This is a genomic window from Mucilaginibacter jinjuensis, from assembly GCF_028596025.1.
GTDB classification, from domain to species: Bacteria; Bacteroidota; Bacteroidia; order Sphingobacteriales; family Sphingobacteriaceae; genus Mucilaginibacter; species Mucilaginibacter jinjuensis.
The window spans coordinates 115,343-173,013 of record NZ_CP117167.1 but is presented as its reverse complement, the minus strand read 5'-3'; the positions used below and the strand labels follow the sequence as shown (position 1 = coordinate 173,013).

The 57,671-nt window shown below is 41.1% G+C and carries 31 protein-coding genes and 1 tRNA gene (2 of these 32 running past the window's edge); 13 read left to right on the top strand and 19 right to left on the bottom strand.

Features of this window, described 5'->3' with window-relative positions; all coding sequences use genetic code 11:
• The 4 genes from PQO05_RS00690 to metG all read right to left on the bottom strand — a co-directional run.
• A protein-coding gene (locus tag PQO05_RS00690; RefSeq protein ID WP_273630709.1) for a fibronectin type III domain-containing protein crosses the window boundary here: on the bottom strand, window positions 1-86 show its 5' end (the start). 613 nt of this gene lie to the left of the window's left edge; 86 of the gene's 699 nt are visible here — the first part of the coding sequence; its start codon is at window positions 84-86; its stop codon lies off the left edge, out of view.
• Complete coding sequence (locus PQO05_RS00685; protein ID WP_273630708.1) at window positions 83-12,646, bottom strand: NHL domain-containing protein; 12,564 nt, start codon at window positions 12,644-12,646, stop codon at window positions 83-85. Before PQO05_RS00685 ends, PQO05_RS00690 begins: the two co-directional genes overlap by 4 nt.
• A gap of 221 nt (window positions 12,647-12,867) precedes the next feature.
• Window positions 12,868-12,939 (bottom strand) — tRNA-Arg (locus PQO05_RS00680).
• Window positions 12,940-13,043: 104 nt separating this feature from the next.
• A complete protein-coding gene (metG, locus tag PQO05_RS00675) occupies window positions 13,044-15,119 on the bottom strand; it encodes a methionine--tRNA ligase (RefSeq protein WP_273630707.1) in 2,076 nt (691 codons plus the stop codon).
• A 46-nt stretch (window positions 15,120-15,165) separates the two neighbouring features.
• On the opposite strand from metG, the gene PQO05_RS00670 reads away from it, so the two are divergent.
• The 3 genes from PQO05_RS00670 to PQO05_RS00660 all read left to right on the top strand — a co-directional run bounded on the left by PQO05_RS00670 (window position 15,166) and on the right by PQO05_RS00660 (window position 17,393).
• A complete protein-coding gene (locus PQO05_RS00670) occupies window positions 15,166-16,065 on the top strand; it encodes a S66 peptidase family protein (RefSeq protein WP_273630706.1) in 900 nt (299 codons plus the stop codon).
• 18 nt (window positions 16,066-16,083) lie between these two features.
• Window positions 16,084-16,488 (top strand): DoxX family protein, encoded by a 405-nt coding sequence (locus PQO05_RS00665; protein WP_273630705.1) that lies wholly within the window; start codon window positions 16,084-16,086, stop codon window positions 16,486-16,488.
• Between the two features lie 134 nt (window positions 16,489-16,622).
• Window positions 16,623-17,393 (top strand): coiled-coil domain-containing protein, encoded by a 771-nt coding sequence (locus PQO05_RS00660; RefSeq protein ID WP_273630704.1) that lies wholly within the window; start codon window positions 16,623-16,625, stop codon window positions 17,391-17,393.
• A gap of 307 nt (window positions 17,394-17,700) precedes the next feature.
• On the opposite strand, the gene PQO05_RS00655 is transcribed toward PQO05_RS00660, so the two are convergent.
• From PQO05_RS00655 to PQO05_RS00610, 10 genes are all read right to left on the bottom strand, one after another.
• Entirely contained in the window at window positions 17,701-19,161 is a 1,461-nt protein-coding gene (locus PQO05_RS00655) for a SusD/RagB family nutrient-binding outer membrane lipoprotein (protein ID WP_273630703.1), read from the bottom strand.
• A 10-nt stretch (window positions 19,162-19,171) separates the two neighbouring features.
• Entirely contained in the window at window positions 19,172-22,363 is a 3,192-nt protein-coding gene (locus PQO05_RS00650) for a SusC/RagA family TonB-linked outer membrane protein (protein ID WP_273630702.1), read from the bottom strand.
• A 371-nt stretch (window positions 22,364-22,734) separates the two neighbouring features.
• Entirely contained in the window at window positions 22,735-24,213 is a 1,479-nt protein-coding gene (locus tag PQO05_RS00645; protein WP_273630701.1) for a RagB/SusD family nutrient uptake outer membrane protein, read from the bottom strand.
• A 19-nt stretch (window positions 24,214-24,232) separates the two neighbouring features.
• Window positions 24,233-27,382 (bottom strand): SusC/RagA family TonB-linked outer membrane protein, encoded by a 3,150-nt coding sequence (locus PQO05_RS00640; protein ID WP_273630700.1) that lies wholly within the window; start codon window positions 27,380-27,382, stop codon window positions 24,233-24,235.
• Between the two features lie 619 nt (window positions 27,383-28,001).
• A complete protein-coding gene (locus PQO05_RS00635; protein ID WP_273630699.1) occupies window positions 28,002-28,679 on the bottom strand; it encodes a hypothetical protein in 678 nt (225 codons plus the stop codon).
• 195 nt (window positions 28,680-28,874) lie between these two features.
• A complete protein-coding gene (locus PQO05_RS00630) occupies window positions 28,875-29,549 on the bottom strand; it encodes a hypothetical protein (RefSeq protein WP_273630698.1) in 675 nt (224 codons plus the stop codon).
• A 171-nt stretch (window positions 29,550-29,720) separates the two neighbouring features.
• The gene (locus tag PQO05_RS00625) at window positions 29,721-31,178 is read right to left on the bottom strand and encodes a RagB/SusD family nutrient uptake outer membrane protein (RefSeq protein ID WP_273630697.1); all 1,458 of its coding nucleotides are present in this window, start codon (window positions 31,176-31,178) and stop codon (window positions 29,721-29,723) included.
• Window positions 31,179-31,197: 19 nt separating this feature from the next.
• Window positions 31,198-34,290 carry a SusC/RagA family TonB-linked outer membrane protein gene (locus PQO05_RS00620; protein ID WP_273630696.1) on the bottom strand — a complete coding sequence of 1,031 codons (3,093 nt, stop codon included), beginning with the start codon at window positions 34,288-34,290 and terminating at the stop codon, window positions 31,198-31,200.
• A 459-nt stretch (window positions 34,291-34,749) separates the two neighbouring features.
• Complete coding sequence (locus PQO05_RS00615; protein ID WP_273630695.1) at window positions 34,750-36,120, bottom strand: SusD/RagB family nutrient-binding outer membrane lipoprotein; 1,371 nt, start codon at window positions 36,118-36,120, stop codon at window positions 34,750-34,752.
• Between the two features lie 14 nt (window positions 36,121-36,134).
• Window positions 36,135-39,428, bottom strand: a complete 3,294-nt coding sequence (locus PQO05_RS00610) for a SusC/RagA family TonB-linked outer membrane protein (protein WP_273630694.1) — start codon at window positions 39,426-39,428, stop codon at window positions 36,135-36,137.
• Between the two features lie 176 nt (window positions 39,429-39,604).
• On the opposite strand from PQO05_RS00610, the gene PQO05_RS00605 reads away from it, so the two are divergent.
• The 4 genes from PQO05_RS00605 to PQO05_RS00590 all read left to right on the top strand — a co-directional run bounded on the left by PQO05_RS00605 (window position 39,605) and on the right by PQO05_RS00590 (window position 44,568).
• Window positions 39,605-39,943 carry a PadR family transcriptional regulator gene (locus tag PQO05_RS00605; protein ID WP_273630693.1) on the top strand — a complete coding sequence of 113 codons (339 nt, stop codon included), beginning with the start codon at window positions 39,605-39,607 and terminating at the stop codon, window positions 39,941-39,943.
• A gap of 23 nt (window positions 39,944-39,966) precedes the next feature.
• Window positions 39,967-41,607 carry a PspC domain-containing protein gene (locus PQO05_RS00600; protein WP_273630692.1) on the top strand — a complete coding sequence of 547 codons (1,641 nt, stop codon included), beginning with the start codon at window positions 39,967-39,969 and terminating at the stop codon, window positions 41,605-41,607.
• Window positions 41,591-41,776, top strand: a complete 186-nt coding sequence (locus tag PQO05_RS00595; protein WP_273630691.1) for a hypothetical protein — start codon at window positions 41,591-41,593, stop codon at window positions 41,774-41,776. The genes PQO05_RS00600 and PQO05_RS00595 overlap by 17 nt, the downstream gene beginning before the upstream one ends.
• 317 nt (window positions 41,777-42,093) lie before the next feature.
• A complete protein-coding gene (locus PQO05_RS00590; RefSeq protein WP_273630690.1) occupies window positions 42,094-44,568 on the top strand; it encodes a TonB-dependent receptor domain-containing protein in 2,475 nt (824 codons plus the stop codon).
• A gap of 138 nt (window positions 44,569-44,706) precedes the next feature.
• Here the strand turns inward: PQO05_RS00590 and PQO05_RS00585 are convergent, their stop codons facing one another.
• Window positions 44,707-47,208, bottom strand: coding sequence for a M14 metallopeptidase family protein (locus PQO05_RS00585; protein ID WP_273630688.1), 2,502 nt, complete (start codon window positions 47,206-47,208; stop codon window positions 44,707-44,709).
• A 238-nt stretch (window positions 47,209-47,446) separates the two neighbouring features.
• On the opposite strand from PQO05_RS00585, the gene PQO05_RS00580 reads away from it, so the two are divergent.
• From PQO05_RS00580 to fabV, 4 genes are all read left to right on the top strand, one after another.
• A complete protein-coding gene (locus PQO05_RS00580; RefSeq protein WP_273630687.1) occupies window positions 47,447-47,977 on the top strand; it encodes a transposase in 531 nt (176 codons plus the stop codon).
• Between the two features lie 142 nt (window positions 47,978-48,119).
• Window positions 48,120-50,264 carry a DNA helicase RecQ gene (gene recQ / locus PQO05_RS00575; protein WP_273630686.1) on the top strand — a complete coding sequence of 715 codons (2,145 nt, stop codon included), beginning with the start codon at window positions 48,120-48,122 and terminating at the stop codon, window positions 50,262-50,264.
• 2 nt (window positions 50,265-50,266) lie between these two features.
• Window positions 50,267-50,827 carry a hypothetical protein gene (locus tag PQO05_RS00570; protein ID WP_273630685.1) on the top strand — a complete coding sequence of 187 codons (561 nt, stop codon included), beginning with the start codon at window positions 50,267-50,269 and terminating at the stop codon, window positions 50,825-50,827.
• A gap of 61 nt (window positions 50,828-50,888) precedes the next feature.
• Complete coding sequence (gene fabV, locus PQO05_RS00565; protein ID WP_273630684.1) at window positions 50,889-52,085, top strand: enoyl-ACP reductase FabV; 1,197 nt, start codon at window positions 50,889-50,891, stop codon at window positions 52,083-52,085.
• A gap of 244 nt (window positions 52,086-52,329) precedes the next feature.
• Here fabV and PQO05_RS00560 read toward each other — a convergent pair whose 3' ends face one another.
• Entirely contained in the window at window positions 52,330-52,812 is a 483-nt protein-coding gene (locus tag PQO05_RS00560; RefSeq protein WP_273630683.1) for an HXXEE domain-containing protein, read from the bottom strand.
• A gap of 139 nt (window positions 52,813-52,951) precedes the next feature.
• Window positions 52,952-53,563: a DUF1349 domain-containing protein gene (locus tag PQO05_RS00555; RefSeq protein ID WP_273630682.1), complete on the bottom strand. Its 612-nt coding sequence runs from the start codon at window positions 53,561-53,563 to the stop codon at window positions 52,952-52,954.
• 75 nt (window positions 53,564-53,638) lie between these two features.
• Between PQO05_RS00555 and PQO05_RS00550 the strand changes: the two genes are divergently transcribed.
• Complete coding sequence (locus tag PQO05_RS00550) at window positions 53,639-54,943, top strand: UDP-N-acetylmuramoyl-tripeptide--D-alanyl-D-alanine ligase (protein ID WP_273630681.1); 1,305 nt, start codon at window positions 53,639-53,641, stop codon at window positions 54,941-54,943.
• A 123-nt stretch (window positions 54,944-55,066) separates the two neighbouring features.
• Here PQO05_RS00550 and PQO05_RS00545 read toward each other — a convergent pair whose 3' ends face one another.
• Window positions 55,067-56,215 carry an NAD(P)/FAD-dependent oxidoreductase gene (locus PQO05_RS00545; protein ID WP_273630680.1) on the bottom strand — a complete coding sequence of 383 codons (1,149 nt, stop codon included), beginning with the start codon at window positions 56,213-56,215 and terminating at the stop codon, window positions 55,067-55,069.
• Window positions 56,216-56,263: 48 nt separating this feature from the next.
• Here PQO05_RS00545 and PQO05_RS00540 point away from each other — a divergent pair, with 48 nt between their 5' ends.
• Window positions 56,264-56,989: a zinc metallopeptidase gene (locus PQO05_RS00540; RefSeq protein ID WP_273630679.1), complete on the top strand. Its 726-nt coding sequence runs from the start codon at window positions 56,264-56,266 to the stop codon at window positions 56,987-56,989.
• A 78-nt stretch (window positions 56,990-57,067) separates the two neighbouring features.
• On the opposite strand, the gene PQO05_RS00535 is transcribed toward PQO05_RS00540, so the two are convergent.
• Window positions 57,068-57,671: the 3' portion of a class I SAM-dependent methyltransferase gene (locus PQO05_RS00535; protein ID WP_273630678.1), read on the bottom strand. The gene runs 257 nt beyond the window's last position; the window shows 604 of its 861 coding nt (coding positions 258-861); its start codon lies off the right edge, out of view; its stop codon occupies window positions 57,068-57,070.

The following is a 57,671-nucleotide window of genomic DNA, read 5'->3' as shown; positions in this document are numbered from 1 at the left end:
GGAGTTTCCTTCGTGTCTGAGCTTCCCCCACCACCGCAACTATAAAGAACAGTTATTAGAAATATAAATGCTAAAATTTTTCTCATCGTTTAATAATCTTATAAGTATAGTTTTTATCGTCGGTTATTACATGCAACGTGTAAATACCAAGCGGCAGGTTGCTAACATCTAACTTAAGTACACCAGTTGCATTCGGATAATCGGCAGTCATTTTAAGCATACCATCTGTCACGCCGTATAATTGAAGAGTAGCTTTTTTGGCCGTAGTTTGCCCCAGGTTAACATTTAAAATGTCTGTTACCGGGTTAGGGTAAGGTACCGGGTTGGTATCAATATCAATTAACTTTTCAATGTTCCCCTGGCAAACCAAATCAGAACTCAAAACAATCCGGTTATGGCCTTGGGTCAATTGAAGGCTGATCGAATTATCGTTTGTTTTATAATTTACCCCATTTACTTCAATATTGTAAGTGTTGCCTCCTGATAATGCGAGCGTAACAGTATTTACCGATTTATTAAGCGTTGCATATAAGGTCAGATCTTTAGGTTCGGTTACCGTAAGATCAAAACATTGCTGGTAACCCGGTAAATCCGCATCAGTGATACAAACGTTATAAGCACCGGGTACCAGATTATCAAATGTTAACCCGGTAGAAAAACTCTGGCTTCTGTTTAATCCATTGCCAGTAACTACAGCTGTATAATTATGGCTCTCGGTGGCTTTTATAGCTATTGACCCGTTGTTTTGCCCTTTACAGGTAACGTTTGTGGCCGAAACCAGGAAGTTAGTTACAGACGGGGTAATTGTAAGCTTCCCATTTGAGTATACAAAATCATAATTGTTTGAACTGGCACCGCCTGGAATAAGATCATACGTGCCTGCGGTACTGCTACTATTAGCCGCACTGGTAACAACAGGGCGGGTACCGAGCGTACTTGCATCGTCGCCATTTACAAAGCCGTTATAGCTCACCGTAAATTCCGGATCGGTTTTGCCAACAGCTCTTGTTTTATCATCTGCAGTAATGGTTAAAGATCCTTTTTTTATAGTTAAAGTACCATTTACATAAACGAAGGTGTAATTGCCGTCATCGCCGCCCGATGGCGTAATTACATAAGTGCCGGCGGGCGAATGTATTGTAGCCTCTGTATTTGCAACCGGCTTGATTTTTAGCGAATCACCTCCATCGGCAAAAACAAATCCATCATATTGAACCGGCAGATTGGCAATTACCGGGCCGCCATAAGTCCATCCTGTATCTAAAGCTTTAACATTTAGTTGCTTTTTGCTGATAACAAATGGTACACTTACAAATTTAATTGCATAATTGGCGCTTAAAGCCAGGGTTCCCTGGTTGATATTATAAGAGCCGGCTTTCTGGCCACCCAACCTGGCTATGTTACCCGAAAATTGATCACTGCCGATAAGGTGCCCGCTGGTTACCTGATAGGTTAACGCAGGGTCGATATCACCATATATTTTGCTTATAGCATCTGCCGTTACAGTAACTGGCATTGGGCTAACTGTTAAAGCTTGTACAACGTCAACCGCCTGCACATATAACGCATTGCCAGCCTGTGAAGCCGTTATATTAACAACACCAGCACCGGCAATATGTATTTTACCATTTATAATAGTTGCAACTGCGGGGTTATCTGTACTATATGTTATTGCAATTGCAGGATTGTTGCTCGATGCTGCCGGGGTAAAGTCGTTATCACCATAAGTAACATTGGCCTTTGATGCAAAGGTTATTATTTGCTGTGTTTTTTTAATCACACTAATATTAACCTTAAATAAGCCTGCGCCTGTTACATTATAAGCCGATACTGTATAATCCGTCGCGGGCGAAAGCGTTGTCGGCGTGCCACTTATAGTACCGGTAGTTTGGTCGAATGCCAGGCCAACGGGCAATGCCGGCGAAATAGCATACTCCGTAAGCGATACAGTTCTAACCAGCGAATTTTTTGTATCAGCAACAAAAAGCGCTCCCGTATTATCAAACAATAAACCTTGTGGCTGTGCAAATGACGCCGTTGTTCCAATCCCGTTTACGGCACCTTCGGCATCTGTACCTGCAATTGTTGTTACAACTCCATCGGGTGTTATTTTCCTGATGAGGTTTTGGGTGGCTACGTATAAGTTATTGTTAACATCAATAGTAAGGGCTGCTGGGGCTAAAATACCCGCCCCGGTACCTATACCATCTTTATTTGCAGCTAAACCACTACCTGCAAAAACGCTTATCGTGCCGGTTGAGGTTATTTTTCTGATCAGATTATTGGCATAATCTGTTACAAATAAGTTCCCTTGGTTATCTACAACTATCCTCGATGGACTAAAACTTCCGCCTTGATTCGGAATATTAGCAACTGTGGTAACCTGGCTTGTTGATACCGTAATTTTTCTGATCTTATAACCACCGGCTTCACTTATAAACAGGTTACCACTTGCATCTATAGCAATCCCATCGGGCGAATTAAAACTTGCAGATCCAATATACCCATCGTACGATGTTGCACCACCCGTACCTGCATAAGCAGTTACAACCCCTGCCGGAGTTATTTTTTTTATGGTGTTATTGCCTCGGTCTGTTATATAAAAATTTCCTGTGGCATCTGTAACTATGTTGGCTGGGCTGTTTAACCGAACGGCCAACGCATTGGGGTCTAAATTCAAACTGATATTACCGGCCACAGATACAACCTTTCCATCGCGGCTTATCCTGCGTATCAAACCATACCTCGTGTCAACAGCATAAATATTTCCATCAATGCCATTAGTAAGGCCGGTTAAATTAGCAAATGACGCAGCTGGTCCTGCACCATCGGCAAAACCAAATACGCCCGGTGTACCTGCCAAGGTTATTACATTACCATATACAGCAGCAGGTACAGGCCCTCCTTTATTTTTCGGAGATAAATTCCCAGCCGGTTCGTTAACACCTAATACGATAGGTGTATCATACTTTATATCCGGTGCCGGTAATGGAAGTACTTCGAGGGTAAGTGCAGTATTATTTATTCCAGTATTATTAGCCGTAATTACCGGATAATTATTAACCGCAGTTACCTTGGTAGTAGTACCAGATACAATACCGGTTTTACTATCAAAAGCCAAACCTGCGGGTAATGCCTGGCTAAGTGCATAACCATTAATATCTATACTTCTTATGGTATTATTCCCAAAATCAGCCACCAATAATCTTCCGTCTGTTGTAAGTGTGATACCGGTTGGTTGGTTAAAAGCGGCCGCCATACCAACACCATCGCCCGATCCGCTGCGGTACAAGGTACCAGCCAATGTGGTTACAACTGCAGCCGGCGTTATTTTTCTAATCAGACTGGTAGCCTGGTCTGTTACATATAGATTATCGCTATTGTCAATAGCAATAGATGTGGGCCGATAAAACCTTGCATCGGCGCCTGTACCGTCTTTACTTTCATAGAGATTTGATACTGCGCCTGCAAAGGTTGTAACCACGCCGGCAGGTGTTATTTTCCTAATTGTATTGTTATTATAATCGGCTATAAAGAAATTGCCTTTACTGTCAATTACAATTCCGGTAGGATTATAAAAACCGGCGCTGGTACCGGTACCGTCCTGATTAGTCCCATATTGGCCTCCGCCTGCAAAGGTTGTAACAGTACCGTCAAGTGTTACCTTCCTGATCAGGCTACCACCCATCTCTGCTATGTATAAATTATTATTTGCATCAGCCACAATACCGTACGGATAATAAAACCCTGCCGCAGTACCGTTTCCATTATGCGAATTTGCATTAAGGTTACCAGCCAGGGTAGATACCATACCATCAGGTGTTATTTTCCTGATCATATTGTTGGTTTTATCAGTCACATATAAATTCTCGTCACTGTCAAACGCCAACCCACATGGATGGTTAAACATTGCAATTGCACCGGGGCCATCGTAATATCCTGCTGTTCCACTACCTGCAAATGTACTTACTGTACCATCCGGTGTAATTTTTCGGATCTTATGACCAGCCTGGTCGGCTATGTAAATGTTGCCTACATTATCGGTAATAACCCCTGTTGGGCCGTTAAAGCTGGCTGTAGTTGATGTACCATCTGTGCTTCCAGCCTGTGTATTACCTGCTATAGTTATTGTATTACCATAAATTACCGCAGGTACCGTACCGCCTTTATTAACCGGCTGGATAGTAACCGGGGTATAAGTATAAACTTTTGATGATGGGTAACTGATATCCGGTGCGGGCTCTGCCGTTACTGTTATGGTTACTTTTGTGCTGCTTGTCCCCGAAGCGTTAGTAGCAGTAATTACATAATCTGTGGCCGGCATTGCTTTTTTAGGTGTACCGGTAATTATCCCTGTGTTTACATTAAAATTTAATCCTTGCGGAAGCGGCTTATCAATACTATAACCCGTTAATTTTACTTTACTAACTACGTTACCACCATATTCGGCCACAATTAAAGCATCCTGGCTATTTGTAAGCCCCAGTGTTACAGGGCCATTAAATCCTGCTGCCTTTCCAATTCCTGAAACTGAACCGGCCGCACCATTGCCGGCTATTGTTGTAACAACTCCGTCAATCGTTATTTTTCTAATTGTATTACCATGGTAATCAGCTACGTAAATGTTACCTATATTATCAGCTATAATACCTGTTGGATAATTAAAGCTTGCGGCAATTCCAGTTCCGTCAACAGAACTTGCAGTACCGCTGCCGGCAAAAGTAGTAACAACCCCGGCTGGGGTAATTTTCCTTATCAAATTATTTTTAGTATCCGCAACATATAAATTACCGTCAATATTGGCAGTTACAGCATCAGGATTATTGAACGTAGCTGCGCTGCCAGTTCCGTTTGCAGCGCCAATTTTACCATTACCGGCAACTGTAGTAACTACCCCGGCTGGTGTTATTTTACGAATAGCGTTATTTTGCTGGTCTGCCACATACAAATTATCATTCTTGTCGCAACTTAACTGATAGCTACTGTTAAACAATGCATCAGAGCCTGTTCCGTCTTTAAAGCCGTAATTATCACTACCTGCAAATGTAGTTTCCTGCCCGTTAGCAATTTTTATGATACGGTTATTTTGATCAGGCTGCGGCCAGTCATCACCAACACTAATAAATAATTCATCTTTTGAGTTGATCGCCAGGCCGGTCGGATTATCCAACGCTAATGGGAAATTAGAGTGGCCGGTACCTGCATAAGTGCTTACAATACCTAATGGGCTGATCTTCCTTACTACATTATCAACAAGATGTGTTACATATATATTTCCATCCTTGTCAACTGCAATACCCGAAGGATATTTAAATGTTGCGCTGTTAGCAGGGCCATCTGTGTATCCATTCTCACCTGTACCGGCAACCCTGCTTACCCGCCCAAAGCCACCCGTTGGTATGCCGCCGCCGCTAATTGTTGGTTGCAATGGGGTTATAGTAACGTTGGCTGTAAAAGTTTGGCTTGCGGTATAATTAATTTGTGGCTTATCCGGATATCCTACAGAAAGGCTAATGGTAGTTGCACTGCTGCCATTGCCATTATATCCTGTAACTGTATAGGTTTTAGCTGCCATTACCGAATTGGGCGTGCCGCTAATTTTACCCGTTGCACTATCAAATTTTAAACCCGAAGGTAATGGCTGATCTATTACATACCCTGTTAAAACGATTTTGCGTATTTGCTGATCTGAAGAAACATACAAATTACCTGATGACTGGTCATAACAAATAGCGATAGGTGCCGAGAAAGCCGCCAATTTACCAACTGCGTTTACAAGAAGATTAGTGCCGCTACCAGCTACTGTGCTCGCTACACCGGCAGGCGAAATCTTCATTATCTTATTTAAAGCCCCATCTGCAATATAAACATTCCCCAATTTATCCACAGTAAGGGCGCTGCCACTATAGGTATAAGTCAGGCCATCAGCGGTTGATCCCTGCCCGCCGCCAAAAAATGTTGTAACTACTCCGCCAGGTGTAATTTTGCGAATGAGGTGGTTTGTCTGTTCACCCACATATAAATTCCCATTAATATCTACGCAAAGGGCATTGGGGCTATTAAAACTGGCTGCCGTTCCGGTACCGTTTGCCGAACCAACAACACCGCTGCCGGCAAGTGTGCTTACAACACCGGCAGGAGTTATTTTTCTGATTGTACTTGATGCATCATCTGTTACATATAAATTGCCCAAAGCATCTATTGCCATATTATTGGGTGCACCAAAAGATGCAGCCACACCAACTCCATCTACCGACCAATTATCGCCATTACCGGCGAATGTGCTTACATCACCTGCCGCAGTAATTTTCCGGATCACATTATTGCCCCTGTCCAACACAAACATGTTGCCACTCACATCAAAAACAATGTCTTTGGGATTCGCAAAAGTTGCGTTAGATACATTGCCATTGGTTAAGCCGCCATTACCGTTTCCGGCAAAATTGCTCACTGCACCGGCAGGTGTAATCTTACGGATTATACTAACACTTTGGTCGGATACATAAATATTCCCGGCTTTGTCCGTAGTTAGGCCGGCGATATAATTATAATAGAAATTGGAGTTATTATTTACCGGTGCCGGGAAATTAGCGGTAGCCGCCACTGTTGATACCGTTGTATAAACAACCGGATCAATAGTAGTTCCACTATTGTTAGGCTGAATATCGGCAATGGTTTTACCCTCGGTAAACGCATTTTGATTACCATAACTTATCTGAGGAGAGCCAACAAAATTAAAGCCTGCTAAACTACCATTTCCATAAGGGTTGTTAACCACAACATTGCCAGACGCAGAACCAGTAGCAACAACAGCAACAATAGATGTTGGTGAAATTACATTGTAAGATTGTGCTGCCATACCACCCAGGGTTACGCTTGTTGCGCCGGTAAAATTGCTGCCGGTGATAGTAATTATGCTACCGGAGTTGGCCGCAACCGGCGCTATCGATGTAATTACCGGTGCAGCCTGAGGTACACCTACATCAATTTTTATTGTTGCAGAACCCGAGCCTGCACTATTAAATGCAGTGATCGTGTAATCTGTTGCAGGTGAAATATCAACAGGGGTACCGGCAATAGCGCCCAACCCGGAAATTGACATACCTGCCGGAAGTGCAGGGGATGTTTTATACCCCAAAAGTGCCATTTTTCTGACTGAGTTGTTGCCCTTATCCGCAACATATAAATAGCCGTTGGCAAACACAATGCCCCAGGGCTTTTTAAAACTTGCCGCTGTTCCAACTTTATCAACCAGCGCGCCTACACCCGTACCTGCAATAGTACTTACAACACCCTGGGGCGTGATTTTTCTGATGAGATGATTGTCTACATCTGCAACGTATAAATTACCTACCATATCACAAGTAATTCCCTGCGGGTTATAAAATGTGGCAGTTGCACCGGTGCCATCAATTTTACCTTGCTGATAGCCTCCGCCGGCAAGTGTAGTTACGCCGGCAGGTGTTATTTTTCTGATCGCATTATAATCAGTAACATAAATATTATCATAATCATCTATCGTAATCCCTTTAGGGTTATAAAACGTAGCAGTAGCAAGTGATCCATCCGTTCCGCTTCCGAAACTATTGCCTGCAAACGTAGAAACAGTACCATCAGGGGTTATTTTGCGGATACGATAACTACCGGCATCAACTACAAATAAATTACCCCAACTATCAAAGGCTAACCCATTAATACTCTTAAATGATGCCGAAGCAGCAGGCCCATCGTTAAATGCGTTGGTGCCATCACCGGCAAACGTACTTACAACGCCTGCAGGTGTTACTTTCCTGATCCTGTAACTGCCGCCATCAGCCACAAATAAGTTCCCGGCTTTATCTATTGCCAACGCATTTATCTGTGTAAAACTAGCTGAGCCACCAGTACCATTTGTACTGCCTGATGTTGTACTTCCTGCAAATACAGTAACTACCCCGGCCGGTGTTATTTTACGGATCAGCGTATTTTCTGCACTATAAGTATTGCCGGCAGCATCAATAACCACTGCTACAGGCTGATTAACATCGGCAGAGGATTGCGTTTCGGTACTGCCTGCTATAGATTTTACCTGGGCAAATATTGCCGCTGGTACAATACTGCCGCTATTGGTTACATTAATTGCAGTTACAGCAACACCGGCTTTTAAACTTGCCGTAGCCGGGTAACTAATAATCGGGGCAACAGCGTAGGCAAAGCCTGGCGCTGTTGCAGAACCGTAGGTATTAGTAATTTTTACATTATTACCACCACCGCCGGCAGGTACAATAGCTTTTATTATTGTTGATGAGACTACCGTATAGGATGTAGCATCGACACCACCGATCTGAACGCCAGAAGCACTGGTAAAATTACTGCCGGTTATAGTAATTGCATTTCCCGCGGTAGCCGTTACCGGTGTAAATGATGTAATAGCGGGGGCAACGGCTGGTATTTTTACCTCAATATTTATTGTGGCCTTACTGCTGCCATAAGCATTGTTACCGGTTATAACGTAAGCTTTTGAAGCCGAAGCTACTGTTGGAGTACCGCTTATTACACCCGTTGCCGGATCTAAAATAAGGCCATCCGGTAATGCCGGGCTAACAGTATACCCCGTTTGAATAACCTTTCTTATTGCCTTATTACCCGGGTCGCTAACATATAAGTTACCATCTGGCCCAATTAAAATACCATACGGGTAATTGAACCCTGCATTTGAACCAATACCATCTGTTAGCCTGTTATTACTGTTACCTCCGGCCAGGGTGCTCACTATACCATCCGGCGTAATTTTACGAATACGCTGATTAAATTGATCTACCACAAAAAGGTTTCCAAAACCATCTGCTGTAATGCTGACTGGGTTACTGAATTTTGCTGTTGCCACAGGGCCATCTGCATAACCGCTGGTGCTGCCTGTAACGGTTGTAACATTTCCGCCAGGGGTTATCTTCCTAATGGTGTTACCGTTAAACTCAGTTACATATAAATTACCCGCAGCATCAATTGTTAAACCGGATGGGAAAGAAAAAATTGCTGCAGTACCAATACCGTCCGTACTTGTGCCATAGTTGCCCCCGGCAAAAGTAGTGACTTGCCCGCCCGGAGTAATTTTACGTATGGCATTATTATACATATCAGATACATATAAATTACCCTTAACATCAAACACAAGCCCGGTTGGGTTATTAAAGGTTGCACTGGCCGCAGCCCCATTAGTAAATCCCTGGCCATTGCCCGCAAAAGTAGTTACGGTCCCGTCCGGCGTAATTTTTCTTATCCTATTATTTCCCTGGTCGGCCACATAAATATTTCCGGCAGCATCTGTTGTTAAGCCTTTAGGGTTATAAAAATAAGCAGCAGAACCAACCCCATCTTTGTACCCGGTATTACTTGTTCCGCCGGCCAGTGTTGTTACATTTCCGTTTTTAGTGATTTTACGGATCTGATAATAATTATCAGCAACATATATATTGCCATCACCATCCATAGTCATTCCTTGGGGTGTGCTAAAACGCGAATCTGCAAGTGCGCCGTTTGTATATCCGTCAGTACCATTGCCGGCATAGGTTGTGACAGTACCGTAAGCACCAGTTATTTCGCCACCATTATTAACCGGCGTTAAAGATGTTATAGCTGTACCAACTGTAAAACTTTGAGGGGCCGTGTATGAAATAATAGGGGCCGGCTTTAATTGTAATTGGTTATAGGTAACCGTACCGTATGGATTTGTAACATCTATTGTTGTAGCCGTGCTGCCCTGGGGTATGTTTAGCGCAATAACAGTTGGCGAAACAACTATAAAATCGACACTTGCAGAACCTACTTTAACTGCCGTGGTACCAAGAAAATTTGAACCGGTAAGTTTGACAGACATTCCTGAACCAACATTATCGGGCGAAACAGCGGTAATTACCGGCGGTAATGCCGGGATTGTTACATCGATATTTATTACAATTGCTTTTTTACCTGCAAGGTTGGCTGCTGTTACTGTATAATCTGTTGCCGGTGATACCACATTTGCACTGCCGGTTATTTTGCCATCCTGATTTAAAATTAAACCATCTGGCAAAGCCGGCGACACACTATAGCCAGTTAATGCAATCTGATAAATTTTATTAGATGGGTAATCACTATAATAAATATTATCAGCCTGATCGATGGTGATCCCAAAAGGAGTAAAGGCACCGCTTGGTGGCTGTATTGTAGTTACGTTGCCCTGCGAAGAAATTTTTCTTATAGCGCCATTATATTCGGTTACATATAAATTCCCTCCGCTATCAAATGCCAGGCTACCTGGAAAATAGAATCTCGCTGCCACACCTATACCATCCACATCCTGCCCAGAAATATTGCTGGTATTGCCCGCTAATGTAGTTACTATGCCTGCAGGAGTAATTTTACGGATCAGCGTATTACCAAAATCGGCAACATATATATTGCCGGCCTTGTCAATAGCCAGGCCCTGGGGGTTTGAGAATTTAGCAGCAGCACCAGTTCCATCGGTCGAACCCAAGCCACTGCCCCCTGCTAACGTAGTTACTACACCAGCAGGAGTTATTTTACGGATCATATTATTACCGGCATCGCTCACATATAGGTTTCCGTTGTCATCAATAACAATAGACGATGGAGAATTGAAACTTGCAGCACTACCAGTACCGTTATTTGAACCCGAATAACCATTACCCGCAAATGCGCTAAATGTGCCATTTGGAGCTATTTTATAAATGATGCCGTTACGATCTGCCAGATAAATGTTACCTGAATGGTCTGCAGCCACGCCTGCTGGATAACTAATATTAAGATTTGGAGATACAGAACTCCCCGCATAAGTACTAACAACACCCTGGGGAGTAATCTTTCTTATTAACCTATTATTTACATCACATACATAAATATTCCCCATATCATCTGTTGTTAAGCCTCCCGGCGAATAAAAGCTCGCACCAATTCCTGTACCATCTGTGGCTCCGCCTGCATCCCCACCGGCAAAAATCAATTTCTTTCCTGAATACAGTGCAGGTACATTTTCATTTCCGGCAGGTATAATGCTTACCGCCTGCCCGGTGTTTAAATGTTGTGGGGTAGTATAGGAAAGCGTAGGTATTGTTGTGATAGTGAACCCACTTTTGCTTGCCTGACCGTAAGGGTTAGTAATACTTACAGAGCCGCTTGTTGCGCCTACAGGTATCTTAGCTACAATTGTACTGGGCGATCGGATACTAAATGTAGCTGTTTGCCCACCAATTGATACCGCAGATGCCTCGTAAAAATTGTTGCCAGTAATGGTTATATAATTACCTGCAATACTACTTGCAGGTGTAAAACCCGTAATTACAGGTGCAACGGCCGGCGAAACAACAGATATATTGATTACCGCTGTGCCGCTTCCATATTGGTTTGTAGCGGTAACTGTGTAGTCTTTTGCACTGGCTGTAACATTGGGTTTACCGCCAATAACGCCTGTTGAAGAATTAAAAGTTAATCCATCCGGTAATGTTGCAGGTGAAATAAAATAACCGCCAATATCAATTGATCGTATTTGATTATTATAACAATCTGCTATATAAGCTTTCCCATTTATCAGCACAACACCCGTTGGCTTATTTAACCTGGCTACAGCACCTAAGCCATTAGTATTACCGCTGGTTAAATTTCCTGTAAGTGTGCTAACATCGCCCGAGGGGCTTAACATGCGTACCATGTTATTGCCTTGGTCGGCTATGTACAAATTACCACCGGCATCAATAGCCAAACCCGTTGGCGCATTAAAGGATGCATTTGTGCCATTTGCATTTACTGCACCACTATAGCCGCTTCCGGCTACTGTGGTTACCACACCCGCGGGACTGATTTTACGGATGCGGTTACCGCCATTTTCTGCCACATAAAGTGATCCTGTGGCATCAAAAACGAGGCCTGTCGGGGAGTTAAAACTTGCATTTGTCCCGGTACCATCAATACTGCCCGAAGTGCCGTTTCCGGCAAAAGTTGTTACTACACCGGCTGGGGTAATTTTACGGATCCTATTACCTCCTAATTCTGCAACGTAGATATTATTATTTGCATCAACCGCTAAACCATAAGGGGTATAGAAGCCCGCATTGGCACCAGTACCATCCAGATTACCATAATTACCGCCGCCGGCCAAGGTTGATACTACGCCTTGGGGATCTATTTTACGGATCAGGTTATTATTTCTGTCGGCTGTATAAACATTGCCGGTGGCATCTACAGCAATGCCGCATGGCTGGTTAAAACTTGCTGCTATACCAGTACCGTTAATATTACCCGTAGAGCCACTCCCGGCCAGCGTTGTTACAACTCCGGCTGCGGTAATTTTGCGAATCTTGTTTCCATATTGGTCTGATACGTAGATATTACCATTATTATCTGCGGCAATACCGATAGGATAGTAAAAACTTGCAGCCAAGCCGGTACCATCTGTGGTTGAGTACGTGCCGCTACCAGCAAAAGTACCGGTATAACTATAGCCATTGGCCGATACAACTGCACCGCCGGTATTAGTGGGTGTGATGTTTGTAACTGTTGCCCCAACATTAATTTGTTGTGGCGAACTATAAGAAATTTGAGGAGATTGAGCTTTACAAAAAAAAACAAAGGAGATAAAAAACAGGGATAAAGCCGGAAAAATTTTATTCATATATATGATAAGGTTGCGTAAAATACGCGGTTGATCAAACGCTATAAAAATATCAATCGGGGGGGACTGTTTATGATTTATAGGATATAACTTTTTTGTTACAACGCAATGTTGATGCGATAGATACGTTTGGCCTAAGTAGGATTCATAGCTTCACATGAACCTTACACACCCCATAACGCAAAAAACGCAGCCCTCAAGTAGAGAACTGCGTTTTAAAGTGGTCCCGACGGGAATCGAACCCATATCTAAAGTTTAGGAAACTTCTATTCTATCCGTTGAACTACGGGACCAATGCAGGTGCAAATATAGTAAATGTGCAGATGCGTGGATGTGCAGATGTGCAAATAATTAAGCAGCTTCAATCTGCATATTTGCACACCTCCACATCGGCAAATTATCTTATTCCAGATCCCGGCGGCATTGCGCTGGCTGGCGAAACAAACTCAAGTTTACCTTTGGCATTTTCGGCCATCAGGATCATGCCTTGTGATAGGATGCCCTTCAGCTCACGTGGCTCCAGGTTTACGAGGATGCTTACTTGTTTACCAATAATAGCTTCGGCCTCAAAGTGTTCTGCAATACCCGATACTACGGTACGGGTATCAATGCCGGTATCAATAGTCAGCTTTAATAATTTCTTGGTTTTGGCAACCTTTTCGGCAGCAACAATGGTACCCACACGAATGTCCATTGCAGCAAATTGATCGTAATTGATGTTTTCTTTAGCAGGTGTAAGCGCTGTTTCAACCGCTTCTTCTACAACTTTCGGTGCGGTTAACGAATTAGCTTTAGCCTGTAGTTTATCAATCTGCGTTTGGATCACATCGTCCTCAATCTTCGCAAATAATAACGAAGCGGGATTCAGTTGGTGGCCATCTGCAAACTTAATTTCCTGATCGAAGGTAACAGTACCTGCCGGCCAGTTAATCATATCAAATATTTTGGCTGATGTGGACGGTAAGAAAGGTTGCAGGCAGGTAGCCAGATGGCCAATCAGTACTAAACAGTTATGCAGTGCAGTACGTGCTGCTTCCGGGTCATTTTTAAATGATTTCCATGGCTCTTGCTCAGTAAGGTAACGGTTACCTAAACGAGCCATTTCCATTGCAGTTTGTTGCGCCTGGCGGAATTTGTAGGTTTCGAAGCAAACTTCCAGTTCGTCATAAATCTGGCCAACTGCGGTGTTTAGGCTTTCATCAGTAAAAGTTAAATCGCCTGACGGGCTGCTTACTTTACCATCGAAAAACTTGTGCATCAACACCATTACACGGTTAATGAAGTTACCGAGTATGGCTACCAGTTCATTGTTGACACGGGCCTGGTAATCTTTCCAGGTAAATTCGCTATCACTGGTTTCTGGGGCAATGGCGGTAAGGTAATAACGCAGTTCGTCTATCTTATCCGGGAAATCAGCAAGATATTCGTGCATCTCAATGCTCCATCCACGGCTGGTCGACATTTTATCGCCTTCCAGGTTCATAAACTCATTAGCCGGGACATTCTCTGGCAATATAAACGTACCCTGTGCCTTCAGCATCACTGGGAACACAATACAGTGGAACACAATGTTATCTTTACCAATAAAGTGTACCAGTTTGGTTTCTTTATCCTTCCAGTAAGGCGCCCAATCTTTATTGTTATCAATGGCCCATTGTTTAGTGGCCGAGATATAGCCAATCGGCGCATCAAACCAAACATAAAGCACTTTGCCATCAGCGCCTGCTACGGGTACTTTAATACCCCAGTCCAGGTCGCGGGTTACGGCACGTGGGTGCAGGCCGCCGTCAATCCAGCTTTTGCACTGTCCGTAAACGTTGGTTTTCCAGTCTTTGGCGTGGCCTTCCAAAATCCATTCTTTTAAAAATGGCTCGTACTCATTTAATGGCAAATACCAGTGTTTGGTTGGCTTTAATATTGGTTTCGCACCGCTCAATGCCGAGTGTGGATTAATCAATTCTTCGGGGCTTAGTGACGTTCCGCAGCGTTCGCATTGGTCTCCGTAAGCATGGTCGTTACCACAATTAGGGCAGGTACCAATAATGTATCTATCGGCCAAGAAAGCGTTAGCTTCTTCGTCGAAATATTGTTCAGAAACCTTCTCTACAAAATCACCTTTACTGTTCAGGTCGGTAAAAAACTCCTGGGCTGTTTCGTGGTGCAATTGTGAGCTGGTACGGTGATAAATATCGAACGAAATGTTTAACTTTTCGAAACAGTCTTTAATCAGCGCATGGTATTTATCAATAATAGCCTGTGGTGTGGTATGCTCTTTCATGGCCTGGTTGGCTATGGCGGTGCCATGCTCATCAGATCCACAAACAAAAACTACGTCGCGTTTTTTAAGGCGCAAGTAACGTGCATATAAATCGGCCGGGATATAAGCACCTGCCAGGTGACCGATATGCTTTGGCCCATTTGCATAAGGCAAAGCCGCGGTGATGGTATATCTTTTATATTTTTGAGTTTCCAAAGTTTTCAGTGCTTTGTTATAATTTGGCAAAGATAATATATTAAACATGAGCATAACGCCCCCTTATCTTAAAAAAGGCGACCTGGTTGCCATAACCTGCCCTGCAAAAAAGCTACCCAAACCAATGGACGATGCTGTTGCCTTGCTACAATCATGGGGTTTGCGGGTTATTTTGGGCGAAACCGTAACCGCATCATATCATCAATTTGCCGGCGATGATGATTTACGGGCACGCGACATGCAGCGTTTTATTGATGATAATGAAGTTAAAGCCATTTTTGCAGCCCGTGGAGGCTATGGTACTATCCGGATAATTGATAATATCAATTTCGATAACCTAAAGCAAAACCCTAAATGGATCATTGGCTTTAGCGACGTTACGGTGATACATGCCCATGTGCAGGCCAACCTAGGCTTACAAAGCATTCACGGCCAAATGCCGATCAATATTCCTGATGCTTCTGCGCAATCACTCCAATCACTTAAAAAAGCACTCTTTGGCGAGGATCTTGGTTATAGTTTTATTACCGATAGTCAAAACAAACCTGGTGTTGCAACCGGTGAACTAACCGGGGGTAACCTGATGATGCTTATTTCCGTATTAGGCTCTGTTTCGGAGGTGAACTGGGATGGCAAAATTCTATTTATCGAGGATGTGGGTGAGTATTTTTATTCGATAGACCGGATGATCCATGCATTAAAACGTGCCGGCAAATTGAAAAACTTAGCCGGTTTAATTGTGGGTGGTTTTAGCGATATAAAAGATAATGACATTCCATTTGGCTTTACGATAAGCGAGATTATATCAAATGCAGTTAAGGATTATGATTATCCCGTTTGTTTCGATTTCCCCGGAGGGCATGCCCCCAACAACAATGCATTAATTTTAGGCAGAACAGCACATTTAACCGTACAACCGCAGCAGGCGGATATCAAATTTATTTAACAACAACCTTATTCAATTATGGCGTATTTAGGAAAACTGGGCAATTATAAAAACTTCGGGCTGTTAATAATCCGCGTAGGTTTGGGTATTATGTTCATTTATCACGGCTTCCCTAAACTAGCCGGTGGTGTAGGCGAGTGGAAGAGCTTAGGCAGCAACACCAAATACGTGGGCATTACCTTTTTACCGGTAGTATGGGGCTTGCTATCAGCCGTGGTAGAAACCTTTGGCGGCTTTTTGCTGATTATCGGCTGGGCTTTCAGGCCTGTATGTTTATTGCTCCTTATTAATTTACTCGTGGCCGTGGCCATGCACTTAAAAACTTCGGGCTTAATGGAGGCATCGCATGCGATTGAAGATGCGGTGGTGTTTGCCGGCTTAGTTTTTATTGGCCCGGGTACTTTTAGTGTAGACAAGAAATAACCTCGTTTAAAATAAAAAAGAGACACAAGGTATTGATCGTTATTCTCTTTTTACAAGGGTAGATATTTTTTATTATATTGAATTTTCAATCAGCAATGACTTTGTTACTAATGTTGTCAAAACCTTTTATAACGATGATTTTCGGAATATTCGCTGGTCTTTTGGCAATAGGTACTGCCTATACACAATGGGCTGATCAAAAAGATTCGGATATAAAGAACCGGGATTACCAAGATTCTATAAAGACTGCTAATAGAGAGATTTCTGATGGTAACAAGAGAATAATTGAATTGCAAAAAGAGGCGCTAAAAACTGCGGACACTACTGAAAAGAAAACAGCAGAACTGGCGGAACTTTACAAAAAAAATGCCGCCCTTCAAGAAGAATTGAAAAATCAAGTTACAGGAGGAGACTCTAAACCTCAACTGATTATAACGACATATAAATATAATAATCAAGAAAATGTAATTCTTTTTGACGTTGGTGTTATTGGAAAATATGCTTTACACGATGTTAAAATAAAAATTACAGATAGCTGGGGGAAATATATGGCTCCAACTATTAAAGTCATGCGTGGCATAGGTACCGCCGGAACATGGTATTATAATCCACCTAAAACTGAGTTGTTCGATAATTGGGATTCAAATAAGGTCTTTGAGCTTGGCTCCGTTCAGCCTAATTATCCTCTGCCAGTTTATGAAACAGTTTTTAACGGTATATTTTCACAAGGTAAATTAATAACAGCAAATGGGTTCAACGCCCAAATTGAATGGAACAACGGTGTAATAATGTATGGTTTTAAAACAGATATTATTAATGGTGGAACGGTAATTAAAAGTTTCCAGGTACTTAAAGACGGGCATGTCATTGATCCTGGAAATTATATTCAATTCAAAAAAAATTGAAATGCATATTTATTCTTTCTTATTGATATGTTTACCTCTTTAGTTAAAGATATTTATAAAAAGTACAATTTGATAATGATTGAATGGATAATGCCTTCCTAAAAGGTAATCGCTATTACAATACTAAGTAAACCATATCACAGATAATTATGCTTCTTGCCTACTAACGTACAATTGATACACTGAGGCATGTTGCGTGATTAAGATATATGCCTAATCATGGACTGAAGATGCAATTAAACATGTTCTAAATAAAAAGGGTCGCCGATAATATCGGCGACCCTTTTTTGTTTATAACATCTCAGAATTATTGAACGTCCCAGAAAATGCGGGAATCCATACCTGATTTTTGTTTTGCACTTGTATTCTCATCAATTTCTGATTGAGGATAGTAGAACGATCTTGGCACATAAGTTAACAGTGCGTTAACCGGCGGAACAATTGCAGCAGGGTAACCTGTTCTTCTGAAATCTGTCCAGGGTTCTGTAACCTGGCCGTAGCTGGCAATGTATTTCTCAGTAATAATCTGGCTTAATTGCTGTGCTGTAGTACCAGAAAGTGTACCATTAGCAGCTAAGTAAGTAGTAATATCTGCTGCAACCACACCTGCATCCTGCATAGAAGCAGTGATCCCAGCGGTGTAAAATGCCTGTGCACTGCCTGGGGCACCTAAAGTAAGGGCTGCCTCTGCACGGATAAAGTTATACTCGGCAAAAGTTAACATACGGATAGGGGCCTCGCCTTTTGTACCTTTTAAATAAGTACCAATTTTTGAGTATGCAGCTGCATTTGGTGCATCACCACCTTTAGCCCCTTTATATGCACCATTAATTGCGGTAAAATAAAAAGGTCTGCGTGGGTCTGTTTTAGCATTCATCATGCTCACAATTGTATTATTAGCAACCAGGTAATTAGCACGCTGAACATCAAACTGATAAATTGGGTTTTGCGCACCTGATGTTTGTGTAAAAGGCATTGCAAAATTATCGGCGTTTGATGCCATAAAAGTAGTACCTGCATTATTAACTAACGCCGCAATCTGCGAAGTTGCAAAAGCTGCATCCTTTTTACTGTAATGTAAATAGATACGTAGTTTTAAAGTATTTGCAAACTTAATCCACTGTGGTTTAGCAGCGGCAAATGTACCCTGATAGATGGTTGAGTTTGTACCCGGATCTATTGATGCACCTGATGGGTTGGCTGCATTTAAATCAGCAATACCCTGATCAATTTGCTTAATTAAATCTGTATAGATAGCAGCGTCATCATCATAAGCAGGGTTTAAGTTTGTAACCGTCTTATTAGCCTGGCTGTATGGAATTTTGCCCCAGGTATCAACCATGGTTTGGTAAGTGTACGCACGCAATATTTCGGCAACACCTGCATAGTGCGGGCTACCTGTAGCTTTTGCTTTGGTAATAACGGTTTCTAAATCGTTAACAGTAGTTGAGTAAAATGAAGCCCACAGGTTGTTTAAATCTGATGGTTGAATTAAATATTGCTCATACTGTTGAGTTTGATTCAGTGAACCAGTACTCTGGCCAGAAAAATGCTGAATAACCAATGCGGTATATCTCGAAAGATCACTACCACCGGTAAAACCAATATTTACTGTTGCAGAGGTTAATATTTGAGGTAATGGCGCATTTGCAGGCGTACCTAAAATATTATTAGGGTCTACGTTTATGTCAAGATATTTTTTGCACGAGCTCCCTACCAGTATTGCTGCTGCAAGGAAAGCTGTTGATATATATTTATATTTTTTCATTGTCGTTATATTAAAGAGTTACTTTCAAGTTTACACCGATAGTTCTTGTGTTAGGTTGAGAGTTGAATTCAAGCCCTTGTGCATTTGAGATACCCAAAGCATTTTGCTCAGGATCGAAGTGTGGATAGTGCGGTGCATGTAACCATAAGTTACGGCCGTAAACACCTAAGCTTGCTCTGCCAAACGGCGTATGAGAAAGCCAGTCTTTAGGGAGGCTATAGCTTAAGCTTGCCTCACGCAGCCGGATCCATGAAGTATCATAAATATAACCTGCTGCAGCAACATATTTACCACTATTACCATAATAGTTTTGCGCACTAATTGCAGTGGTATTTGTTTGGCCAGCATTTGGCGTACCTGGTGCATAAACACCTGCAAATACGTAAGGAGTAGTAGGCGTGCCATCTGCGTTAAAGCGCGGGGTTTCTGCTGTTTCTGCAGCAGCACCGTTTCTTTGAACGTCAGCAATATTTCTTGAATACTGTTGGCCGCCTCTTCTGATATCGATCAGGAAGTTAAAGTTAATGCCTTTGTAAGTGAAATTGTTGGTAATACCCATTAACCATTTCGGGTTAGGGTTACCAATATTAACAACACCCGAAGTTGGGCCAACAGGCAAACCGTTTGCACCAATTAACACGCGGCCTTGTGCATCTCTCTGGTAATCGCTACCGTAGATCTGGCCATATTCCTGACCGGCAACTAAACGAACGTTAGGTGTAGTAAAACCACCCAAAGTAATAACACTTACACCAGGAGCAAGAGACTCTACAACAGATTTAAAGCTGGTAAAGTTAGCGCTGATGTTATAGCTGAAATCTTTGGTTCTAACAGGTGTTACACCTACTAATAACTCAATACCTTTTGTATTTAAAACCCCGGCATTTTGTACCAAACTACCAATACCTGAAGCATTAGAAACCGGCACTGCTAAAATGATGTTTGTAGATTTTCTTTTGTAAACCGAACCATCAAAAGTTAAACGGTTGTTAAAGAAAGCTAACTCTGTACCAACCTCAATTTCACGTGTAAACTCTGGCTTTAAGTTGGGGTTACCCGCGCCATCGCTCAAAGTATAACCGGCTAATGAACCAGATGCACTTGGGTAAGGGAAGTTAATAACCGGGCCAAAACCATCTGATGAACCTGCTTTTACATAATAGCTATCTGTATTGTACGCACTTGCACCTTTACCTACACGGCCAATGTTAGCTCTTAATTTAATTAAGTTAACATTTTTGGTTTTTAATGAAGGGAATGCTTCAGTTGCTACAAAGCTTGTTGCTACTGCCGGGTAGAAAATTGATTGGTTAGCTGGCAGTAAAGTTGAAGACCAGTCGTTACGTGCTTTAACGTTAACTGTTAAGTAACTTTTGTAATCTGCAACAAAGTCACCAAAAACACCCACTAAACGAGTTAATGAACTGCTGTAAGCAGGCAAATAAGTCAATGCGTTTTTAAGGTTGTCGAAACCAGGAACCACCAACTGATAACCAGTTGTTTGCGAATCATTTCTTCCGTTCTGGTTAATCTCGTTACCAACAGTACCTGTTAATTTAAAATCACCAAATTTGCGGTTAGCGCTTAAAGTAAAGTACTCTTCGAGGTTACGGATATTGGTTTGTGTTTCTACAATACCACCCACACCAGTTGCTGTTGCGCCGGTAAAACCACCGCCACGGTTACCAACTTCATCAAAGCCATTGCTTTTCAGGTTATAATAGTCAGTACCTAATCTTAAATCACCGGTTAACCAGGTGGTAAAGTCATAAGTTGCGTTTACGCTACCAAACATACGGTTAACCTGATCGTGGTAAAGGTTATGTTTGATTGACCAGTAAGGGTTGTCCTCTGCACCAAAATATAATTGGTTGCCGGCAGCATCCTCAAAAGGTAAGCCTGAAAGGTTATAAGAACGAGGTGTAAAAAAAGCCCTGAATAATGGGTTAGATAACTGATTACCTTGCAACGTTCTGGTTGATTGGTTATTTACATAACTGAAAGTAGTTCCGATACGTAATTTAGGCGTAATTTCAGAACGTGCGTTTACAGATATGTTGTTACGCTTTAATGTGTTGTTGTCAATAACATAGGTTTCATAATCATTACCATAAGATACACGGTAAGTAGTTTTATCGCCACCACCTGTAAAGCTTAAGTTATTTTGCAATGAAGTTGCTGTTTTAAAGATATCCTTAACGTTATCCGGATATGCCTGCAATACTTCCTGCTGACCGAAAGAGTTGGTTACAGTTTGGCCTGTAATCAGTGGCCCCCATGAGGTGTTTAAACCACTACCTGCAACATTTGCATTACCCAGGTAAGAGAATGGAGTTGATGTAGAGGCACCCAGTAAACCATTGTTACCTTGTGCATATTGGTTTTGATATTTAGGCAACCTGTTAACCACACCTGCACCATAAGATGAGGTAAACTCGATTTGATTTTTTTGGTTCTTGTTACCTTTTTTGGTTGTGATAACAATAGCGCCTGATGCTGCACGAGAACCGTAAAGTACAGTTGCCGCAGCACCTTTTAATACTGTTACGTTTTCGATATCATCCTGGTTAATATCAATAGCACGGTTTGATACAGAAGCACCTGATTGTAATTGTGCACCACCACCGCTATTATCAATAGGGATACCATCAACAATATACAATGGCTGGTTGCTGCCTGTAAACGTTGTAAAACCACGAATAATTACACTCGAACCTGTAAATGCACCACCCGAACCGTTAACCTGCACACCAGCAACTTTTGCGTCTAATGCATTAGTTAAGTTGGTAGTTCTGGCAGTTTGTAATTGGTCGTTTGTGATGGTTTGTGTACCGTAACCCAAGCTCTTTTTATCGCGCTGGATACCGAAAGAGGTAGTTACCACTACTTCATTCAGCGTTTTAGCATCAACAGAAAGCGTTACGTTTAAAGTATTTGAAGATCCAACGGCAACTTCTTTAGGTGCAAAACCTATAAAGCTATATACCAGGGTAGTACTTCCCTCTGGTACTTTAATTGAGTATTTACCGCTGGCGCTGGTTTGGGTACCCGATTTAGTTCCTTTTACAATGACGCTAACCCCGGGAAGCGGAAGCCCATCATCTTTGCCGGTAACTGTTCCGGTAATTGTACGGTTTTGGGCATAGGCTTGAGAACCTACCACACTCAAAACCCACAAAAAACTGAGTAAAATTTTTTTCATGCGTTAATAGTTTGTTTAATTAAGAAGTTAAAAATATGTTATTTTTATAAATAACAAAAAAAATAATAGCGTTTTCTATATTTTGAACAAAATGATTGCCATTGAAATATCAAAATAGAAATACAAACACATACTTAAAAGTCATTTTTTAACATCACCAAAATGTTACAAAACAGGCCTTGCACATATTTTTAAAGGGTTTTTGTACCTGTTCATTTTCCAGCCCGATATATTATTGTCAGCTAAAATATTTTTTGATTTTTTTTCAGTCATTTAATTTCTCTTCACCATTTATGGCACTTTAACCGGCGCTAAACAAAAAAGGCCGGTACAAATGCACCGGCCTTTTTTTGTTTTAAAAAAAATACTGATTAATTGTTCGGGGTCATCAGCTTGTTGTAAAGCAATTCGTCACCCGCAATTGGCCAGATATATCTCGAATCTGTAGAAGGGATAGCAGATACCGTAGATTTAGCCGGGATGGTTAAACCTAAACGTACCAGATCTATATTTCTTAAACCTTCACCCAAAAACTCGATGTTTCTTTCCTGAAGTATTGCGTTAATTAAATCGGTAGCAGTAGCAAAGCTCGCAACTGTAAAGGTTGTAGATGCATCAGAACGATTACGTACGGCATTTAGCAACGCAACGGCCTGCGGATCTACAGCATTTGTAGTACGGGCTCTGGCCTCTGCCAGGTTTAATAACACTTCCGGGTATCTCATAATCGGAACATAATCCGGATATGGGCTCGCAAGTGGATACTTTAAAGTAAAGACTTTCCCGGCAGTAGCAGATGCTACAGAAGTATACAATAAGCTTCTTCTTTTATCCGCTGCTTTCCAGTTAGGATCGGCAATTACGCCGGTTGGGTTTAAATAAAACTCCGCAATACCTTTTGTACCGGCATTTTGGTAGAAATAATAGCCCAATTGGTTTTGTGTACCCGGGTTTTCTGTACCGCTTACAAATGGCATTGAGAAAATAGATTCGGTAGTACTGTAAGGGGCCGCATAAACTTTAGTTACATCAGCCTGTAATGCATTGGCTACACCCGTTGGTGCAGTAAATGGTGCAGAAGCGGTAACAATCTTGTTTCCTTCGGTAACTACTTTATCATACGCCTGCATAGCTAAGTAAACGCGGGTTTTTAAAGCAATTGCCGAGTTTTTATGCGCCCTGATTACATTTGTTAACGCATCAGAGTAAGTTGATGGCAAGCCTGTTTCTGCATCATTTAAATCAGAAATAACTTGTGCATAAACCTGCGCCACGGTACTGCGGGCTAAATCATAGTTACCATAAACCGAGTTACCGGTTAAACGTAAAGGTAAACCTGGTTTAGAACCATTACCATCAATATAAGGGCGTGCATAAAGCTGTAATAAGCAATAATAGCTTAAGGCTCTTACAAATTTAGCTTCACCTATATAATTTGCAGCTGTAGCTGCACCTACTACCGATGTACCTTTAGCAGCCATACCATCAATAAACAGGTTACAGTTGTTAATTACATAATAAGCCTGCGCCCATAAGTTTTGTACCTCAGAACTGGTACTGGTAACTGTAGCGTTCCATGTTTGGTAAGCGGTAATACTATTTTGCGAGTAGTTAACCCAGTTATCGGCTTTTACTTCATTATATACGGTATATCTACCCCCTAAAAACTGACCGCTACGCGCAGTAGAGTACAAGGCCAACACCTGGCTTAAGATACGGCTTGGTGTAGTAAACGGAGCATTGTCCTGATTGGAAACCTGTGTTTGGTTAACCGGGTATAATTTATCTTTTTGGCAAGAGTAATTCAACGTTACTGCAATACCTAACATCACTAATATCTTCTTTTTCATCTTACTTAAAATCTAATCGTTAAAATTTAACAGAGAAACCAGCTGTATATGTTCTTGCGTTTGCTGCAGAGTTTCTGTCAACACCTTGCGTACTGTTTGATGTAAAGCCGGTGCTTGTGTTACCTGGACCATTTGAAGAAACTTCAGGATCCGGACCAGGATATTTGGTAATCATGGCTAAGTTGTAACCACTTACATAAAACCTTAAGTTAGATATACCAAATCTGCTAAGCAACTCTTTTGGTAAAGAGTAACCAAAGTTTAATGATTTAAGTTTCAGGAAATTACCATTAAATACGTTAATATCAAGAGGTAAAGATGAACCATTTGAAACGTTATCACCATAAACCACTTTAGGGATATTGGTAACCTGACCAGGTGTTGTCCATCTGTTTAACACCTCGGTTGAGTTGTTCCAGAAACGCTGATCAAGCAAACCTGCATGGGTACCCCAATAAATCTGGTAGCCTAATTGGTAAGTTAACAATACGTTTAAGTCAAAATTCTTGTAACGGAATGTGTTGGTAAAACCACCAATTTCTTTCGGCGCTGTATTTGCGTAGTTAACCGCATCACTTGCCTGGGTAATTGCAGGGGCTTTTGAACCATCGGCATAAGTCCATGCCAGGTTACCACCAGCGTAGTTATAATAAACTTTTTGGTTTTGACCGTTGATGAAGATACGGCGACCAGTTGCAGGGTCAACACCAGCAGTGCGGATAATGTATAAACTACCTACAGAGTGGCCAACTTCGTTAATGTTTGTTGTTTCGTTAGCCGAACTTTGTTGTGTTAGGCGGGTAATACCCGGTACAATTGATGTTAACTTGTTTTGGTTAAAGCTAATGTTGAAAGAAGAAGTCCATGTAAAGTCTTTTGTTCTGATGGCATCAGCATTTAAGGTAATCTCCAAACCTTTGTTATACATGTTACCAATGTTAACATAAGGATCTGTTGGTAAACCAGCAGAAGGAGCTTCACGCACCTGGAAAATTAAACCAGAGATGTTGTTTTTGTAGTAAGCAACCTCACCTGTAATACGGTCTTTAAGCACACCAAAGTTAAAACCGATATCTGTTTTTCTACTGGTTTCCCAACCTAACAAGTTGTTACCGGTTTGGTTGTATGCCAATGTTGCTGCACCGTTATATAAACCGTTTGCGTATAAACCATAAGAAGCGTAGTTTGATAAACCTAAGTTGTTACCAACTTTACCATAGCTACCTCTGATTTTAAAGCTGCTGAATATTTTGTCGGCACCAATTGCGCTCCAAAATTTCTCTCTTGTAATTTCCCATCCTGCGGCAGCACTTGCAAATATCCCTTTCTTTTTATCAGGACCAAAACGAGAATCCTGATCCTGACGTAAGGTTCCGGTAAGGTAATATTTCTTGTCGAAATCATAGTTTAAACGACCGAAGAATGATACCAGGTAGTTATCGCCATAAGATAAACCAGAAGTTACTGTTGTAGCATAACCAGCCTGAACTACGTTAAATGAAGGATCAGAAATAATGGTACGGTTTAAACCGAAACCTCTAACAATATCGCGTTGTTGTTCATTACCAGCTAATAAGCTTAGGCTATGTTTGCCAAATGAATGATCAAATTGCGCGGTGTTATCCCAAACCCATCTCATATTTTTTGAGTAGGTAGCTGTTGCCGAACCGTTAGGCGCGCCATCACCATGTACAGGAGATTGGAAAATATCATTATCCACCAGGAAGTTATCAATACCATACATGGTTTTCAAAGTAATCCATGATAATGGTTTTACTTGTAAATAGATGTTAGAGGTAATGTGGTTAACATAACTATTAGATCTGTTTAAATCTAAAATAGGAACAATGTTATAATAACTGGTAGAAATACCTTTGTTAGCACCTAAGCCTAAAGTATTACCGCTTAAATTATAAGAACCATCGTTATTATATGGTGATACGTTTGGCGGGCTCACCAATGGAATACGGCCCAAACCAGCAATATTAAATGCCTCACCGCTTTGTGAACCTGAAGTAGTAGCTGATAAGTTGCTTTCGTTTGAGTAAGCAACTTTAGCTCCCAATGTAATGATCTTACTTACTTTATGATCAATATTTGCATTGATACCCTTACGTTCATAACCGTTTTTTGCTAAAACACCATCCTGATTGCTGTAGTTAGCAGATAAGTAATAGCTGGTGTTATCATTAGCACCAGAAATAGCAATACTGCTATTGTAAGCTTTACCCGTTCTGTATACATAATCAAACCAGTTGGTATTAATTGTATTACCGCTAGCATCAGTACCTAAAGCAAAGTAAGTTGTAGTTGGGTTAAATAAACCGGCATTAGTTAATGCTTCGTTTTTTAAGGTAACATATTGCTGAGCGTTTAACAGGTCTGGCAGGCGCATTACTTTGCTTACACCAATCCAGTTATCCATTGAAACTACAGTTTTACCTTTTTTACCTTTTTTGGTAGTTACCACAACAACACCGTTAGCAGCACGGCTACCATAAATAGCAGTTGCAGCAGCATCTTTTAAAACATCGATGCTCTCGATATCATTAGGGTCAATTGCAGAAAGCGGGCTGCTTGTTGCAGAGCTACCATTTGTGTTATCAGAAAAAGACGGAATACCATCAATAATGAAAAGTGGCTGCGAGCTTAGCGCTAATGAGTTAATACCACGGATACGGATAGTTGGCTGGTTATTAACAACACTGCTACCGATTGATACCTGCACACCGGCAGCACGGCCGCCTAATGATTGCTGGAAGTTTTGTACCGGTTGCTCTGCAAGGTCTTTACCTTTAACATTAGAGATACTGGCAATGTTATCTCTTTTTACCTGGGTACCATAACCCACAACCACAACCTCGTTAAGTGCACTGGCCGAACCGGTAAGTGTAACATTTAATCTGTCGCCGCTTGGGATATGTGTTTGTGAAGCAAAGCCCACAAAAGTAAACACCAATGATTGCCCTGGGGCAACTTTAATACCATAAGAACCATCGGGACCTGTTTGAGTACCGGTTTTGGTACCTTTTACAACAACACTTACACCTGGGAGTGGTAAGCCATCGTCTTTACCGGTAACTGTACCGGTAACTGTTCGGGTTTGGGCATAGGCATTTGAGCCCATAATAATCAAAACCCATAAAAAATTGAGTAGAATTTTTTTCATGCGTTACTAGTTTGTTTAATTAAGTGTCTAAAAATAGCTAATTATTGCAATGAACAAAAAAAAACAGACTTTTTTTTAAAGTCTGTTTAACGTTTTAGTTACATTAATAAGGAATATTTAAACCTATTTTATAATAAAACAAGTAAAAATCAAATAAACACATTGAAAAAATTACGAAACACTAAAAATTAAATGGCATTTAATAGAAAATATAAAATATATTAACTCAAAAACGTTAAAAATTTTATCAAATTCGAAAAAATGACCTAGATTAACTATTAATTATGTTAAAACGACCGTTTTTTTGAATTTTTATTAAAAAATAAAGCACTAGGCTTACATTTTTTCAATTTTAATATTGAAAATATCAATTACAGATATTTATGAAAAAAGTGAACTTCATTAAAAATTCACAATTGTTTTCTATTAAAAATTGTTTGATAAATTAAATGTAACAAAATAAATACTTGATAGCAACAACCTTTTTACAAAAAAATAAAAAAGTCCGCCTCAATCTTTTTGAGGCGGACTTACAAATAAGCTCCGTTATTTAACTTAGTAGCAACGTGATGGTACCACTTAACTTGTTGTGTGTCCTATACAAACGGACTGGTAAATATTATAGCGAATTGTAATAGGTAAATATTTTACCCAGGTCAGCATCCTGCCTGGCATCCAGGTTATTGTCTTTGATATATTTTGCCACCTCTGCAGATTTATCACTTAAGGCTTCCAAAATAGTTTTACTGCCTGGTTTTATCAAGGTCATTGTATTATCCTTCAATACATAGTAGGTGGTATTTGTATTGATATCGTTAATTACATTCGCCGATGAATAATCCTTATGGCTTTGTATATTCTTTTTAGTGCGTTTTAATATCTTAACCTTACCGTCATTAATTACTTCATAAAAATTATTTGTGGTATTGCCATTAACGGCAGGGAAACCGTTGCGATAGTTACGGGTAGTAGTTTTACCCTTTTCTGTTACCGGTAGCTCAAATTCGTGAACAGGCTGTGCAAATAATAACGAGTCACCATTATCGGCCTTAAACAGCAGCTGATCGCCAACCTGGTCATACTTAATTTCTACACTCTTGTAAATTTGCCCATCTTTTAATGCAACGTTACCAGTTACCCACCTTGATGAAAGATATGGCGATCCGTTAACTTCGGCATAAACCTGAGACGTGAAGGGGGTGCCTTGATTAGATGTTACTATCCCTTGCCCATGGGCCACAAAAGAAGAAGCCGCCATCACAAGTACAACAAAAAACAGCGTTTGAATTTTTTTCATAGGTTTTATAGGTTAGTTAATCAGCAAACAAGTCATAATAAGCTTAATACAAGTTAAACGTGTGTATTTATATTAAATTATAAAGCCTGCTTGTAATGCTAAAATAATTTTTAGCAACAAAAAAGTCCTGCTTAGTAAAGCTGGACTTTAATTATAGTCTGATTAAAACAAGTGCTATATAAACCTCACAGGCACTTATAAAGAATTGTAATACGTGAAAATCTTGTTCAAATCATCATCCCGCTTTACATCTAAATTATTTTCCTTAATATGTTTTTCAATCTCGGCTGATTTATCGCTTAACGCATCTAAAACACTTTTACTATTGGGTTTAATTGCAGCCATTACATCATTCTTTAAGATATAATATGTGATATTAGCATTAATCTCACTGACCTGATTAGCTGATCCATAATCTTTATGACTTAGCACGGTTTTCTTTGTCCGTTTTAAAAGTTTCACTTTATCATCATTAATTACTTCATAAAAGGTTTCAACTGTATTTGAATTAACGGCCGGGAAGCCGTTGCGATAATTATGATCAATTGTTTTACCCTTTTCAGTTACAGGCATCTCAAACTCATGTACCGGGAGTACAAACGCCAACGTATCACCTTTCTCACTTTCAAATAATAAACGGTCTGCTACCTGATCATACATAACCAACATGCCTTTATAAACAGTTCCATTTTTTAATGCAACATCCCCTTTTGTCCAGGTTTCTGTGCAATATGGGTTCCCTTTAACTTCAGAATAAGTTTGGGTTTGCCAGGCGGTCCCTAAATATGAACTTAATGGCTGAGAATTAGCTGCGAAGGCAGTAGTTAAAATAGAAAAGCTAAGTAAAATTGTTTTTTTAATTGTATTCATAAATTATGACAAGGTTTAAATTCATCTAACAGTGGCTTAGCCACAACTTCTGCCATTCACAAAAACAGCATGCTAAATTAATATAAAGTTGGCTTTAACAGATGCCTTACGCCAATTTTATGCATAAAAAAAGGGCCTCCCGGTTGGAGAGGCCCTTAATATCATTATAAATTAATAACCAGGGTTTTGTACCAGGTTTGGATTTAATTTGATATCTGTACTTGGTATTGGGAAAATCTCTTTATCTGAACCGTATGGTACATCAGCAGCCGCAGAAAAATCAGGATAATTCTGTTTACCAGTAATACCTTGTTTGTTACGCAGGGCATCGCCAATACGGTGTCCTTCAAACGCAAGCTCAATCCTTCTCTCTAATAATACTGCATTAATAAAATCATTAGCTGTAGCAAAGCTTGCTAATGTATATTGAGGTGCAGATACTCTTGAACGATCTCTAACTTGGTTTAATTTGGCTAATGAACCAGCATCAACAGTACCAGAAACTCTAACAGTTGCCTCTGCATCTGTTAACAATACTTCTGCATATCTAAGAATAGGGGCCCAGTCAGCTCTTCCAGATACGTCAGTATATTTACCGCAATAGGTAAGTGTACTGCCGCCTTTTGTTTCAGAATACATTAAAGCTCTTCTTTTATCATCGGTAGCAAAACCAGGAAGAGTTAAGAAAGTATTTGAAACTACGATATCTGCACGTCCACCTTTTAACTGTGAATTATAGTGCATTGGTAATGCATTGTTAGTGTTAGGGTTATCACTTATGCTGTTAGCAATCGAGAAGATGCTTTCGCTTGTAGTGTAATTACCTAAAGCAAAACAAGCAGTTGGATCTGCGTTTAATGAATAAACACCAGCATTAATTACTTTATCAGCTTCTGCTTTCGCATTGGCGTAATCGCCCTGGTATAAATATACACGTGCTAATAATGCAGATGCTGCATATTTATTTGCACGCTCAACAGCCTCATCGCCTTGGTCTGCAGGAAGATTAACTTCTGCATCTTTCAAATCAGCAATAATTTGTTTGTAAACATCACCTACGCTTGCACGAGGCACCAAATCTGCACTTGTAAATGCACTTGATGATTTTAAGATCAAAGGCACGCCTAAGTGCGTTGCGCCAGCTGTAAAATTATACGGCTGTGCAAAATGATTTACTAATGTAAAGTAAGCCAACGCTCTGCCAAATTCACACTCAGCCATGAATGCTTTTGCATCATTGCCGGCTGCAGCTAAATTAGCTTGTATACCTTCCATGGTACGATTGGCTTTTGCAACGGCAGCATAACCTGCGTTCCACTCAGGTGTTGCATAACCATCAGTAGAAATCATTGTATTAGAGTATATGCTGTAGAAGAATGCGCTTGCACCCGCAACAACAACATCCTGTCCTAACACATCGCTATAAATTAATGATCGGCCAGATAAAAACTCAGGGCTTTGTAGGCCATCATAAACACCAATTACCGCAGCATTGATTTTATCGTGCGTTGTAAAAGCTACCTCGCTCGAGATCCTGTCCACGGGCTGGATATCGGTAGTCTTACAGGCGGGTTGTAACATCACTAATGCCATCCCCGCTACTATATATGATATAAAATTCTTTTTCATGATCTATTATTCAAAAAACTTAAAAAGCAACATTTAAACCTAAAATCCAGGTGCGGGCAAGATATGGGGTATAGCTATCAATACCACCAGCAATATTACCTGTTTGGCTTGTATAGCCACTGTTTCCTGTATAGAAACCAGCCTCTGGGTTCGTTCCTTTATAACCAGTTATTGTGAATGCGTTTTGCACTTGCGCATATATTCTTAAAGAAGATAACGTAAGCTTGCTTGCAATTGATTTAGGTAAAGTATAACCTAAGTTAATGTTTTTACCACGGATAAAGTCACCTTTCTCTAACCAACGGGTTGATTGCTGACCTGAAACTGCATCACCATAATATAATTTCTGGTTAGGTGCATTCTGGCCAGGCGTAGTCCAGCTGTTTAAGATGTCTGTAGAGCTGTTGTTCATGCTTTGTGCATGTAAACCAGCCATAGTAGCATCATATACATCGAAATCAGCAGCAAATTGTAACAATACGCTTAAATCAAATTGTTTGTATCTGAACGTGTTGGTAAAACCACCCTGATATTTAGGGAAGTAACTTTTGTTAATTAAAACACGATCTGCAGCGCTGATAGCAGTTACAGCAGCACCGGTGGTAGGGTTAGTCCATTTTGCACCGGCAGGGTTGTACATTTTAATATTACCATTAGCATCTAAGAATTGTGCTAAACCTGTTTGCGGGTTAACACCAGCCCAACGGATCAGGTAGTAAGAACCCAAAGCATAACCTGGTCTGATGATGTTAATATTGGTAGTTGGAACGATATCAGCATTAGTACCAGTAGTAGATGTAACTTGGTTTTTGTTATATGCAATGTTAAAGCTTGGGATCCAGTGGAAATCTTTACCAGCAGAAATATCTGTAGTTAAGCTAAGCTCCAAACCTCTGTTGTACATTGCTCCGATGTTCTGGAAAATAGAGTTACCTGGGATACCTAATGTACCCGGAACAGGATTATTTAAGAGCAGGTCGCTGGTTCTCTTATCGTAATAATCAAACACAACGTTCAGTTTTTTAAATAAAGTGAAATCGGCACCGATATCTAATTGTTTAGTTTTTTCCCATCTTAAGTCAGTGTTACCTGCGTTTCCAAGTGAAGAGCCACCTAGTGTAGCATATTGTACCGGGCTATAAGTAGCCAAAGACGGGAAGTTACCAATGTTTGAGTTACCAGATAAACCATAGCTGGCTCTGATTTTACCATTGCTTACGATATTTTGATTTTTAACAAAATCCTCTTCGGTGAAGTTCCATGCTAACGCACCTGATGGGAAACCACCACGACGGTGACTGATACCAAAACCAGAATAAGCATCAGCACGATAAGTAGCTGTAGCTAAATATTTGTTTTTGAATGCATAGTTAACGCTACCGAAGTATGAATCAAAACCATTTGCACCTAAACCACCGTCAGCATCTTTAGTAGAGAATGCAGAACCTACAAACTGATTGTAGAATGGATCTGATGCACCTATACCAGCTGCATAGAAGAAACGGGTATTAACTTTATTGTACTCAGCACCGGCAACCGCGTTAATAGTATGATCGCCATAAGTTTTGTTAAAGTTAATGGTGTTAGCCCAGTTCCAAACTAATGTTTCGTTATAAACATCCTGAACTAAACCACCTAAGCCTTTACCATCACCGATATCATTACCCCAGTATTGGTAATCTAAACCAGTTTGATAATCTGCACCATAGGTTGATTTAATTCTTAAACCAGGAAGAAGGGTAACTTCAGCAAAGCCACTTCCTAAAAAGCGTTTAGTGTCATAGTTATCATAGTTTTGGTGTAATACAGCTACCGGGTTAGGGATTGTACCTACCGCTGCAGCATTACCACCCTGGCCATAATAGTAGTTACCGTTAATACTAACCGGAACATCTGGATAGTACATAAACGGACCATAAGGGATACCAGATAAAGCACCACCAGTACCAGAACCTAAACCATTTTGCAGGTTTCTTGAGTACTGTGAGTTGATACCTACTTTTAACCAGTTATTTGCCTGGTGTGTAATGTTTAACCTTACAGAACCTCTTCTTGCACGGTTAACATCAATGTAGTTTTGGTAATCAGAGTAAGATGCAGATGCGTAAACAGTAGTTTTTTGAGTACCACCTGTTACAGCGATCTGGTGGTTCATGGTTAAACCTTTACTGTAAACTTCATTTTGCCAGTCTGTATTAACCGGGTCAGGGGTACCGTCACCGTTAATATCAAAATATGCAGCACCTGTTTTAGTCAGGCCAGCGTTTTTATATTTCTGGTTAATTACAGAAATATACTGATCAGCATTTAAAACATCAATTTTCTTAGATGGCTCGTTGAAACCAAAGTAAGTATCTAAAGTTACTTTGCTTACACCAGCTTTACCTTGTTTGGTTGTAATTACAATTACACCGGCTGCACCTCTTGAACCGTATAATGCAGTTGCTGATGCATCTTTTAAAACCTCTAACGACTCGATATCATTAGGGTTTAAATCACCAAGTGGGTTAGCCGTGTTGTATAACTGGCCATTGTCACCTTGTGTAATAGGCACACCATCAACAACAATTAACGGGTTGCTACCAGATGCAATAGAAGATACACCACGGATACGGATGTTTACCGGAGCACCCACGATACCAGAACCAATGTTAACCTGTACACCGGCAGCTTTACCACCTAATGATTGGTCGAAACTGGTTACAGGAAGGTTGGCAACTTCGTCACCTGTAATTTTAGCTACAGATGAAGTTGTGTTTTTCTTTAAAACAGATGAGTAACCGGTTACTACAACCTCGCCCAGTTGTTTCGAGTCAACATCTAAACCAATTACTAAAGGTTTTGATGATTCTGGAATAGTAACCTCTTGAGTAGTGTAACCTACATATCTGAAAACGAGAGTTCTTGCGCTTGATGAAACAGGTATGCTGAATTTACCATTCGCATCTGTTTGGGTTCCTTTAGAAGAACCTTTTACAACTACACTCACTCCAGGAAGTGGCAGTCCGTCACTTCGTCCCGAAACCGTACCTGTTATTGTACGGTCTTGCGCAAAAACTTGTGTTGTACAAAACACAAGAAAGCCCAAATAAAAAAGTAAAAGTTTTTTCATTCTTTCAATAAATAAGATCAGTTAATAGTTAATTTCTAAAAATAGTGTCTGAATATCAATATTTCGAAATTTTCTGATGGATATTGTAAAAAATGTTAAAAAAATGACTTTTGTGACAGTAAAAAATCGTCTTGTATAGTACCTTGCATTACATTGTACACATAAATAAACAAAAATTGTACTATAAACGATACACTATTTTAAATATGATGTTTCAGATTACTAAATAATGAGGTTTTGGCACAGAATCGATTAAAAACCCAACTGGTATTTTGTACGAATTCCCATATGTGAATCATTAAATGAAGATTTCATGAAGAAAAATTCGACTTAAAAATTATGGCAAATTTTTTATCCCGCGCCTGCAGAGAAAATCAGCAGTTACCGGTGTATTGAGGTATAAAAAAAGTCCCCGGTGAAAATTATCACCGGGGACTTTTTTATATCAGTTCGGTTATGTTATTGCTTATCCCAATAAACACGTCTGGCCAATGTAGTATTTGCCGGTGTGTTTTTGTTATTGATAACTTCACTGATTGGATATAACAATGAACGTGGAATAGCACCACCGTTACCTGTTGGGTTTGGAGTTATAGCAGGATAACCTGTTCTGCGGTAATCTGTCCAAACTTCAGGATCTAAATAGCTGGCAATGTATTTCTGAGTCATAATATCATTCAGTGTAATGTTGCCTGCTGTTTTAGCTACAGTAGCTGCGTATGTTGCATTACCTACAGTTCTTTGCAAAGAGGCTGTAACTGCCGCATTATAGGTAAGAGCTGCATTGTTTTTATCACCTGTCTGGAAATAAGCTTCAGACTGGATGAACAATAATTGCTCATAAGTAAGCAGGTTAATTGTTGAATTCGGGCTGCCATACAAATCGCCCAAAGAACCATCACCAGCGCCATAAGCAGCAGAAGATTCGCGAGGATCGCCTGCAGCGTTCATGATATCATAAATATATCCCGAGAAATCGATATCAGCTCTTTGATCGTTAAACTCAAACCAAGGGCTTTGTGATGTAGAGCTTGCACCTACAAAAGGCACTGCAAAATTAGCCGAGTTAGAGCTAAAGCCTGCTGTGATCGCCGCATTGGCTTCGGTTAATGCTTTGGTGTAATTAGCTGCGTCAATTTTGCCTAAGTGTAAATAAAACTTAGCTTTTAATGCATGTGCAACAGCAGTCCATTTAGTTAAATCACCATTGTAAATAACGTCATCACTTCCCGGTTGGGTAATGTTTGCCGATACTTCCGGTGTAGCTATTTCAGTAATAGCATCATCCAGTAATTTATTTAGAGAGGTGTAAATATCCTGTTGTTTATCATAAGTAGGCATTACATTATTAAAGCCACCAAAGGCATTAGAATATGGAACATCGCCCCACATATCGGTAGTAAGCCCTAAAGCATTTGCCATTAAAATTTTGCCGAGTGCCTGGTAGTGCAATTGCTTGTTAGCAACAGCCAGCTTAATCAGCTCATTATCGTTAGCCATTATACCACCTGTGCCACCATAAAGGTTAGTCCACATCTGGTCAACGTCGCCCGTACCTACAACATAGTTGCCATAGCTTTTTGATTGGTTAGCCGCACCGGTTACTTCCTGCATAAATAATGAAGTATAACGTGATGCATCGCCGCCCCACTCGTAACCTGTTGCCGTAATAATACCCGGTAACATTAATTTGGGAGTTGGGTTTTGTAATTGTGCCTGGTTGGTGTTAATACCATCGTAAAAAACACCTTTCTTACAAGAGTCGGCCGTTAGTACTACTGCCAGTAGTGCTAAAGTTCTTGTAATATTATTTTTGATAGAAAATTTCATGATAATGCTGATAATTAGAATTTAACTTTAGCGTTAATACCGAAAGTTTTGGTACCTGGGTTATTAAAGTAATCCATACCGTTGTAACCAGATGCACCGTTTAAGCTTGTTTCTGGGTCAATACCTTTATATGGTGTCCAGATAATGATGTTTCTGGCAAACGCGCCGATAGTAAGGCCCCTTACAACGGTGCTGTTTTTACCGAACAACAGATCTTTGAAATCATAAGCTAAGGTTAACTCGCGCAATTTGATGTATGAACCATCTTCAATAAACTGCTCGTCATCAACACCGAAACCACCACCATCACCTTGATACCATTCCTGGCTTAATTCAACTGCGTGTGTGTTTACAGCACCCGGGCCGGCAACTTCTGTAACACCATCAGCAGCGTAGTGTACTAATTGGCCGGCTGCGTTTATGTGGCCCAATACACCTTGAAATACGGTGTTAGTGTAACGGTTGTTTGTAGCATCTGAAGTACCGATAGCCGCTAATGAACCTCTTGTACCATTCCAGATGTCGCCTTTATATTTCCAGTCAACTAAACCATATAATGATAGTTTTTTGTAGTTGAAGGTGTTACCAAAGCTTAATTTAAATTTAGCATTAGGGTTACCTGTTACTTTAGTAACGCCGGTGTTTGAAAGCGGGTAGTAAGAACCTACACCGTTACCTGGTGCATCACTAATTACTTCTTGCTTGCCTACATACGTTTTACCATAAGAGTAAAGTACACCAAGTGGTTGCCCAACAACAGCAGCTACTTCAGTTTCGCCACCGCCAAAGCCGGCCAGGAATAATGAGTTTTGGCCGTTAGCTAATGAAAGTACTTTGTTTCTGTTTAAAGCAAAGTTTACAAAGCTGCTCCAGGTAAAGTCTTTACTTTTAATTGGTGTTCCGTTAAGCTGTATCTCTAAACCTTTATTTTGCATAGTAGCAGAGTTCACAGTTTCTGTAGCATAAGCAGATGTACTTGCTATGGCACGGTTAAAGATCAGGTTTGATCCTTTACTGTAGTAAACTGTTGCATCTAAGCCTAATCTGTTACCAAAGAATTGCAACTGGGTACCAATTTCTGTTTGACTGGTTTTCTCAGGTTTCAAATCCGGGTTAGGCAGGTTACTGTTTAAGCTGTAGCTGCTTTGGCCATTAATTGGGTATGAGTTACCTGTTGTAAAACCATCAAGATAAGTAGTAGTAACAAAACCAGAGTTAGTTTGGAACGGCGAAGGAGCCTGACCAACCTGGCTAAATGAAGCCCTGATTTTACCAAAGCTTAATACATGGCTGTTTTTTAAATCACCCAGTTCGGTAAACACAAAGCTTAAGTTTACTGATGGATAAAAGAATGCGTTTTTACCTTTTGGTAGTGATGACGCCCAATCATTACGGCCGGTTGTTTCTAAGTACAACATTGATTTATAATCAACGCTTAAATCATAGTAAACAGAAGCGGTTCTGTAAGTAGTTATATTATTAATAGCTGCTACAGTACTCGCGTTAGCAATATTGTCGAATCCCGGAGAAATTAAACCGGTACCGAAAGTACCAAGCTCGTTGGTTTTGTAACCATAAAAGTTATTACCCACTTTTCCATCAAATTGGAAATCGCTCGATAATTTCTTGGTGTAAGCTAAGATCAGATCAGAGTTTAAGCTTCTGTAAGTATAACGGTCGTCGATAATTTCACCACCGGTGTTACCACCAGAACCAATTTCATAATACTGGTGTCTGTTATCCTGGTAGCTATCAGATCCTAAACGGTATAAAGCGCTAAAGCCATTACCAATGTTATAATCTAACTGTACGTTACCAATTAAACGGCCAACCACAGAAGTATAAGGGTTGTTGTTAATTGTCCAGTAAGGGTTATCATAAGTATCGCTGTTTCTGTAGTTTCTGCCAACATCACCACTTAAGTTGGTTTCAGGGAAAGGCAGTGTGTAAGAAAGCGGATTGTGCGCAGGGTCTTTCAATCCGTTTGAGTTATCAAACGAAATAGGCGTACGGGTTAAACCCAGCATAATACCAGAAAGGTTACTACCTGTTTGAGGCTGGTTACCATCGCTCGATGTATAGCTGATACTGGTAGATGCCTTTAACCTTTTAGACATTTGTAACTGGCCAGAGAAAGAAACGTTTGTTCTTTCGAAATACTCAGTTGGGATAATTGAGTTTTGGTAGCTGTTAGTTACCGAAGTTCTGTAAGTAGCAACTTCATTACCGCCGCTTACTGCAACAGAGTTATCAAACGAAGTTGCGTTTCTGAAGAAAGTACCTAAGTTATCATAAGCCTGGAACGGAGTTTTAATTTGGCCACTTGATTTGCCCACGATATTACCGTGGCGATCGTAAGAATTAGCATTGCCATCCCAACCTATGGTATCAACTTTAGAACCCCATGAGTAACGGTCTGTGCTGTTTGAATTTACAAACTGGCCATCCTCACCACGTACCCACTGGTTTTGCAGTTTAGGTAAACGGTTTACAGAGCTAACAGAAACACCTGTGCTAAAATCAACTTGTGTTTTACCTGCTTTACCTTTTTTGGTAGTGATGATAATTGCACCGTTAGATGCTAAGTTACCATACAAAGCCGCAGCAGCAGGGCCTTTCAACACAGATACGTTTTCGATGTCATCCGGGTTAATATCAGTACCACGGTTAGTTGATTGTGCCGTGGTGCTGGCAAAACCGCTTGTGTTTGATTGTGTACTGATGTTAGTTTGGTTGTTTGAATTATCAATCGGCACACCATCAATTACAAATAAAGGCTGGTTATTACCGGTGATAGAGTTTTGGCCACGCAACTGGATGTAAACAGCAGCACCCGGCGTACCAGATGATGATGTGATTGATGCACCTGCAACTTTACCATTTAAAGCGTTTAACGCATCTGTTTGGCCAGAAGCAATTAACGCATCGCTGTTAACAGATTGCTCGGCATAACCGATAGATCTTTTCTCTTTACGGATACCTAACGCGGTTACAACAACTTCGCTTAGTTGTTTATTATCACTAACTAAAACCGCATTTACAATGCTTTTTTCATTAACAGGAATTTCTAGGTTGTTGTAGCCGATAAAAGAGAATACTAAAACGGCATTTTCTGGTACGCTGAGGGAGTATGTACCGCTTGAGCTTGTTTGAGTTCCTTTGGATGAACCCTTAAGCTTTACTGTAGCTCCGGGAATCGGCAGGCCGTCTTCCTTAGCTGTCACCGTACCCGTGATGGTACGGTTTTGTGCATAGCCCTGAGTACAGAGCGCGACAAGGCACAAATAAAAAAGTAAAAGTTTTTTCATTTTTAAAAAAATAAGTCAGTTAATGTTATAAAAGTAGGCGCAAAAAATTAATTAATTAATTTTTATTTAATGATAATATCAATTTGGTAAAAAAAATGCCTTATAAGACATGATGGTATAAATTAATTTAGTACTATGTATTGCATAATACAATCCAAAACATATATCTTTGTATTATGATAATCGAGAACACACAAACCCAAATGCGGAAGGGTATACTGGAGTACTGTATACTCTCAATTATTGCTAAGGGAGAAATATATGCCTCAGACATTATTGCAGAACTGCGTAAAGCTCAGCTGCTTGTGGTTGAAGGCACATTATACCCCTTGCTTACCCGCCTGAAAAATAATGGATTGCTTACCTATACCTGGGTCGAGTCTACATCCGGCCCACCGCGCAAATACTACCTGCTATCTGAAGAGGGCAAGCTGGTTTTAGAGCAACTGGATAAAACCTGGCAGGAGCTGGCCTTTGCGGTACAAACATCTATAGATGCACGTAATAATAACTGACCACCATACACAATACCATAATCATGAACAAAACAATCATTATAAACATAAACGGCACGGTATTTCACATCGAGGAGCAAGCCTATGAAATACTGAAGCGCTACATGACAGGCGTTAAACGACATTTCTTCGATTCAGAAGACAGCCTGGAAATAACTACAGATATTGAGAACCGAATTGCAGAGCTGTTTACAGAAATACTGCAACGCGAAAACCGCCAGGCCATTATTGATCAGGACGTAGATTTCGTTATCGAACAAATGGGGGCTGTTGAAGATTTTGAAGGCGCAGCTGCCGACGGGGATATTTCAACCGGATATACTTATGCTACCGGTCCTGAAAAACGCCGCTTGTTTCGCGACCCGGATGATCATCTGGTGGCCGGCGTATGCTCTGGCATTGCCAACTATTTTGATACACAACCTGTATGGATCAGACTGGCCTTTGCTATATCAACTCTGTTTGCAGGTACCGGCCTGTTCTTATATGTAGTTTTATGGATCGTATTGCCTAAAGCGGTTACCCGTGCAGATCGTATGGCCATGAAAGGCGAGAAGCTGGACCTGCAAGGCTTTAAGAAAAACTTCGAAGCCGAAATGCACCATGTTAAAGGCAGGCTTCAGGATGCGCACCTGGAAGCACAACCTTTCATTTATCGCTTCCGCGATTTTATCCGTGAGTTTTTCACTTTCACAGGCTCTTTTGTGGCCCAGGCTTCCAAATTAATATTAAAGCTTATTGGCTTCGCTTTTATGCTGTCGTTTTTTTCAATGGCCATAGCACTTATTGTAATGCTTGTTATGGTTGTTGGCTTTAATAAAGACCTGCACTTAATGTTTCCCTTTAATATTATAGGCAACCGTTACGAAATATGGCTTTATTTATCAGCCTTTGCTGCTGCCCTTGTACCTTTACTTACACTAATACTTGTTTTAGCGAAACTGGTTTTCAATACCCGCAGCATTAATCGTTCTACCGCATCAACCTTGCTTGTGGTATGGATCTGCGCTATCAGCATCTTTGTGTTTTTTGCTACCAAGGTTGCTTCAGGCTTCAAATCATCTGCCACTTTTGATGAAACCATTAGTATTAAGCCATCAACAGCCCCTAACACTTATTATCTTAAATTAGATAACACCCGTTTCTTTACTGCCGAGGATAGTGCGCGATTAGATATTCAATCTAAATTTCATGGCCTGGTAGTAACTAATGACGACGAAGACAGCGATGAGCAGGAGCCAAGAAACGTAAGCATTTATGTTGAAAAAAGTGATGACGTTACCAAGCCTGTTTTAATTGAGCGCTACCGCTCTAAAGGGCCGGATTACGAGAAAGCATTGTTCAATGCACGTAACACCCGTTATAATTTTATCCAGAAAGATTCAGTACTAACGTTTGATTATAAACTGCACCGCCTCAATGCCGAGGCATGGCATGGCGAAGAAATTGAGCTTACCTTAAAGGTGCCATTGAACACCAATTTGGTAGTAGATAAAAATTTAGATCCTTACATGCATGTTAATATTTACAGATGCGCAGATGATAATAAACAACGCGAAGCCACAAACGCCCGGTTTATTATGACCGACAATGGCCTGCAATGTAAAGTTGATACTTTAGTAACCGATACCATTAAGGTTAACACCAATGCGAAGAAGTTTTAAATATTTAAGCCCGGTACTGGTTACCGGGCTTATTATTTTTTCTGTTGCTTTTGGCATCCGCCAAACCTGTGGGGGCAAATGCCTTCATATAAAGTATAATGCTGCGCCCGCAGGTTATTCTATCTATAAGGATATGCTCCGCTTTTTTATCCCTGTGATAAAAAGTTAAATTTCTCTGTAACCTTTCTGCCTTTAGTTACATCTAACCAATATAACACAATAAGCCGGAAACTATTTCATAGTAACCAAGGCTATTTCAGGATTTTAATTAACATTTTAAAAAGAACTAAAAAGCTTTAACAGGATAACTATTGCCCCCAATTTTATACATCAGCCATACCGTTATGAAAAATAAAGAAGCACGATAAGCCTGCATATTTGAAATAAACCAAGGCATCATCAAACTTTAATTAATCATTTTAAAAAGAACTAAAAAGCTTTAATGGGATAACTATTGCCCAAACTTTTACATCAATCACACTCGTCATGAAATCACTTATCTATCGCACTATATGTTTTATCGCCCTGGTAAGCGGCTATACCGCTGCCTATGCGCAAAGCGCTGCGCCTGCCGTTGGTGTGGCCAAGGTAACCGGCTCTTTAGTAAATGAGCAGGGCAAAGCCGCCGATTATGCTACCGTTAGCCTACTAAAGGCTAAAGATTCTATAGTAGTAAAAGGTGCACTATCAAATGAAAACGGTACTTACAGCTTTACCGGGATCAGACCGGGTAACTATGTTGTTAAAGCCACAATGGTAGGTTATGCACCGGGCATAAGTGCACCTGTAAGCGTTACCGCCAGTTCAACTACCGTTAATGTGCCTGCCATAAAAATGCAGCCATCTACCCATAACCTTAACACAGTTAATGTTGTTGGCACTAAACCACTAATTGAACGCCGCAGCGACCGCACCGTGGTAAACGTAGAGAATAGCGTTTTAGCCGCAGGTAACTCGGCCATGGAAATATTAGAGAAAGCACCAGGTGTAAGCGTTGATAAAGACGATAACATTAGCCTTAACGGCAAACAAGGCGTTACCGTAATGATCAATGATAAGCTTACGTACCTTTCATCGGCACAACTGGCTACACTTTTACGCTCTACAGATGGTAATACTATCCAGTCGTTAGAGATCATCAGTAACCCATCTGCTAAATATGATGCGGCAGGTAACTCAGGTATTATCAACATTAAATTGAAAAAGAACCGTGAAAGCGGCACCAACGGTAATTTAACCGCTACAGCAGCTTTGGGTAAATATTTTCGTGATAATACCAGCTTAACGCTAAATCATAAAGAAGGCAAATTCAGTTTCTTCGGAACCTTAAGCCGTGGCGATACCAAACGCGAAAACAATATCCATATAGACCGTAATGTACCCGGTGCAGATAGCACCACTTATTTTAGCCAGCAAACCAAAATGCTGGATGATAACCACTATAACAACTACCGCGTGGGTGCAGATTTCGCCATGACTTCAAAAAACACCCTGGGCTTTGTTGCCAGCGGCTATTATAACCCAGACGGTAGTAATAATAACAACACTACTTACATAGGCAGCCAGCCAAATGTATTTTCATCTTATCAAAATACGCTAACTACTATTAGCCAAACGTATAAAAACTTCGCCCTTAATATCAATGATAAACTGGAGATCGATTCAAACGGCCAGGCTTTAAGTGTGGACTTGGATTATTCTAAATTCAACAATAACTCAAACGCACAGTACGATACTTACTTTTATAACCTGAATGGCAGCACCATGGCACCGCCGCAAATGCTGCGTAACCAAACACCATCAACTATCGATATCCACACAGCTAAGGCAGATTACACCCTGCCGTTTAATAAAACTACTAAATTGGAGTTCGGTGGTAAATACAGCGATGTAAAAACCGACAATGATCTGGAAGCACAGATTAACACCCCTACTGGCTATATCAATGACACTACCCGCACCAACCACTTTATTTATAGCGAAAAGATAGGTGCCGGTTATGTTAACTTTAACAAAAGCTTTAAGAAAACATCTATACAATTTGGCGTAAGGGCAGAGAACACCTCATCAAACGGCAACCTGGTTAACAGCCACCAGGTGGTTGATCGCAACTATCTTAACTTTTTCCCAAGTGCGTTTATTAACCAAACCATTAATGATAAAAACGAGATTGGTTTTAACTATAGCCGCCGTATAGATCGCCCAAGCTATGAGGATTTAAACCCCTTTGTTTACTACCTCGATCAATACACCTATATGCAGGGTAACCCGTTTTTGAAACCACAGTACACCAACGCTTTCGAAATTAACTATACCTATAACCATAACATCAACGTAACACTTGGTTATAGCCATACCAGCGATGTTATTACAGAGGTAATTATCACCGATACTGTTAAGAAAGCAACTTATCAAACTACCCTCAACTTACAATCTCAGGATTCATACAACTTAAACATTAACGTACCATACACCTTTACCAAATGGTGGACCGGTAACGCCAACTTCACCGGCTTTTACCTGGGCTTTAAATCGGGCAACAGCCAACCAGGGGTAGTAAATAATGGTTATTTAAATAGTGGAAAAGCAGCTTATCAAATAAAAACCACCAGTACCTTTAAAATAACCAAAACCTTTAAAGCTGAGTTCATGACTAATTATCAATCAGAATTGCAGTACGGTTACTATACAGTTAAAGCGCAGTATAACTTTGACGGTGGCCTGAGCCAGTCTTTATGGAACAAAAAAGCCAACATTAAATTATCTGTGAGCGATATTTTCAACACACGTAAAAACAATGTTATAGCACACTCTAACGATAACATTATCGATATCCACCAGAAAAATGAAACCCGCGTTGGTCGCTTAACATTTACCTACAACTTCGGTAACAGTAAAATTAAAGCCCGCGACCACCAAACCGGCGCCGATGACGAAAAGAACCGCGTGAAAAACCAGTAATTTTTGGAGGAAAGACGAAAGGACAATAGAGAAAGGACGGAAGAAAGATAAAAGAGAAAGGACGAAAGATTTATCATCTTCCGTCCTTTCTCTTTTATCTTTAGGTCTTTTCTCCTAAAGTCTTTCGTCCTTTGTCTACTATTGTCCTACCATAAACACAGCATTACCGAACAACAGTTTTCCGTTTTCCCAGAAACTGCGGAACATGGGGTCGTCAACAAAATATATAACCGAGCCGCGGCCCATATTTTGTACACCGATTAATAAGCCATCAACCAGCTTAGCCTTAGCTTTTTGGCCAACAAAACCCGATACATAGCCATCTTTTTTAATGGTGCCCACGTTCCAGTCGCCTTCGCCCAGGTAATCGTAAACTTCATCGCTCAATTTAAGCGTGTAGTAATATTTAGGAAAGCCAAACCCAAGCGGATGCGTATTATCTAAATTGATTTTATAAATAGCACCCGGAACCTGTGATTTGATAGATTCACGGTTCCGCTCTTCATAAGTAGCGATAGTGCCTTTGCTTTTGGCATCTGCTTTATCGTCTTTCTTCTCATCCTTACGTTTAATAGCAAAGTTGCCTTTGCCCGAAAGTGCGCCAACGGCATCTTCAACAGCTATCAGTTTACCGCCATCGCGGATCCAGCTCTGCAATTTATCAACAGGCAAATCGCCGTAGTTACCATCAGGAAAAATAGCAACATCAAAATCGCTCAACTTAATACGATTAAGATCCTGCAAACGCACTAATGTAACCGGGTAGTTAATTTGCTGTTCGAAATAATGCCACATTTCGCCCATTTGCTCAGAATTTACCTGATCACCCGCAAGCAGCATTACTTTAGGCTGGCGAAGCACATGCACAAAGCCCGAACCTATATCTGCCCCCTTATCCACAAAACCCGAAGTAAGCGTGGTTAATTGTGTACCATTTTGTGTGGCAATTTGCGTTATCTTCTGTTCAAAATCAGGCGTGTTATTTCCCGACCTGGTTATAATAAGTGATCCCGCAGCGTACTTTTTACCACCAGCTTCGAAAGGCAGTTCGGCATAATGCACTTTAATATGTTGTTTCATCAGCGCAGCCAAAAAGCGAACATCTTTGGATGATTGCCAGGCCGCCACAAAAGCGTAAGGGCGACCGGCTACGGCATTATCAACAGCTTTTGTTGACAACGTAATACTTGTCGGTTTTACAGACTCTTTTACACCATAAGTTTTTAAACCATAAGCATAAGGCAACGACCATGCTGTAATATCATACGTGTTTGAATCCGGGATAAAAGTCTTCGGTTCGAATAGTACATTCAGCAACACGGCTTTAGGTTGGTAGGCATTAATCACCAAATCTTTATCACCGGCAGTAAACGCTTCTTCTTTACCATTAAAATAATTGAACCCGCTAAGGTTTGCTTTACCGGCGCCGTAACCATATTGAATGCCGTTTTTATCAAGCAATTGAGCCAACAGCGCCAACTTATCCGGGTTCTCATTTTTAACAATATATGTTTTGTATTCGCCCGGTGGATTGGTGCGGTTATTATCGAAAAACTTCTTATACTCAGTCAGCAATTTAGATGCATAAGTTGATGACATTTCGATAGTGCTCAACCCTGTGGTATGATGATGCTCTATACGATCTGCCAATGTCAGTGTATCGCCACCACGGGTTACTACAGCAAGGCCTGCGCTGATACCGCCCTGCTCGAAAGTCATACCAATGGAGCCATTGTAGATAGGATAAGTATCACCGTAAGATGGGTAAAGCAAATCAAACTCTTCTTTGGTAAAATAAGTCCAGCCATGCTGATCGAAATACTTAGCGTTGTTTTTACCAATAGTGGTCTGAAACTCGCGCTGCCATGGTGTAATATCTTTATGGAAAGGCTCGGCAGCAGGTGCAAAATAATAAGGACTGTTATATCCCTGCTCATGATAATCAACATGTACCTGCGGCAGCCATTGGTTAAAGTATACCAAACGGGCCTGAACTTCTTTTTGTGTTTGCCATGCCCAGTCGCGGTTCAAATCAAAATAGTAATGATTTACCCGGCCGCCTGGCCACGGTTCCATGTGCTCGCGGGCCTGATTATAAGCGTCGGGCGTAGCGCCGCGTACCGAGTTATAGAAGTTTACATAACGGTCGCGACCATCGGGGTTTAAACAGGGATCGATAATTACAACCGTGTTTTTAAGCCATTGCTGGGTTTGCGTATTGGCCGGATTAACCAGATCGTACAAAGTTTGCATAGCAGCCTCGCTCGATGCTGGTTCGTTACCATGCACATTATAACTTAACCAAACCACAACCGGCCCGGCTGTTGAGCCTCCACCGGGTGCAATGCCAGCCAGTTTCATATTATTCTGACGGATCTCGTCCAGTTTTCCAATGTTCTCATCGGATGCGATGAATGCTAACAGCAAAGGCCTGCCTTCATTGGTTTTACCATATTCAACCAGCTTAATATTTTTAGATGCTTGCGCGATGTATCGAAAGTACTCGGCTATGCGATAATGGTTAGTGAATTGATCGCCCAGATTATAACCTAAAAATTCGGCCGGTGATTTAATCTGTTGAGCAAGCGCCGCAAAGCTTAAACTCAACAATAATACAAGGGGGTATAGTTTTTTATGCATAATGTTAGCTAAAGCTAATAAAGAATTTAAAATGTTGGCGATTTTGGATTTAATAATTGGGAATTGCACTGATTTTGATCGATTTAGCATTAAAAGATGTGGCTTAGCAAATGGTTGTTGGTGACAACACCAACAACGGCAAAAAAATGGCCCGGTACAACGTCAAGAAAATCCAACGCCATTGTTGGTGTTGTCACCAACAATAACCAATTTTATCAACAACAACCTATCTATCACAATGGCCCTTATCAATTTTGATTACCATCCACAATTCTTTACTGCAACTATATTAGAGTGGAAACCATTATTAAAAGACGATGCTTTAAAAGATATTATCATCAAAAGCCTGTTATATCTCAAAACCGAAGGCAGCATCAAGGTCTACGCTTTCGTTATTATGCCCAATCATATACACCTCATCTGGCAAATACAAGATGGTTTTAAAGCTGAAAATATAAAATTGCGTTTTCTAAAATTTACAGCACAGCAATTTAAATTCCGATTATTAGATACCCAGAATCACTCACTTGATTTATACAAGGTGAATGCAAAAGACAGACAATATCAGTTTTGGGAAAGAAACTCGTTAAGCATTGATCTTTGGAGTCCTGATGTTTTTATGCAAAAGTTAAATTACATACACGATAATCCGCTTCAACAAAAATGGGAGCTTTGTACTTATCCTGAAGATTATAAATATTCATCGGCAAGGTTTTATGAAACCGGAATAGATGATTTTGGTTTGATAACACATTATGATGGAGATTAGCATTATTTGCGTAACAAAGCAAAAGTTGTTGGTGACAACACCAACAACGGCAGAAAAAAAATAATGTGAGAAGAAGCAAGGTCAGCGCCATTGTTGGTGTTGTCACCAACAATAATTAGCAGGAATCACTAACTTTACAATAATGACGCCCCTACAAGCCTTACATAAATATTTTGGTTACACAGAGTTCCGCCATCAGCAGGAAGCCATTGTTCAGCAGGTATTAACAGTTGGCGATGCTTTGGTGCTAATGCCTACAGGAGGCGGTAAGTCATTATGTTACCAGCTACCCGCTGTATTACTTAGTGGATTAACGGTAGTTATCTCGCCGTTAATTGCCCTGATGAAAGACCAGGTTGATGCCTTGAACATCAACGGCATCCCGGCAGCTTTCTTAAACTCGAGCCAAAATCCAAATGAGCAGCAAAGCATTGTAAGCAGGTTAAAATCGGGCGAGATCAAATTGCTTTACCTGGCTCCCGAGCGTTTGTTCGGCTCAGAGAGCCGGTTGGTTACTTTTTTAAAAACTTTAAATGTAAGCCTCATTGCTATTGATGAGGCGCATTGTATCTCGCACTGGGGTCACGATTTCCGCCCAGAGTATTTGATGCTTTCGAGCTTCAAAACCGAGTTTCCCAAAACTCCGGTTATCGCTTTAACTGCTACGGCGGATGATTTGACAAGGAAAGATATTCGCGAAAAACTGGCCTTACATCAGCCTAAAGAATTTGTATCCTCATTTAACCGTCCTAACATCAGCTATACAGTAGCTCCCAAGAAAGACAGCTACAACCAGTTGCTGGGCTTTTTGGATGAGCACCAGGAAGATTCGGGCATAATTTACTGCCTGAGCCGGCAGAATACCGAACATCTGGCCGCCGACCTGCAAAAGCAAGGTTATGCCGCCAAAGCCTACCACGCTGGGTTGGACAATGAAACCAAAGCTTTAAATCAGGACCAGTTTTTGCGAGATGAAGTAAAAATCATAGTAGCCACCATTGCCTTCGGGATGGGTATCAATAAATCTAACGTGCGCTACGTGGTGCATTACGATCTGCCTAAAAATATAGAAGGTTATTACCAGGAAACAGGCCGCGCTGGGCGGGATGGTTTGCCATCGGAAGCATTATTGTTTTTCTCGGCAGGTGATGCCTTTAAATTACAGCGTTTCGCCAGGGTAGAGGGTAACGAAGACCAAAGCCGTATTATGCTGAAAAAGCTTGATGATATGGTAAAATACTGCCAGCTGCAAACCTGCCGCCGTCAGTATTTGATGCATTATTTTAACGAGCAATTCCCCGATCATTGCGGCTCGTGTGATGTTTGCTTAACCGAGTATAAAAAATTTGATGGAACAGTTATCGCACAAAAAGCGCTATCGGCAGTATATCGTTTAAACCAGCGCTTTGGTACTAATTATGTGATTGATCTGCTGCGTGGATCGCGAAGCGAAAAGATCCGTGAAGAACATAAACAGTTAAAAACTTATGGTATTGGTAATGATCTTAGCAAAGCCGAATGGCAACGCTATATCGGACAGCTTGTAATACAAGGCTATTTACAGGTTACTGACGATCAGTACCCGGTATTAAAATTAACCTCAACAAGCGAGGCTGTTTTAAAAGGACAGCAACAAGTGGAGTTTTCGATCTCGGAAGCGATGGAAGAGGAAGCCAAAGCAACAGAACCTACCGTTTATGAAGCTGACCTATTGCATGAATTGAAAACCATCCGCTTCAATTTGGCCATGAATGAGAATGTACCCGCTTACATCATTTTGTCTGATGCTACCTTGCAGGAGATGGCAACCTATCTGCCGCAAAGTTTGGACGAATTAGGCCGGATCTCCGGTTTTGGCGAAGTAAAACTAAACCGTTATGGCGAAGCTTTTTTACGTATAATTAATGCTTATTGTACGCAACATGGCCTGGCTTCTAAAATAAGCAGCAAACGGGCTAAGGCAACTAAGACTAAAACAAGCCGTGCATCAGCAGGAAATACCCAGCGCGAAAGTTTCGAGTTGTACAAAGCAGGTATCAGTATTTCTGAAATTGCAGGCATGCGTAACCTGGCTACAACTACTATTGAGAATCACTTATGTTCTTTCATCCAATCCGGCGAAATGGAAGTAACGGAATTAGTTGATCAGCAAAAAATACCTGCTATACAGGATGCGGTTGAAAGTTACGGTGCTGATAGATTAGCACCATTAAAAGAGATTTTGGGCGATGATTACAGTTATACCGAGATCAAAGCGGTAGTAAGCTGGATGAAAAAAGAAGCATAACAATGATCTTCCATCACCCACAATACGAAATAGAAGTTATTAATGATGAGAACTATGTCTTAAACTCAAAAGACAATCTCAACCATTATCAACATATCCTTCACGATCCGGCTGATGTTTATCAGCCATCGGCCAAACATGGCATCAGGGTTAAGGAAAATGGAGTTGAAACCTCGAGTGTAATCATTTGCGCATCGGGCGGCGCAACAGGGATATTTGAAAATTCCTATTTAATTAAAAACGGGGTAATATTTATTTGCTGTACAGACCATGTTTACGCCCTGCAAATCCCATCACTAGATTTGATCTGGAAAAACAATTTGGATTGGGCTACTTGCTTTTGTATTTATGAATTTGGGGATGATTTGATTGTACATGGAGAATTGGTGATTTCGAGAGTCACAACTGATGGTATCATCAAATGGCAGTTTAGTGGTCGCGATATATTTGTAACACCAAATAATAAAACAGTACCCTTTAAAATAGTCGGAAATGAAATTATACTCACCGATTGGCAGGACTACCAATACCGTTTAAATGCTGAAGGCCAACAACTCGGTTAACCTTTTTTCGGGATGTTTTCAAAAATATCCTTATATATGCCTCGATTTTTAATAAGCTTTTATGATTATAGAACCCAGAATACGCGGATTTATCTGTTTAACCTCTCACCCACAGGGCTGCGAGCAAAATGTGATCAATCAAATTAATTATATCAAATCAAAGAAAGCAATTGATGGCGGCCCGGTTAAAGTACTGGTAATCGGCGCATCAACAGGCTTTGGTTTGGCTTCGCGCATTACCAGCGCTTTCGGTTCAGATGCTTCAACCGTTGGTGTTTACTTTGAAAAACCACCTGCACCGGGCAAACCGGGCTCAGCAGGTTGGTACAATACTGCCGCTTTTGAGAAACAAGCTCACGAGGCTGGCCTTTATGCCAAAAGCATTAATGGCGATGCTTTCTCTGACGAGATCAAAGCAAAAACCATTGCCCTGATTAAAAAAGATTTAGGTCAGGTTGATTTGGTTGTTTACAGCCTGGCATCACCTCGCCGCACACACCCTAAAACCGGTGTAGCGCACAACTCGGTTATTAAACCAATTGGCGAAGTTTTTACCAATAAAACCGTTGATTTCCATACCGGCGTAGTGTCAGAAATTTCGATCAACCCGGCTACCGAAGAAGAAATTGCCAATACTGTTGAAGTAATGGGTGGCGAAGACTGGGGCATGTGGATTGATGAGATGAAAGCAGCTAACGTATTAGCTAACGGCGTACTTACCGTTGCTTACTCATACATTGGCCCTGCATTAACCGAGAAAGTTTACCGCAAAGGCACCATCGGCCGTGCAAAAGATCATTTGGAAGCTACCGCTTTCGAGATCAATGATAAACTGAAAGATATCGACGGCAAAGCCCTGATCTCTGTAAACAAAGCATTAGTTACACAGGCAAGTTCGGCTATCCCGGTTATTCCTTTGTATATCTCATTACTTTATAAAGTGATGAAAGAAGAAGGCATTCACGAAGGTTGTATCGAGCAGATCCAGCGTTTATTCGAGCAACGTTTATACAATGGCGGCACCATCCCAACTGACGAAAAAGGCCGTGTGCGTATCGACGATTGGGAAATGCGCCCCGATGTACAAGCTAAAGTTGACGAGTTATGGAAAGAAGCTGATACCGAAGCCCTGGCTTCAATTGGCGATTTGGCCGGATACCGTTCTGACTTTATGAACCTGTTTGGCTTTGAAGTACCGGGAGTAACTTACGGTATCGAAGTTGATGAAATGGTACAAGTTTCGGGCTTGGTTGAGTAATCTACAGTTAACAATATAACAAAAGGTCTTCTTAACAGGAGGCCTTTTTTGTTTGCCCGTTAGACTCCCCTCTTGAGAGGGGCAGGGGTGTGTTCTTATAATATTAATTCAATAACACACCCCTGCCACAACACAGTCCATTCCGCCCCCTCTAAAGAGGGGAATTAAGCTTAATTTCGACATAAAATAAAAAAGGCTCCCCGATCAGGGAGCCTTTTTTATTGGTTCATTCTTGAAGTTCGGTTTATTTATTAGCCGATTGGTACTCCTCAAACTCTGTGGCCCTTTGTTCATGGCTATAGGCCGACCATATATGATAGGCTATCCCTACCAAAAAACATTTACCTGCATAGTCTAATGTGATGGCATGTGTAGCCAGCAGCTCCCAGTTAATGTAGATAGTTAGGGGTAGATAGATAAACATAGCAGTTACTTCGCCGGGCGAATAGCTTTTGGTGCGGGCACTGCCAACTATATGGAATAAAGCATTTACAGCAGTAATGGACGAGAGCGACAACAGCCACGATAAGCCCTGGGTACCTGGCCCCAACAGCATAGGCATAAATGAGAGCGTTATAAAAATGAGGTTTGCAATGGCCAACCTGCTCTTGGTAATACCCGATGCAATATCAGGCCGTTTGTCTCTGTACCATTGGATAAATCCGCCAGGGAAAACACACTCTTCAATAACGTGCGCTATGATAGCTATAGGTAGTAAGCACGCCATTAAATAATACATTTTCATCTGCTGGTAATTTGCTTTGTTGAAACAAATGTACCCCGGCTATGCCCCCTGCACAATGAGCAAACGGTTAGGCTGAAGATAAAAACGGTGGATGGCGGAAATTTTCCGGTAAACGGATATCTTATTTAACCACTTCTACTTTAAAATCCTCGAACGTTACCGCAAAGCTCTTTTTACCCGGTGCAGCAGCCACCATACCAATCTGCGCCTTCACATTTGGCGGGAAGTAGGCCAGGCGCAGCATCTTGAAATCTTTATTATCAAACGAATATTGGATCTGTACATAATCGCCCTTGCGTAACAACTTTAACCAGATACATTTAGGGCTATCATTACGTGGTACAACCGACCAGTCTGATACATCACGCGTAACAACGGCGCTTACATTTTGCACGCCATCCACATATTCAATCCCGGTTTTTATCCAGTTTTTATTGTCGATACGCACCATTAATCCCGCCTGATGGAAAAGCTCTTCGTAATGCCCGGTGATTTTCACTGTAGCTTCAAAGTTGCCGGCTATTTCCTGGTAGTAGAAAGGCCCCGAATTGCGGATGAAGCCATAATGAGTAGTTCTCCAGTAATCCGTATCGGGGTCAACGGTCATGGTTAATGAATCGGGGTAAGCTTTCCAGGTTTTAGGTTGATTAAACCATTTCATGTTTTTGCTATTTTGAGCAGAAGCCGCAAGCGTTGCAGATAGCAGCGCAATGGCTAATAGAAATTTTCTCATATAGATGTTAAACGTTGGCAGGGATATCGGTGTAAATCTAATAACAATTTATCCGCTTCGCTGTATATTTACATCATGGTTACCGAAAAACTTTATGAGCTGTTTTTACAGCACCCTGTAATTAGTACCGATACCCGCAAAATTGCGAAGGGCAGTTTATTCTTTGCCCTAAAGGGCGATAAGTTTGATGCCAACAGCTTTGCCCAACAAGCTATTGAAGCAGGCGCTGCTTATGCCATTATTGACAATGCCCAATACCGCCTCGGCGAACAATATATTTTGGTTGATGATGTATTAACCACCTTGCAGGATCTTGCCCGCTACCATCGCAAGCAATTGCAGATCCCCGTTATTGGCTTAACAGGTACCAATGGTAAAACCACTACTAAAGAGTTAATCAAAGCTGTGCTATCACAGCATTTTAATACTTATGCTACCGAGGGCAACCTCAACAACCATATTGGTGTGCCGCTGAGCATTCTATCAGTCGACAAAAGTCACCAAATGGCGGTGATAGAAATGGGTGCCAATCACCAGAAAGAGATCGAAATGCTGTGTACCATTTCTCAACCTTCGCACGGCTTGATTACCAACGTTGGTAAAGCGCATCTCGAAGGATTTGGTGGTACAGAAGGTGTAAAAATTGCCAAAGGTGAATTGTACGATTACCTGCAAGCCACCAACGGCATTATCTTTATCAATACTGATAGCCCGGTGCTGGCCGAAATGAAAGCAGCACGTGACTTACAAAATACCATCGGTTACGGAACGCAGGATTCAGGCAACTTAATCACCGGAAAGGTAACTAAAAATGCGCCGTATGTTTCTTTAGCATGGAAGGGCAAAAACGGCATTAACCACGAAGTTGATTCGCACTTAACCGGTGCCTACAACCTCGATAATATGCTGGTAGCCATTTGTATCGGCACTTATTTTAAAATGAGTGATGCCGAAATTAATGCAGGTATCAGCAGCTATCAACCAACTAACAACCGTTCGCAAATTACACAGACTGCGAGTAATACCCTCATTTGCGATTATTATAACGCCAACCCAAGCAGCATGGCTGTAGCGATAGATAATATCAGCACCATGGATGCTAAAGACAAGGTATTAGTATTGGGCGACATGTTTGAACTGGGTGATGAATCTGCCGCAGAGCACGAAGCCATTATCCAGAAAGCCATTGCCGCCCCGGTTAACCAGCGCATCTTTATTGGTAAGGCATTCTTTGATCTAAAACAAGGTTTCAGTGCTGATTTTTATGAAACTACTGATGATGCCATCAAAGCTTTGAAAGAAAAGCCGGTTAAGCATTCAACGGTGTTGATTAAGGGTTCGAGAGGAATGGCGTTGGAAAGGTTGGTGGAGTTGTTTTAAACGCTTCGTTTCCGTCATGCCGAACTTGTTTCGGCATCCCATTCGCTAAGCATACGATATGCAATGTTTGCGACCTGTCCTGTGGGGTGCCGAAACAAGTTCGGCATGACGGGAGTAGATTGCTTAGTTCTTTAGTACCAGATCCGCAACCTCTTCACCAACCAAACTCCCCATAGCTATACCCATACCATTGCATCGCACGGCACAAAATACATTGGGCTGCAGCTCTTTTATAATCGGGCTCAGCTCTTCGCCGAAACCCATAATGCCGCTCCACCAGTAATCAATTTCTATAGCTTGATCGGGTAAAATCATTCTATGTAGATATTGGCTTAGGTGATTTTTGACCTGTTCGGTATTACCAAAATCCACTGTTTCCTCTGCCTTGAAATCCAAATTTCTGCCTCCGCCAAATAGTACCCGGTTATCAATATTGCGGAAGTAATAATAGCCTTCGTTAAAGTGATAAGTGCCTTTAAGTTTTAGGTTGGCGATGGGCTTGGTTACCAGCACTTGTCCACGGCCAGGGATTACTTCCAGATCGGGATATAGCTGGCGGGCAAAGGCATTATTGGCCACAATTACCTTTTTCGCCTTAAATATCCCCTGGTTAGTATGTATGGATTGGTGATGATCTTTGTGCTCAATTCTATCAACCATACAATTATTCAACACCAACACGCCTGCTTCATACACTTTATAAAGCAGCGCACGCATCATGTGGCCTGTATCAATCTGGCCCTCGTGTTTATTAACAATCATCCGGCTAACACCCTGAAAACCAAAGCCTGCAATTTTAGCATCCGCAACTGCATAAATGTCAGTATCACCAATAACGGCGCTTAATAATTTATTGAGGTGTGGTATGGCTTCTATTGCGGTTTCGGCTTCCTGCTTCTCATCAGCAGTAAACAATTCGAATCCGCCATGCTGTTCATAACGGATATTGTTATCGCCCAAGTTAGCCCTCAAGCGTTGTAAGCCGCGGTACCTGTAATCAACCATTCGCAGCATTTCTGCTTCGGATGATCGTTCTATATAGCCCAATTGCTCAGAAACAGTACCGAAACAGGCAAATCCGGCATTTTTGGTACTGGCACCGCTGGGTAATAAGCCGCGGTCTAAAACCGTTATATTTAGTGTGGGTTTTTTGCGTTTTAAATGTAATGCGGCGCTTAAGCCTACAAGCCCGCTGCCGATTATAACTACATCTGCATTATCAATAAATGTGGTACGTTCCCAGTAGGAGAATGTCGGATTAGTGGCTGTCATATTCTCTGATTCGGAATACTTTTTGAAATACTAATTGAAACTATAAATATGATACATTTCTCATTTATAACCGCATATATAGGCTTCTCTTCTGCCTGGGTCTTGATGATCGGCGTGGCGTTAGTGAGCTTTATCGTACAATCCCGTTTTAGAAGCAAGTTTCAGAAATATGCCGAGATTCCATTATCATCGGGATTAACCGGAGCAGAAGTAGCACAGAAAATGCTGCGCGATAACGGCATTCTGGATGTACAGGTAATTTCTGTTGAAGGCCAGTTGACCGACCATTACAACCCCGAAAACAAAACGGTAAACCTTAGCCCCGATGTTTATTACAGCCGCAGTGTTGCCGCAGCAGCCGTTGCCGCACACGAATGCGGGCATGCTGTACAACACGCACGTGCTTACAGCTGGTTAAGTTTACGTACGGCAATTGTGCCGGTTATTAGTGTGGCTTCGCGCTTAGTACAGTGGACTTTGATGATCGGTGTTATGCTGATGATTTTTGCCAGTAACCCTTATATCTTAATAATTGGGATAGCTGCACTGGCTTTAGTTACCCTGTTTAGCTTTATTACCCTGCCTGTTGAGTTTGATGCCAGCCAGCGAGCATTAGCCTGGTTAAATAATAATTACAGCGTAATGCAAAGCAGCCAGGAGCACGAGCAGGCTAAAGATGCCTTATGGTGGGCAGCCATGACTTATGTGGTTGCGGCCTTGGGTTCATTAGCAACACTGCTTTATTATATTTCGTTCTTAAACAGACGAAACTAAGAAGAGAAGCAAGAATCGAGAACCAAGAGACAAGACATAAAAAAGGCGTTAATTATTTAACGCCTTTTGTTTTATAGCTTATTTCTGAGCCATGATAAAAAGCTGCAGGCCGAGCATCATTTTGCCGGTATCATAACCCGTTATAATTTTAACGTCGGAAAAACCTGCCGTGCGGAAATCATCCAGCAAATCCCAGCCAAAGTGGTAAAAGCAAAGGATACCTTGCGGAATAACAGGGTCGCCATGATACTCGGGTTCTAACAAATGGGTTATCTCTCCTGCTTTATTTATCGTTGCCCTTACCAACGTTTTATCATAATCAATAACGAAAGGGGTGCTCAAAAGTACATGCCCACCGGGTTTGGTAACGCGGTAAAGCTCGGCAATGGCCTTTTTATATTCTGGAATATGCTCCAGGTCTTCAAATGATAAACTCAGATCAAATGAGTTATCGGGATAAGTAAGCGCTGTTAAATCCTGGTGTAAAGCTGCGCCCGGTTTATAATAACTGGTAGTTAGGTCGAATTCCGTCTCCTTCGCTAAAACTTGGTGAAACAAGGTATCATGCTCGGACAAATATACCTTTTTTGCACCCGAAAAATATTGCTTAATAATTGATAAACAGAAGCGCATCCGCGAGTTTAACCCGCTATCGTCGGTCGATGCTTCTCGCAAACTCATC

Coding starts and splice junctions, on each gene's coding strand:
- PQO05_RS00610 (WP_273630694.1), bottom strand. CDS start 39,428: ATGAAAAAACTTTTACTTTTTTATTTGTGCCTTGTCGCGCTCTGTACT.
- PQO05_RS00685 (WP_273630708.1), bottom strand. CDS start 12,646: ATGAATAAAATTTTTCCGGCTTTATCCCTGTTTTTTATCTCCTTTGTT.
- PQO05_RS00590 (WP_273630690.1), top strand. CDS start 42,094: ATGAAATCACTTATCTATCGCACTATATGTTTTATCGCCCTGGTAAGC.
- PQO05_RS00560 (WP_273630683.1), bottom strand. CDS start 52,812: ATGGCGTGCTTACTACCTATAGCTATCATAGCGCACGTTATTGAAGAG.
- PQO05_RS00555 (WP_273630682.1), bottom strand. CDS start 53,563: ATGAGAAAATTTCTATTAGCCATTGCGCTGCTATCTGCAACGCTTGCG.
- PQO05_RS00600 (WP_273630692.1), top strand. CDS start 39,967: ATGAACAAAACAATCATTATAAACATAAACGGCACGGTATTTCACATC.
- PQO05_RS00605 (WP_273630693.1), top strand. CDS start 39,605: ATGATAATCGAGAACACACAAACCCAAATGCGGAAGGGTATACTGGAG.
- PQO05_RS00540 (WP_273630679.1), top strand. CDS start 56,264: ATGATACATTTCTCATTTATAACCGCATATATAGGCTTCTCTTCTGCC.
- PQO05_RS00665 (WP_273630705.1), top strand. CDS start 16,084: ATGGCGTATTTAGGAAAACTGGGCAATTATAAAAACTTCGGGCTGTTA.
- PQO05_RS00550 (WP_273630681.1), top strand. CDS start 53,639: ATGGTTACCGAAAAACTTTATGAGCTGTTTTTACAGCACCCTGTAATT.
- PQO05_RS00640 (WP_273630700.1), bottom strand. CDS start 27,382: ATGAAAAAAATTCTACTCAATTTTTTATGGGTTTTGATTATTATGGGC.
- fabV (WP_273630684.1), top strand. CDS start 50,889: ATGATTATAGAACCCAGAATACGCGGATTTATCTGTTTAACCTCTCAC.
- PQO05_RS00580 (WP_273630687.1), top strand. CDS start 47,447: ATGGCCCTTATCAATTTTGATTACCATCCACAATTCTTTACTGCAACT.
- PQO05_RS00545 (WP_273630680.1), bottom strand. CDS start 56,215: ATGACAGCCACTAATCCGACATTCTCCTACTGGGAACGTACCACATTT.
- PQO05_RS00650 (WP_273630702.1), bottom strand. CDS start 22,363: ATGAAAAAAATTTTACTCAGTTTTTTGTGGGTTTTGAGTGTGGTAGGT.
- PQO05_RS00630 (WP_273630698.1), bottom strand. CDS start 29,549: ATGAATACAATTAAAAAAACAATTTTACTTAGCTTTTCTATTTTAACT.
- PQO05_RS00655 (WP_273630703.1), bottom strand. CDS start 19,161: ATGAAAAAATATAAATATATATCAACAGCTTTCCTTGCAGCAGCAATA.
- PQO05_RS00660 (WP_273630704.1), top strand. CDS start 16,623: ATGATTTTCGGAATATTCGCTGGTCTTTTGGCAATAGGTACTGCCTAT.
- recQ (WP_273630686.1), top strand. CDS start 48,120: ATGACGCCCCTACAAGCCTTACATAAATATTTTGGTTACACAGAGTTC.
- PQO05_RS00670 (WP_273630706.1), top strand. CDS start 15,166: ATGAGCATAACGCCCCCTTATCTTAAAAAAGGCGACCTGGTTGCCATA.
- PQO05_RS00570 (WP_273630685.1), top strand. CDS start 50,267: ATGATCTTCCATCACCCACAATACGAAATAGAAGTTATTAATGATGAG.
- PQO05_RS00645 (WP_273630701.1), bottom strand. CDS start 24,213: ATGAAAAAGAAGATATTAGTGATGTTAGGTATTGCAGTAACGTTGAAT.
- PQO05_RS00595 (WP_273630691.1), top strand. CDS start 41,591: ATGCGAAGAAGTTTTAAATATTTAAGCCCGGTACTGGTTACCGGGCTT.
- PQO05_RS00585 (WP_273630688.1), bottom strand. CDS start 47,208: ATGCATAAAAAACTATACCCCCTTGTATTATTGTTGAGTTTAAGCTTT.
- PQO05_RS00615 (WP_273630695.1), bottom strand. CDS start 36,120: ATGAAATTTTCTATCAAAAATAATATTACAAGAACTTTAGCACTACTG.
- PQO05_RS00620 (WP_273630696.1), bottom strand. CDS start 34,290: ATGAAAAAACTTTTACTTTTTTATTTGGGCTTTCTTGTGTTTTGTACA.
- PQO05_RS00635 (WP_273630699.1), bottom strand. CDS start 28,679: ATGAAAAAAATTCAAACGCTGTTTTTTGTTGTACTTGTGATGGCGGCT.
- PQO05_RS00625 (WP_273630697.1), bottom strand. CDS start 31,178: ATGAAAAAGAATTTTATATCATATATAGTAGCGGGGATGGCATTAGTG.